This is a genomic window from Mycobacterium sp. MAC_080597_8934 (genome assembly GCF_000523975.1).
GTDB classification, from domain to species: domain Bacteria; phylum Actinomycetota; class Actinomycetes; order Mycobacteriales; family Mycobacteriaceae; genus Mycobacterium; species Mycobacterium avium.
On record NZ_JAOS01000009.1, the window covers coordinates 1 to 57,671 of the forward strand.

At 65.0% G+C, this 57,671-nt stretch carries 42 protein-coding genes and 4 pseudogenes (1 of these 46 running past the window's edge); 5 read left to right on the forward strand and 41 right to left on the reverse strand.

The genetic code is table 11. The features are described from left to right. The 3 genes from NF20_RS06170 to NF20_RS06180 form a co-directional block, all read right to left on the reverse strand. Positions 1–875: ornithine cyclodeaminase (locus NF20_RS06170; protein WP_050594171.1), on the reverse strand; the 875-nt coding region annotated here is incomplete at its 3' end. An 81-nt stretch (positions 876–956) separates the two neighbouring features. Further along, positions 957–2,174 (reverse strand): PLP-dependent cysteine synthase family protein, encoded by a 1,218-nt coding sequence (locus NF20_RS06175; RefSeq protein WP_231504778.1) that lies wholly within the window; start codon positions 2,172–2,174, stop codon positions 957–959. Positions 2,175–2,290: 116 nt separating this feature from the next. Further along, positions 2,291–2,677 (reverse strand): hypothetical protein, encoded by a 387-nt coding sequence (locus NF20_RS06180; protein ID WP_033712899.1) that lies wholly within the window; start codon positions 2,675–2,677, stop codon positions 2,291–2,293. 547 nt (positions 2,678–3,224) lie between these two features. Here NF20_RS06180 and NF20_RS06185 point away from each other — a divergent pair. After that, positions 3,225–3,515, forward strand: a complete 291-nt coding sequence (locus NF20_RS06185) for a metal-sensitive transcriptional regulator (protein ID WP_008257501.1) — start codon at positions 3,225–3,227, stop codon at positions 3,513–3,515. Between the two features lie 153 nt (positions 3,516–3,668). On the opposite strand, the gene NF20_RS06190 is transcribed toward NF20_RS06185, so the two are convergent. Continuing rightward, positions 3,669–5,030: a PPE family protein, SVP subgroup gene (locus NF20_RS06190; protein WP_033712898.1), complete on the reverse strand. Its 1,362-nt coding sequence runs from the start codon at positions 5,028–5,030 to the stop codon at positions 3,669–3,671. A 621-nt stretch (positions 5,031–5,651) separates the two neighbouring features. Between NF20_RS06190 and NF20_RS06195 the strand changes: the two genes are divergently transcribed. Next, positions 5,652–6,266 carry a DUF305 domain-containing protein gene (locus NF20_RS06195; protein WP_033712897.1) on the forward strand — a complete coding sequence of 205 codons (615 nt, stop codon included), beginning with the start codon at positions 5,652–5,654 and terminating at the stop codon, positions 6,264–6,266. Between the two features lie 20 nt (positions 6,267–6,286). On the opposite strand, the gene NF20_RS06200 is transcribed toward NF20_RS06195, so the two are convergent. From NF20_RS06200 to NF20_RS06225, 6 genes are all read right to left on the reverse strand, one after another. After that, on the reverse strand, positions 6,287–8,485 hold the full coding sequence (locus NF20_RS06200) for a heavy metal translocating P-type ATPase (protein WP_231504893.1): 2,199 nt from the start codon (positions 8,483–8,485) through the stop codon (positions 6,287–6,289). 137 nt (positions 8,486–8,622) lie between these two features. After that, entirely contained in the window at positions 8,623–8,829 is a 207-nt protein-coding gene (locus NF20_RS06205) for a heavy-metal-associated domain-containing protein (protein WP_014711838.1), read from the reverse strand. A gap of 290 nt (positions 8,830–9,119) precedes the next feature. Further along, positions 9,120–12,221, reverse strand: coding sequence for a nocobactin polyketide synthase NbtC (nbtC, locus tag NF20_RS06210; protein ID WP_020822736.1), 3,102 nt, complete (start codon positions 12,219–12,221; stop codon positions 9,120–9,122). A 3-nt stretch (positions 12,222–12,224) separates the two neighbouring features. Continuing rightward, a complete protein-coding gene (locus tag NF20_RS06215; RefSeq protein ID WP_014711836.1) occupies positions 12,225–13,523 on the reverse strand; it encodes a polyketide synthase in 1,299 nt (432 codons plus the stop codon). Next, positions 13,520–14,278 (reverse strand): thioesterase II family protein, encoded by a 759-nt coding sequence (locus NF20_RS06220; protein WP_014711835.1) that lies wholly within the window; start codon positions 14,276–14,278, stop codon positions 13,520–13,522. The genes NF20_RS06215 and NF20_RS06220 overlap by 4 nt, the downstream gene beginning before the upstream one ends. Before the next feature lie 162 nt (positions 14,279–14,440). Next, on the reverse strand, positions 14,441–14,998 hold the full coding sequence (locus NF20_RS06225; protein ID WP_014711834.1) for a GNAT family N-acetyltransferase: 558 nt from the start codon (positions 14,996–14,998) through the stop codon (positions 14,441–14,443). Between the two features lie 259 nt (positions 14,999–15,257). Between NF20_RS06225 and NF20_RS06230 the strand changes: the two genes are divergently transcribed. Together NF20_RS06230 and NF20_RS06235 are read left to right on the forward strand one after the other, a co-directional pair. Beyond that, entirely contained in the window at positions 15,258–20,288 is a 5,031-nt protein-coding gene (locus NF20_RS06230; protein WP_014711833.1) for a non-ribosomal peptide synthetase, read from the forward strand. A gap of 19 nt (positions 20,289–20,307) precedes the next feature. Next, positions 20,308–24,864, forward strand: coding sequence for a non-ribosomal peptide synthetase (locus NF20_RS06235; RefSeq protein WP_014711832.1), 4,557 nt, complete (start codon positions 20,308–20,310; stop codon positions 24,862–24,864). Positions 24,865–25,070: 206 nt separating this feature from the next. Here the strand turns inward: NF20_RS06235 and NF20_RS06240 are convergent, their stop codons facing one another. The 18 genes and pseudogenes from NF20_RS06240 to NF20_RS06325 all read right to left on the reverse strand — a co-directional run bounded on the left by NF20_RS06240 (position 25,071) and on the right by NF20_RS06325 (position 42,413). Beyond that, on the reverse strand, positions 25,071–26,447 hold the full coding sequence (locus tag NF20_RS06240) for a SagB family peptide dehydrogenase (RefSeq protein ID WP_020822733.1): 1,377 nt from the start codon (positions 26,445–26,447) through the stop codon (positions 25,071–25,073). 93 nt (positions 26,448–26,540) lie between these two features. After that, positions 26,541–27,944 carry an NADH-quinone oxidoreductase subunit N gene (locus tag NF20_RS06245; protein WP_014711830.1) on the reverse strand — a complete coding sequence of 468 codons (1,404 nt, stop codon included), beginning with the start codon at positions 27,942–27,944 and terminating at the stop codon, positions 26,541–26,543. An 18-nt stretch (positions 27,945–27,962) separates the two neighbouring features. After that, entirely contained in the window at positions 27,963–29,453 is a 1,491-nt protein-coding gene (locus NF20_RS06250) for a complex I subunit 4 family protein (RefSeq protein ID WP_014711829.1), read from the reverse strand. Positions 29,454–29,455: 2 nt separating this feature from the next. After that, a complete protein-coding gene (locus NF20_RS06255; protein ID WP_014711828.1) occupies positions 29,456–31,273 on the reverse strand; it encodes a proton-conducting transporter membrane subunit in 1,818 nt (605 codons plus the stop codon). A 32-nt stretch (positions 31,274–31,305) separates the two neighbouring features. After that, positions 31,306–31,608: an NADH-quinone oxidoreductase subunit NuoK gene (locus NF20_RS06260; protein ID WP_014711827.1), complete on the reverse strand. Its 303-nt coding sequence runs from the start codon at positions 31,606–31,608 to the stop codon at positions 31,306–31,308. Beyond that, positions 31,605–32,168 carry an NADH-quinone oxidoreductase subunit J gene (locus NF20_RS06265; protein ID WP_033712896.1) on the reverse strand — a complete coding sequence of 188 codons (564 nt, stop codon included), beginning with the start codon at positions 32,166–32,168 and terminating at the stop codon, positions 31,605–31,607. Before NF20_RS06265 ends, NF20_RS06260 begins: the two co-directional genes overlap by 4 nt. 3 nt (positions 32,169–32,171) lie before the next feature. After that, on the reverse strand, positions 32,172–33,110 hold the full coding sequence (locus NF20_RS06270) for an NADH-quinone oxidoreductase subunit H (protein WP_014711825.1): 939 nt from the start codon (positions 33,108–33,110) through the stop codon (positions 32,172–32,174). Continuing rightward, positions 33,103–34,176, reverse strand: a complete 1,074-nt coding sequence (locus tag NF20_RS06275) for a hypothetical protein (RefSeq protein ID WP_050593740.1) — start codon at positions 34,174–34,176, stop codon at positions 33,103–33,105. Before NF20_RS06275 ends, NF20_RS06270 begins: the two co-directional genes overlap by 8 nt. Positions 34,177–34,337: 161 nt before the next feature. After that, positions 34,338–34,682, reverse strand: coding sequence for an NADH-quinone oxidoreductase subunit A (locus tag NF20_RS06280; RefSeq protein ID WP_014711822.1), 345 nt, complete (start codon positions 34,680–34,682; stop codon positions 34,338–34,340). Between the two features lie 290 nt (positions 34,683–34,972). Next, positions 34,973–35,256 (reverse strand): annotated as a pseudogene (locus NF20_RS26020) (WXG100 family type VII secretion target). A gap of 11 nt (positions 35,257–35,267) precedes the next feature. Further along, positions 35,268–35,564, reverse strand: coding sequence for a WXG100 family type VII secretion target (locus NF20_RS06290; protein WP_014711820.1), 297 nt, complete (start codon positions 35,562–35,564; stop codon positions 35,268–35,270). A 90-nt stretch (positions 35,565–35,654) separates the two neighbouring features. Further along, on the reverse strand, positions 35,655–36,845 hold the full coding sequence (locus tag NF20_RS06295) for a PPE family protein (protein ID WP_014711819.1): 1,191 nt from the start codon (positions 36,843–36,845) through the stop codon (positions 35,655–35,657). 15 nt (positions 36,846–36,860) lie between these two features. After that, positions 36,861–37,160, reverse strand: coding sequence for a PE family protein (locus tag NF20_RS06300; RefSeq protein WP_014711818.1), 300 nt, complete (start codon positions 37,158–37,160; stop codon positions 36,861–36,863). Positions 37,161–37,408: 248 nt separating this feature from the next. Further along, complete coding sequence (locus NF20_RS06305; protein WP_014711817.1) at positions 37,409–37,837, reverse strand: hypothetical protein; 429 nt, start codon at positions 37,835–37,837, stop codon at positions 37,409–37,411. 657 nt (positions 37,838–38,494) lie between these two features. After that, positions 38,495–39,739: pseudogene (locus NF20_RS06310) on the reverse strand (MFS transporter); the annotation flags it as partial. Beyond that, entirely contained in the window at positions 39,736–40,881 is a 1,146-nt protein-coding gene (locus NF20_RS06315; RefSeq protein WP_014711815.1) for a PLP-dependent cysteine synthase family protein, read from the reverse strand. The gene NF20_RS06315 and the pseudogene NF20_RS06310, both read right to left, overlap by 4 nt. Before the next feature lie 111 nt (positions 40,882–40,992). Further along, positions 40,993–41,391 carry a hypothetical protein gene (locus tag NF20_RS06320; RefSeq protein WP_020822727.1) on the reverse strand — a complete coding sequence of 133 codons (399 nt, stop codon included), beginning with the start codon at positions 41,389–41,391 and terminating at the stop codon, positions 40,993–40,995. Positions 41,392–41,756: 365 nt separating this feature from the next. Beyond that, positions 41,757–42,413 carry a class I SAM-dependent methyltransferase gene (locus tag NF20_RS06325; RefSeq protein WP_014711813.1) on the reverse strand — a complete coding sequence of 219 codons (657 nt, stop codon included), beginning with the start codon at positions 42,411–42,413 and terminating at the stop codon, positions 41,757–41,759. A 150-nt stretch (positions 42,414–42,563) separates the two neighbouring features. On the opposite strand from NF20_RS06325, the gene NF20_RS06330 reads away from it, so the two are divergent. Continuing rightward, positions 42,564–44,084 carry a multicopper oxidase family protein gene (locus NF20_RS06330; RefSeq protein ID WP_033712894.1) on the forward strand — a complete coding sequence of 507 codons (1,521 nt, stop codon included), beginning with the start codon at positions 42,564–42,566 and terminating at the stop codon, positions 44,082–44,084. Positions 44,085–44,151: 67 nt separating this feature from the next. On the opposite strand, the pseudogene NF20_RS26025 reads toward NF20_RS06330, so the two are convergent. The 13 genes and pseudogenes from NF20_RS26025 to NF20_RS06375 form a co-directional block, all read right to left on the reverse strand. Continuing rightward, positions 44,152–44,541, reverse strand: a pseudogene (locus tag NF20_RS26025) (four-helix bundle copper-binding protein). A 763-nt stretch (positions 44,542–45,304) separates the two neighbouring features. Then, the gene (locus tag NF20_RS26030) at positions 45,305–45,652 is read right to left on the reverse strand and encodes a DUF732 domain-containing protein (RefSeq protein WP_081490110.1); all 348 of its coding nucleotides are present in this window, start codon (positions 45,650–45,652) and stop codon (positions 45,305–45,307) included. Between the two features lie 260 nt (positions 45,653–45,912). After that, positions 45,913–47,592, reverse strand: a complete 1,680-nt coding sequence (locus NF20_RS06335; RefSeq protein ID WP_020822723.1) for an Nramp family divalent metal transporter — start codon at positions 47,590–47,592, stop codon at positions 45,913–45,915. Next, positions 47,589–48,881 (reverse strand): magnesium transporter MgtE N-terminal domain-containing protein, encoded by a 1,293-nt coding sequence (locus NF20_RS06340; RefSeq protein WP_014711810.1) that lies wholly within the window; start codon positions 48,879–48,881, stop codon positions 47,589–47,591. Before NF20_RS06340 ends, NF20_RS06335 begins: the two co-directional genes overlap by 4 nt. Positions 48,882–49,145: 264 nt before the next feature. Further along, entirely contained in the window at positions 49,146–51,467 is a 2,322-nt protein-coding gene (locus tag NF20_RS06345) for a heavy metal translocating P-type ATPase (RefSeq protein ID WP_014711809.1), read from the reverse strand. An 86-nt stretch (positions 51,468–51,553) separates the two neighbouring features. Beyond that, positions 51,554–51,835, reverse strand: coding sequence for a DUF1490 family protein (locus NF20_RS06350; protein WP_014711808.1), 282 nt, complete (start codon positions 51,833–51,835; stop codon positions 51,554–51,556). 50 nt (positions 51,836–51,885) lie between these two features. Continuing rightward, the gene (cmtR, locus tag NF20_RS26040; RefSeq protein WP_020822721.1) at positions 51,886–52,245 is read right to left on the reverse strand and encodes a Cd(II)/Pb(II)-sensing metalloregulatory transcriptional regulator CmtR; all 360 of its coding nucleotides are present in this window, start codon (positions 52,243–52,245) and stop codon (positions 51,886–51,888) included. Between the two features lie 263 nt (positions 52,246–52,508). After that, positions 52,509–53,111 carry a methyltransferase family protein gene (locus NF20_RS06355; protein WP_033712914.1) on the reverse strand — a complete coding sequence of 201 codons (603 nt, stop codon included), beginning with the start codon at positions 53,109–53,111 and terminating at the stop codon, positions 52,509–52,511. Between the two features lie 5 nt (positions 53,112–53,116). Then, positions 53,117–55,398, reverse strand: a pseudogene (ctpC, locus tag NF20_RS06360) (manganese-exporting P-type ATPase CtpC). An 8-nt stretch (positions 55,399–55,406) separates the two neighbouring features. Next, positions 55,407–55,688, reverse strand: a complete 282-nt coding sequence (locus NF20_RS06365) for a DUF1490 family protein (RefSeq protein ID WP_008257367.1) — start codon at positions 55,686–55,688, stop codon at positions 55,407–55,409. 433 nt (positions 55,689–56,121) lie between these two features. After that, entirely contained in the window at positions 56,122–56,457 is a 336-nt protein-coding gene (locus tag NF20_RS26045) for a zf-TFIIB domain-containing protein (protein WP_014711804.1), read from the reverse strand. A gap of 122 nt (positions 56,458–56,579) precedes the next feature. Further along, complete coding sequence (locus NF20_RS06370; RefSeq protein ID WP_014711803.1) at positions 56,580–57,320, reverse strand: DUF1275 family protein; 741 nt, start codon at positions 57,318–57,320, stop codon at positions 56,580–56,582. A gap of 50 nt (positions 57,321–57,370) precedes the next feature. Next, positions 57,371–57,671, reverse strand: partial view of a cation diffusion facilitator family transporter gene (locus NF20_RS06375; RefSeq protein WP_014711802.1) — the 3' portion only. It continues 662 nt past the right edge of the window; 301 of the gene's 963 nt are visible here — the last part of the coding sequence; its start codon lies off the right edge, out of view; it ends in the stop codon at positions 57,371–57,373.

The window sequence follows — 57,671 nt, forward strand, 5'->3', positions numbered from 1 at the left end:
GCGAGGATGTCGGGCAGCTCGGTGTCCAAGCGTAACGAGCCGTTCTCGTCGGCGAAGCGGGTGCCCGTGACCGCCAGTTGGCCCGCGCTCGTCGCCACGGCGTAGTCGGCGTCGCGCAGCGAGGACGAGTGCACGCCGGTCCCGTTGACCGAGACGAACAGCGCCCCAGGCTTAAGCCAGCTGGTGCGGAACTTGACCTCGGTGGCCGGCCCAGCCGAGGTGGCAACTAGAACGTCGGCTTCGCTGGCGGCTTTCTCGGGGTCGGTGACGATTTCGATGTCTCGGTCGGGGTATTGCTCGCGGACATGCGCGCGCACGGCGGCGATGCCATCGGGATGGGTGCCGAACAGCAGGAGCCGATCCAAGTCCGGCAGAGCAGTCAGCAGGTACGGGAAGGTGTATCGGCCTTGGGCGCCCGAACCGGTCACCAGCGCGGTGCGGGCCCCGGGCGGTGCGCATGCGCCCGCGATCAGCGCGGTGTTGGCGGCAGTTCGTAGCGCGGTCACTCGGAAGCAGTCCATCAATGCTATTGGCAAACCCGCTTTATCGTCGTAGAGCGTGATGGTGATGTATTCTTTTTTCCCGTCGTCGTTTTGCATATAATAGTCTTTAAACGCCGTGATTTGTGAACCGCCGTCATAGCCGGGCATCGCATAGGCGGCCGAATCCCGGTACGGCGAGCGCATCATGATTTTTGCCGGCGCCCGGGAAGAACCTTCGGCCACTCGCAGATAAGCGCCCTTGACCAGTTCCATTACCTCAGTGGGACTGATCGCAATGTCGGCGATATCGCTGCGTGTTAGCACGCGCAATCCCACGTCCTCGCGGTCCAGAATCTGCTGTACCGGTCGGCTGCCTGTTGCTGCAGAAACCATTACTGTATTCCGTCCTCTCGTATTTTGATCCAGCCGCAGTGATGAATGGGAAGTCTGCTGCGCACAATACTTGCAGCGCGTCTATGCAGGAATTTTCACGTCGACTGAGCCATTTCCTCCCTGCATCCCCGCAGCCGCCTTTCGGATCGGTATTGCCCCGCGCAGCAGTGTGGGGTTGGTGATGGTGGTGGTGCGGGTCCAGGAGGTGATGACGTGTTGGTTGGGGTCGGTGAGGGTGGTGGGTTGGGGGGTGGTTTGCCAGTCCAGGAGCTGGTGTTGGTGGCAGTAGTGGTCGTTGTAGATGGTGTCGAAGTAGCGTTGGGGTCCGTCGGGGAAGACGGCGGCGATGCGGGTGTCTTTGGGATAGGTGCGTGCGGCCCAGCCGGCGACCAGGGCGACGGCGCCGACGCTCCAGCCGCCGCTGGCGAAGTTGCTGGCCGCCAAAGTGCGTGCGGCCCAGACGGCTTCGTGGGGGGCGACCCAGTGGACTTCGTTGAAGGCGTGGTAGTCGATGTTGGCGGGATGGATGCTGGAGCCCAGGCCGCGCATGAGCCGGGTGGTGGCGGGTTGGCCGAAGATGGTCGAGCCGATGGTGTCGACTCCGATCAGTTTCATGTCGGGGTTGAATTGGCGCAGTACCCGCGCCACGCCGGCGGAGTGTCCGCCGGTGCCTACCGAGCAGACCAGCACGTCGACGTTGCCGAGTTGATCGAGCAGCTCCAACGCCAACGACCGGTAGCCGGTGATGTTGTCGGGGTTGCTGTATTGGTCGGGGCACCAGGAGCCGGGGTGGTCGGCCAGAACTTGGGCGACGCGGTCTTTGCGGGCTTGTTGCCAGCCGCCGATGGGGTGGGGTTCGGTGACCAGGTCGACCTGGGCGCCGTAGGCGGCCAGCATGTGGCGCACGATGGGTTCCATGCCGGTGTCGGTGACTACGGTGACCGGGTGCCCGTAGGCTTGGCCGGCCAGCGCTAGGCCTAATCCGAGGCTGCCGCTGGTGGATTCGACGATGCGCGCTCCGGGAGCTAATTCGCCGCGGGCGCGGGCGGCTTCGACCATGTGCAGGGCCGGGCGGTCTTTCATGCTGCCGCCGGGGTTGAACCCTTCTAGCTTGGCCCAAAACCCGCGATCGGGTGGGGTCAACGGCGCCTCAATGCGCAGCACCGGTGTGTTACCCACCAGGGCGGCGGGTCGCCGGGAAGTGGCGGGGGCGGGTGGTGCGCAGTCGCGCGGCTCAACAACCTTCAGGGCCGCGATGGGGTGAACGCAAGTGTTGTCGAAGGGAAGAATTTCAGCCATGGAATTCGTCGCTTTCACACGGGAGCCGCGAATACCGGTGCGCGGCACATGGTGACAGGGGTCAGCGGTCGCCGGCCGCTGCCACTAAAGGGCAGAAACGACCTGGCGCTGACCAGTCAGCGACGAGACAAGCAGAACCGGGTCAAGACGTCTTGACCGGTAACAGACAAAGCCGGGGTATGGGGCGGGCCGCGCCCGGCGGGCACCCCAAACCGGGCCAGCCCACCGGTCAGCGCCACGGCGGCCACCGCACCCAACGCGATTAACGCAGCCGCCACCGCGCCCGAGCGCGGCAGCACCGCCGTGGTGAACTGCTCATGATGTCCGCCCGCAGAACCCTTGCTCACATGCGGATGATCGACATCAACGGTGAACTCACCACCCAGCGAAGCCACCAACGCGTGGGCCGGATGGGCTAGCGAAGACTGCGAACGCCCCATGATGCTGTGGGCGCCGATCAGGACCCCCCACATCGCCAACCACGCCGCAGCCCCCACCGCCACCACATACCGCAGCCGTGGCGTTCCGCTAGCGCTGGCCAATCTCATAACACCCCGACCGTAGCACCGCTGGTCGTGGCCATCCGCGCTCCAAAATGAGTCGACACCCGGCCGAGATCAGTCCGTGATCGATACCCCATCAGCCGCCCGTGGGGGTCGGCCAAACGTCCGAACGTAGGTAGGGGAAAGTCCACAACACCGACGATACGGTGTGTACCCCATACCCGCAAAGGGTAATGCGGCTTCCAGCTTCGTGTGTCGATACACGCAGTGTCGAGAGGGTCAGTCTTGCCATACGGCTGACGGCCCGTTGCCTGACGTGCGGGCCTACACGAGCCTGAACTCGGCCACCGGTCTGGTTGGGCCCTCTAATGGGTGATTACCCGTTGGGCGCGATACGGCACGGTACGTGCCATAATGAGGCCCATCAGCACTCGGATTTCCGCGATCCTGGCACCGCTTCCACGACACCGACGCCATTGCGATGGCTGACCCTCTTCGCCACGCAGTAGGCGCAGGTCCCCCGATGACCAAGACGCTGGGAGGATAGATGACAACCCCACTCGGATATTCGGCGCAGAAGGACAATTACGCCAAGCGACTGCGCCGCATCGAGGGCCAAGTCCGCGGCATCGCGAAGATGATCGAGGACGACAAGTATTGCATCGACGTCCTCACCCAGATCAGCGCCGCCAGCAGCGCCTTACGGTCAGTCGCGCTGAATCTGCTCGACGAGCACCTTGACCACTGCCTGACCCGCGCCGCCGCGGAGGGCGGCGACCAGGCCCACGCGAAATTGGCCGAAGCCTCCGCCGCAATCGCACGACTTGTTCGCTCTTGAACGCTGCACGCATGCATACAACCGCTGCCAGGTGGAGCTCACACGACGCAGCAATCCGCGAGCGCCGTCGCACCCGCATGACGCAAGCACACGTCGCTCAACCCTTCGCGAGGCATTAAGCGCCGGGTAACGAACACATGGCATGGGCCTGGATCATGTTGGCAGCAGGCGCATTCTCTGTTCGTCGAATTCTTGCTGCGTGAGGATTCCGGCGGCACGCAGCGACGCCAGCTCGCGGAGCTCGGCAGCGATGTTGATCGCTCCGACCGGCGAAACCTGCGGGGCGTTTGTCTTGTCCTTCTTGTTCGGGTCGCGCGGGGATTTCGCCGTCTCGGCCCGGCTTCGCTCCCGACCCAACGCGCTCGTGCCGGCCATCGCGCGCCCGGCCATGCTCGCCACCGCCATCTCGCCGAACAGGCTCCCGGTGCCGCTGGGGGCGGCCGCGGCAGCGGCTTCGGCGGCGGCGCCGGCGCTGGTCGCCGGCAACGCCAAGGCGGCCGGTCGTATCGCCGGGGCGGCGGCTGTCCACCCGGGCGGTACCGACAGGCCGCCGACGGTGTTGGCCTCACCGAGCCCCGCTGACGCCAGAGTTCCAAACCCGCCCGCCGGGTTCGTGATGACCGGGAATGGCGATGGCGGCACCGCGCCCGCCCCCGGCCAGGACTGCACACCGGCCCAGCCGCTGACGATGTCATCGGTGTGGAAACCGGTTAGCGCGCCGGCAATGTTGAAGGGAAGAGTCGTCGTACCGAAGGGTGTTACCGTGCCGAGTCCAGCGACGCTGGCGGGCCCGTTGAGAAAGACCGTGATCAGATCGCTCTCCACGCCCAGCACGTCCGTCACCGACGGGTCGACGGCAGTTGGTCCCACTGCAGCTCTGCTCAGCATGTTGGGTACCGCCGAGAGCGATTGCTGTCCAACGGCATTGCGTGCGCTCCCGGCGGCGGTGCCGGTGGCCTGTGCCACGGCTCCGGATTGATCGGCACCGGAGGTGGTGGTCTGATCCGGCTCGACAAACGGCGTCAGCCTGGTCGCCGACGCCGTAGAACCCGCGTAGCCGAACATCGCCGCGGTGTCACGCGCCCACATCTCGGCATACTCGGTCTCGGTCGTGGCGATCGCCGGCGTGTTCTGCCCGAGGAAGTTGGTCGCGACGAGGGACGCCAGCAGGGTGCGGTTCGCCGTGATGACCGGGGGTGGCACCGTCTCGGCAAAGGCCGTCTCGTAGGCGAAGGCCGCGGCCCGGGCCTTGGTGGCGGTTTCTTCGGCCTGGGCGCCGGTGGTCCGCATCCACTCCAGATAGGGGGCGATCGCCGCGGTCATGGCCGCAGCCGACGGGCCGACCCACGGGCCGGAGGTCAGGGCGGTGATCTCCGCCTGGTAGGAGTCCGCCGTCGACTGCAGCGCGGCGGCCAATTCGTCCCAGGCCATGGCGGCGGCCAGCATTGGTCCCGAGCCCGGACCGGCGTACATCCGCGCGGAGTTAACCTCCGGCGGTAGTACTGCGAAGTCCACGTTCTCCTCCGATCGCTTTCATGGCCGCGAGGGCATCGACGGCTCCGGTGCGCGTCGTATGGGGGTAGCCAGCCGAGCAGCAAACAAATCGCGATCCTTCGGGCAGTGCCGGTACCACGAAGGAAGGCGACCTAATGAGACGGTCCCGACTGCTGAGGGGACGGCCTCACACGTTTGCAAGCGCTCCCACGTCAACGAACAGAGCGAAATACAGATTAACTTGCACATGACGCAAGAACTCACAAAGGGTTTGGCGCCTGGTCCGAGAAATCGCGTTCAGCCGCCGTCAGTCGCCGCACAGCCATGATGGGTTGTGAGGTGTTGATGCCCCTGCACTGCCCTTGGCGGTACAGCCGGATTCATTCGCTGAACGAGAATGCCGTCCGCCGCCGCGATTCGGTGTATGCCGGTCAACTGGTTCTATCGGGATGCTGTAGCAATACGACCGTTCCTCAGGAGCATCGTCGACCGGATACGGTCTTTATCGAATTTCGTCGAAGCGCCTGATTGAGCCAAAGCGGCTGCGGGCAGACTTGTAGCTGTCGTGCAGCGGTCGACAAGTCAGCGCATCGCCAGAGCGCCGGGGGGCGGCCGCGAAAACGGAGGAAAGGGCTTGTTGTGATGAGAATCAGGACTCTGGCGGCGGCTGTCGCGGCGTTGGCGGCGCTGGTCGGCGTCGGCGCATGTAGTAACTCCGGCAATGACCAGGCTGGCCCCACAAAGGGCGCACCGACTTCAGCGTCGGCCCCCGACGGCCATAAGCAGGCTGATGTCGTGTTCGCGCAGCACATGATTCCGCATCATCAGCAGGCCATTGAGATGAGCGACATCGTGTTGGGTAAGCAAGGGATCGATTCCCGTGTCGTGGATCTGGCGAATCAGATCAAGGCAGCTCAAGGGCCCGAGATTGAACAGATGCAGACTTGGTTGGGCCAGTGGGGGACGCCGAGCCAGACGATGATGCCCAGCCAGAGCATGATGCCCACTCAGAGCACCATGCCGGGTATGAGCGGGATGTCCGACGAGGACATTGCCGCGCTAAAGAACGCCCAAGGCGTGGAGGCCAGCAAGCTGTTCTTGACGCAGATGATCCAACATCATCGGGGCGCGATCGCCATGGCCCAGGACGAGGTCAATTCCGGCGGATATCCTGCGGCGACGGCGATGGCCCGCTCGATCGTCGCCAGCCAGCAGCAGGAAATCGACACCATGCAGAAGCTCCTGGCCTCGCTGTAACTGTCAAGACGCTCGAGGGATCACCGGATACCCGGCTGAAACCGACGGAGCCGCAAGCTATTACTGACGACGAACCCCGACGAGAGCGCCATCGCGGCGCCGGCCAGCATCGGGTTGAGCAGCCCGGCGGCGGCGAGCGGCAGCGCGGCGACGTTGTAGGCGAAGGCCCAGAACAGGTTTCCCTTGATCGTGGCCAGCGTCTTGCGCGACAGCCGGATTGCGTCGGGAACCGCGCGCAAGTCGCCGCGGACCAGAGTCAGGTCACTGGCCTCGATGGCGACATCGGTGCCGGTACCCATCGCCAGTCCGAGGTCGGCCTGGGCCAGCGCGGCAGCGTCGTTGACGCCGTCGCCGACCATGGCCACCACCTTGCCGTCAGCCTGCAGCCGCTTGATGGTATCGACCTTGTCCTGGGGCAGCACCTCCGCGATCACGCGGTCGATGCCGACCTGACGGGCGACTGTGTCAGCGGCGGCCTGGTTGTCGCCGGTGAGCATGATCGGTGTCAATCCAAGCGCGCGTAATTGGCTGATGGCCTCGGCCGACGTCGATTTGACCGCGTCGGCAACCACGAGCACGCCACGTGGCCTGCCATCCCAGCCAACTGCGACGGCGGTTTTACCTTGCGACGCGGCCGCCCGCATGGACTCAGCGAGCTTCTCCGGCAGGTGCTGCGACCAGTCCGCCAGCAGTCGTTCGCGGCCTACCATCACCGCGTGGCCGTCGACCACACCTTGGACACCGAGCCCCTCGAGGTTGGTGAATTCCTCGACGGCCGGAATCTCGCCGAGCTTCTCGCGTGCCGCTTTTGCGATCGCGGTGGCGATGGGATGTTCGGAGGCAGCCTCCAGCGCGCCGGCGACCCGGAGCACCTGATCGGGCTGTTCGCCGTCGTCGGTGATCACATCGATCAGGGCCATCGCGCCGGTGGTTACCGTGCCGGTCTTGTCGAGGACGATGGTGTCGATGCGTCGCGTCGATTCCAGCACCTCGGGACCCTTGATGAGGATGCCGAGCTGGGCTCCGCGGCCGGTGCCGACCATCAGAGCGGTCGGCGTGGCCAGGCCCAGTGCGCAGGGGCAGGCGATGATCAATACTGCGACGGCAGCCGTGAACGCCGCGCCGATCGACCCGCCGACGACCATCCACAATCCCAGCGTCGCCACCGACAACACGATGACGATCGGCACGAAGATGGCCGAGATCTTGTCGGCCAGCCGCTGCGCGTTCGCCTTTCCGGTTTGCGCCTCCTCGACCAGCCTGGCCATCTGCGCCAGTTGGGTGTCGGAGCCGATCCGGTTGGCCCGCACCACGAGTCGGCCGCCGACGTTGATGGTGGCCCCGATGAGGTGGTCGTCGGGCCGAACCTCCACCGGCACCGATTCGCCGGTCAGCATCGATGCGTCCACCGCCGAAGCGCCCTCGACGACGACGCCGTCGGTGGCGATTTTCTCCCCCGGCCGCACCACAAACTCGTCGCCCACTGCCAGTTGTTCGATCGGAATGCGTTGCTCCAGACCGCCTTTGCGCACAGCGACGTCCTTGGCGCCGAGGCCGAGCAGCGCACGCAGCGCGGCGCCGGCCCTCCGCTTGGCTCGGGCCTCGAAGAACCGGCCAGCCAGGATGAAGGTTGTGACACCGGCGGCGGCCTCGAGATAGATGTTCCCGGCACCGTCGGTACGCGTGACGGTGAACTCGAAGGCGTGCCTCATGCCAGGCATTCCGGCAGTGCCCCAGAACAGCGCATAGACTGACCAGCCCAACGCGGCGAGCGTGCCCATCGAGATCAGCGTGTCCATCGTCGCGGTGCGGTGGCGCAGGTTGGCCCACGCGGCCCGATGGAACGGCCACGCCCCCCACACCACAACTGGAGCAGCAAGCGTCAGCGACAGCCATTGCCAGTTGGCGAACTGCAGCGGGGGGACCATTGCCATCACGATCACCGGCACGGTCAGCACCAGCGAAACCAGGAGCCGCTGCCGTAGCGATGCCGTGGGGTCGCCGTCGGGCTGCTCGTTCGGGTCACCATCGGCCGCCTTCTGCTGGGGAAGCGCCGCCGTGTAGCCGGCCTCCTCGACCGCGGCCACCAGCTGATCGGGCGAGACATCGCCGACGTAGGCCACGCTGGCCCTTTCCGTTGCGTAGTTGACCGTCGCGGTGACGCCGTCAAGCTTGTTGAGCTTCTTCTCAATTCGGGCCGCGCACGACGCGCAGGTCATGCCGTCGATCAGCAGCTCGACGTGGCCGATGGGTGTTGTCTCGATGACGGGACGCACACTGCTCTCCTTTAGAGGCCCGGCCTGCTAGCGGGCCGGCGGACCGTTCGACGGGGGTCGCACACAGTTGAGGGTTTGCCTCAGCCGGCGAGCTGGTATCCGGCCTCTTCGACGGCGGCCTTGAGCGCGTCGTTGTCGACTGGGTTGTCGCTCTCCACGGTGACCTTGCCAGTTGACAAATCGACGTCGACTGCGGTGACGCCGGCGATGCTGCCGACCTCATCATGTACTGAGGATGCGCAATGGGCGCAGGTCATTCCCGCAACCCTGACTGTGACGGTGCTCATGTCGGCTCCTTTCACGTCGAAAGCCGTTTCAATCAACAATATACCCCCATAGGGTATCTGTCCAAGTGTCAACATCCCGAACGAACGCGCTGCCGAGCTCACGGGGACGAAGGTTCATTTGGCATAACCACATTTCGCCGAAAATATTGCCCCGATCGAAAGATGGCACGGACCACCAACGGCTGGTTGACGGCCTCACTGCGAAGCGAAGCGCCCATTTCTCGAGTCGCATCGGGCCGGCATGCAGTCCGGCGGCCGAATCGACGCGACGCACAGGAATTAGTTCCTGGTCAAGGTGCAGCTCGCGGCCCGCCCAACTGCGTCAGAACGTCTGCAAGGGATGCCCCTCCGAGAAGGTCCGAGACCTCTAGATCGTGATTGAATTCGGCCTTCACACGGCGGCGTAACTCCAGTGCCTGCAGGGAATCCAGGCCGATCGCGACCATGGGGGCGGTGGTGTCAATCGTCTCGGTGCGGTCGACACCGATGGCTTCGGCTAGCAGGTTTACCAATCGTCGGGGTAGACCTGTCTCCTCGACGGGGGCTGGAGCTTCGACGATAGAAGTTGCCGCGACGGGCGAGGTCAGCTGGGACAACAGCGGGCCGTAGCCGTAGACCTCCAGGACTGATCGTGCGCGAGTGAAGTCGAATGCCGCGACGATGGCATTTCCAGGAAGTCGGCGCATTCCCAAAGCGATTGCGTCGGCGGGAGACATCGGGACGACGCCGATGGCGGCCAGCTGCGCCATGCTGGCGTCATCGAGATCAAAATGGACGGTCCACTGTCCCCACTGCACGGACACGCAGTCCAAACCCTCGGCTCGGAGTCGGTGCGCCATAGCGTCGAGTATCCGATTGGCCGCCGCGTAGACGACCTGTCCCCGGCCGCCGATCGTCGCCCTGGCCGAGGAGCATAGGACTACCCGACAGTTGTCTGTCCTGGGGAACGTCCCTAATATGCGGCAGATGCCAACAACTTTGGCGCGTAATGCCTGGTCGACTTTCTCGGTGGTGATGTCCAGGAATTCGACAGCCGAATACTCTACGGCGGCATGGATGATCAGATCCGCAGGCACGCTTTGGTTTTCGGCAGCCAGTCGCGAGACCGCTGCTTGGTCGCCCACGTCGCACCTAGTGACATGGATCGGCGTCGCTGCGGCCGAACGAATGCGCTGCAGTCGATCTGCGACGGCAGCCGTCTCGCCCGATCTGCTTACCAAAGTGATTCGCTGCGCGCCGCAGTGCGCGAAGTGCTCGCAGAATTCGAGCCCGAGATTTCCTGTTCCCCCGATGATGAGCACATGCTCAGGGGGTGCTGTGTCGCAGTCGCCGGCGGAGGTGTCGCTCTCGGCGATGCGCTTGGCGTAGAGGCCGCCGTTGCGGAATGCCAGCTCGGATTCTTCAGCCGTGTGCAGCGCCGTGAGGATTGCGTGTGTCGAGTCTGACGCCGTCATTCCGCGCGGGAGATCGAGGTGTCGGAATCCAATGCCTGGATAGTCGGCACCTATGCTGCGAAACCCTGCGCTGGCTGCCGCGTGAACCGGGTCCGGCGGCGCATCGTCTGCAACAACCGTCTCACCGCCGACTGTTACGAGCCAGCAGTCGGTGACCGCGTCGTGTATCCCCGGCCACCAGCTGCGGTCGGCAAAGAATGTCGCGACCTCGGCTGCTGCGGCGGCGTCGTCCAGTTCGGGCGATTGCGGAACCAGGATGACGAGCGTATTAAGATCGCCGCTGGCGGCGCTGCTTTCGGTGTTGATCATGCGAGCCGTGGCGCCGATTTCTTCGGCCACGACGCATAAGGTGGTGGCCAGGTCCCCGCAGGCTCCGGTGTGATCCACGATTCCGAGGGCGCGCGGCGGCATCAGTGAGCGTTGCGACAGCCGAACCCACTCCTCGACGAGAAGGCGAGCCGGTATGGCTTCTGCGGCTCGGCTGCGCGCCGAATCAGTCACTGCGGCAACGGGTGTGACAGCGGATGATTGGCGGGCACGCACGGGCAGAACCTCGTTATACGGCAGCCACAGCCGCGTCTCGTTCATCCGGGTGTTGGGGAAATCGCGTAACGGCAGCCGGACGTGGCCGTCAGATTCGGTGCGCAAGCACTCCCACGAATAGTCGAGGTCGTGTACTGCCACCTGCGCGAGGCCGCGGGTGAACTCGCCCAAATCGGTGGCGGTTCGCTCCGACGTGCCGACCACCACCGCCTCGCGTTCGTCCGCCTGGAGGGCGAGATTCTCGTGAATCGCCAACTGCAGCGTCGGATGTTCGGCTAGTTCGACGAAAGTATCGATGCCGTGCCGCACCGCGGTCGCAATCGCTTTGTCGAAGCGAACGGTGTTGCGCAGGTTCCAGAACCAATATTCGTCGACCGGCAGCTCAGGCATGATGGGGCCGCCGAGAGTGCCTCCGAGGCAGTCGATGTCGGTGTCGAGGAACTTCGCATTCTGCAGTTGGCGCTGCATGGACGCACGTACCGAAGCGGCGAGCTCATGGATCAAGCTGCTGTGCGCGGGATACTGCACGCGAATGACGCGCGCGAACGTGCCGCGCTCGGTCAACGTGTCCACGATGCCCTGCACCGTCTCTTGATCGCCTGAAATGCCCACCATGCTCGGGGAATTCACCACCGACAGCTGCGCCCAGCCCGAGCAACGTGCGAGTAAGTCCTCGCAGGTGTCACGGTCGGCGGCGACAACGGCCATGGCGTAATCACCGGAGGCGAACTCGTCGGCGGCACGTGCACGGAGCCCGACGACGAGCGCGGCATCTGCCAAAGTGGTCATCCCGGATACGTAGGCTGCGGCGATCTCGCCTTGGCTGTGCCCGATGGTGACGTTGGGCGCAATGCCGAATGATCGCCACATCGCGGCCAGGCCGGCCATCTGGGTGAACAACGCGGGCTGGACGACGCCCGAACTGTCTTCGGCTGGAAATTTGTCGTCGAGAAGGTATTTCAGCGGCGACTCGCCGAACTGCGTCTGGAATGCCTCGGCACAGCGATCTGCCTCGGTTCGGAATGCCGGTATCGATTCGTAAAAGAGCCGCCCCATCCCCGGTCGTTGGCCTCCCTGCCCGGGAAAAACGTAGGCGAGCCGGCGGGTGCTGGCGGGTGTATTGGTGCGCACCAACGAAGGATGTTCGTATTCATCGATAACCGCGTGCAGGGCGCTGATCAACTCGTCGCGCTGGCTCACCATGACTAGGGCTTGGTGCCGGCGCGCGATCCGCGTCCGAAACAGCATTTCGGCGATCCGGTCGGGTGTCACCTCGGGATGGTCTGCGGCATAAGAAAGGAGGGCGACAGCCTCATACCGTAGTAATTCGCGGGTTTCGGCCGATAACAGGACGGGAATGGTGTCGTTCGGAAGCCGGTAGGTAAGAGGTGCCACTATTCACTCCAGGGAACTTGCGGGCATCGCGATGATCGCATGCGCGTTGGCGCCACCGGCGCCGAACGATGAGACCGCGCCGTAGCGGACGTCGCCTATGGGCTCCCACTGGTGCAGTTTTGTCGCCAATCGCAGGCCTGTCAGGTCCCAGTCCACCGTCTCGGTGGGGTTGTCCGAGAAGAGCGTTGGTGGGATCTGACCGTGCTGGCCGGCGAGTAACAGTTTGATCAGTCCGAGGATTCCGGATGCCGCTTGCGCGTGCCCGGCGTTCGACTTCAACGAGCCCAGCCGCGCCTCGGATCCCGCCGCGCCGTAGGTCTTGAAAAGGGCCAGCAATTCCACCGGGTCGCCCGCGCGGGTCGCGGTGCCGTGCCCTTCGATCATTCCGACTTCGGCCGGATCGATCCCCGCCGCGTCAATTGTCTTGCGGATGAGCTGCTCTTGCGCGCGCACCCGGGGTACGAGGATCGGCTTGCCTTTGCCGTTGTGGTTGGTGCGGACGGCCAGGATGCGTCCATAGATCCGGTGTCCCAGTCGGCGTGCGCGGGATTCAGATTCGACAACGACCATCCCCGCGCCTTCCCCCCACACGGTGCCGCTGGCGTCCTCCGAGTAGGCGCGGCAATGCCCGTCAGTGGAAAGCGCATTGAGCCTTGCGAACTCGTAGAAAGCTCCCGGTGACCCCATGACGCACGCCGCGCCGGCAAGCGCCCATTCGCACTCGCCCGTCCGCACCGCCGTGGCTGCCAGGTGTAGTGCGGTCAACGACGACGCACACGCCGAATCGATACACATCGATGGCCCGGACAGTCCAAGGCAGTGCGAGATACGCCCGGCGGCCCCCAGCTGGCCTAGGCTGGCGATCCGATGCCCGCTGTGGGCATCGGCTACGGCTGCACGCGGGCCGTACTCCATCGGGGACATCCCGACGAAACAGCCGACGTCGTCGCCGTCCAGCGCACCGGGGTTTATCCCCGAATTCTCCAGTGCCTTCCACGCCACGCGCATCGCCACCCGTTGCTGGGGCTGCATCACGAGGGCCTCGCGATGCGTGATACCGAAGAAAGGCGGGTCGAATGTTGTTGCGCCGTCGAGGAATCCGCCCGCGTCGAATACCGGCCCCCAGCTGTCTAGCTCGGACACCGAAAGGAGATCGTCGATCGGCCAGCCGCGATCGCGCGGAAAGGGGGCAATCAGTTCCCTGGCTTCGGCAAGTGCGGACCACAAGGCTGCGGGACTGTCGATTCCCCCGGGCGCCTCGACGGCCATTCCGGAAATGACGATCGGGTCGTCGCTGCTCACGCCGTCTGCTCGCGGTGCGCACTAGACGCCAACAACTCCGCGACGGCGCCTATGTGCGATTCCAGGTAGAAGTGTCCGCCGTCGAACATCGTGACCTTGAGGGTGTCGGTATGTTTGCCCCATCCGTACAGATCGCCCATCGTGATATAGGGGTCCTGATCACCGCCCATCGCGTGTACCGGAGCCGCTACCTTGATGTCGTCGGCGCAGGAGTAAACGTCAAAAGCGTTGTAATCGGCTTTGATCACCGGAAGCGCCCGTCTCATGATTTCGCGGTCGGTGAACACATCGGTGCTAGTTCCCTCCAGCGCCGCCAGATGGTTGAGGATCCCCTCGTCATCCTTGGGATGCGGTGGCTTGGCCGCTGCGCGGCAAGGGGCAACCGCCGCGGAGACGTTCAACTGGCGCACATCGATTCCGCTGGCTTCGGCGATACGGACAAACTCGAACGCGACCAACGCACCCATGCTGTGCCCAAACGTGACGATCGGGATCCCGCGATTGTGCTCCGACGTCCAGAATTCGCCGAACGCTCCAGCGGCGATCTCGGGGAGTGATTGCAACGACGCTTCAGCCGCCCGGTCCTGCCGTCCCGGGTACTGGAAAATAATGACCTTGAATGTCGTGCGCAGTGCTTTCGAAAATTCGCGGTACGCCGACGCGCCAGCCCCAGCATGCGGAAAAACCAGCAACGGAACGCTTTCGGGCAAATCCGGTTCGTGGAACTGTCTGATCCACCCCAGTGTGCGCGGCATGCAACGCTACCTTTCGCTTCGTGTCGCTGTATGCGCCGCGAGGAGTCCGCGGCGGCACGACCACCGCATGCGTCATTAACTTAGCGTAGGCTAACATAAGCTCCTCGCCTTCGGGAGATGGCACCGGCCCGTCGTCCGGGTTCGGGGCGGCGCTGGTCGGCCCTATCGGTCACGGATCATGAGGGCGGCGCGCTTGTTCGGCAGGTCGAGCTCCGTGATGCGCTGAAACCCCGCGTGGTCGAGCACCCGGAGCACCCGCACATTGTCAACGTCGGGTTCGGCGACCACCCGGGCGGCTTGCGGATCCGCATCCAGTTGCCATGACGAGACCGTGCGTAGCAGGTCCACCGCCAGCCGCCGTCCGCGACACTCGGGTGGACCCAGCAGCATGTGCACGCCTGCGTCGTGCTCGCGGGCGGGGTAGTACTCGGCCAGCGGATCAAGGTCGGCGCGGTAGAGCTCCCAATAACTCATCGGAAAGCTATCCAACAGACCCAGGTATGGAACCGAGTGCGCGCTGGAGTGCTGTTGTTGCAGATAGGACGCAATCCGGACGCGGGACCACGGCTTCCTCCAGAATCGCGCCACCTCGGGGTCGTTCATCCAGCAATGCATCAGGTCGAGGTCGCCGTCGGGGTCCAGCCGGCGCAGCGAGAATTCGCCCGCGAACACCTCATGATCAACCGCGGCGCGGCATTGCTGCAGATCTAGCATCTGCACCCGTGTACCTCCCGACCGAACGGGCCCATGTGGTGCGCGACGAGCACATAGGGCAATGGGCAATCCGATCTCGTCGCCGCGGCAGGCGCACGAGCCCTGTAACTTAGCGAAGGCTAACATAAGCCCGCAGTCGCGGTACGGTGCCGGCGACGAAGGGATCGTGGATGCGTGTCGTGTCGTTCGGGTTCCGGATCTGGGATGTAGGACGTCCCATGCTCTGATCGATCCGGCGAACTGAATAACGGGAGTGAGGCGAGCCATGGCCGACGACGTCAAGACTTTGGAGCAACGTCGCCTGGAACTGTTACGTTTGCGCATCGCCGAACGCGGTCTGGCGGCGCGGGAGTCGGTCGAACTGGTGCGGATCTGTCCGGGAGAACGTTATCGGCTGTCGCCCGGCCAGCGCCGGATGTGGTTTCTACAGGCCATGGACCCAAGCGACGTTACGCTCAACATCTGCGTCGCCTACCGGCTGACGGGCGCTCTGGAAGAGGCGCGCTTACACGCAGCCCTCAATGAGGTCGTTGCCCGGCACGCCGTTTTGCGTACCACCTACGCGGTGGATAGCGAGGGTGAACCTTATCAAGTATTTTCCGATGACGTTGAGATCGGTTGGCGAACAGTTGATTTGACCCATCTCTCAGAGGCCGAGCGCGAGCGCCAGATCCAGGCGTTGGCGCGAGATGAGTTCGGCCGGCCATTTGACCTCACCGAGGATCGTCCGTTGCGGACAACCCTGATCCGCTCCGGCGCGGACGAATTCGTGCTGATCCTGGTCGTCCACCACATTTGTTGGGATGACGACTCCTGGGCTGTTTTCTTCGGTGAGCTGAGCGCTGCCTATAACGGTCATCAACTGAACGGCCACGCGCCGCAATTCGTTTCGGTCGCGGTGCTTGGGAACGAGGCGGAACCCACCAGTGCCGACATCGGCTACTGGACGGACACTTTGCGGCCGGCACCGGAACCGCTGGAGCTTCCCGGTGTGGGTGCTGCGCAGCCGTCCAGGCAGGCCGAACGTCGAACTCGCGCCCTTCCCGACGACATGTTCGGCAGGGTCGAGGATTTTGCCCGAAACCGTTCCGCTTCACCGTTTATGGTGTTGTTGGCGGCCTTTGGCGTGCTGCTGCGCCGCTATACCGGCGCAGCAGATTTTCTGATCTCCGTGCCGGTCACCGGACGCGGCGGCCCGGCCGAGGGGGCGATCGGGTACTTCGGCAACACGCTATTGCTGCGGATCGTGGCTCGACCGCACGACACGTTCACCTCGTTCGTCGACTCGGTACGCGAAACCTGTTTTGCCGGGTTCGCCCATCAGTCCGTCGGCATCGATCGAGTGGTGCGCGAAGCCAACCCGGAACGGGCTATAGGGCACGATGGCATGGACCAGCTGGTCCGCTTGGGTTTCAGCATGCGCAACAGCGCAAGTGGATTGATACTGGACGGTGTCACGGTAGGACAACTCGAATTGGGCGCGGTAGCCGCCCAGCTTCCGTTGGCCTTGACGGTTGTGCTCGACCCAAAGGGAGTATCGGTCGAGCTCGAGCACCAGACCGACGTGTTGAGCTCGGCACTCGTTGATCAGATGCTGACCCATTATCTGCAGCTGTTGAACAACGCCCTGGCCGAACCCGAACGTCGCCTCACCAAATTGGACTTGCTCGGCGCCGGCGAGCGGGAAGCCGTCCTGGCGCAGTCGCACGGGGAAGTTGTCGCCACGCCGGCCACCACGATGGTCGCGATGCTTGAAACAGCCGCGGCCGTCGCTCCCGACGCGGTCGCGCTCGTTTCCGACGCGGGTGAAGTGACCTATGCCGACCTGCATGCTCGCGCGAATCGTTTGGCGCGCTGGCTTATCGGACGAGGCTTCGGTGCGGAGGACGTCATCGGGCTGCGCATGACCACGTCGATAGAGTTCATCGTCGCGCTGCTCGCCGTGCTGAAAGCCGGTGCGGCCTACCTGCCGATCGACCCCGCCTATCCCGACGACCGCATCCAATACCTCGTCACGGATGCCCGACCCCAGACGGTTATCGGGCGGCGGGAACTCGACCCCGCCGAAGATGCCGCCGCACAGTTGTCGGACGCCGTGCTCACCGATGCCGACCGGCTACGTCCGTTGCGTCCCGACCACTTGGCTTACGTCATCTACACGTCCGGTTCCACCGGGCGGCCCAAGGGCGTGGCTGTCTCGCACCGCGCGATCGCCGAGCACGTGGATGGTTTCATTGCCGAGTGGAGCGTGACCGGAGAAGACCGGTGGCTGCAATCGTCGTCGGTGAGCTTCGATGCTTCACTGGCAGACATCTTCATCCCGTTGTCGCTTGGCGCACAGCTGATCGTGCCCAGGCCCGAGGCCTTCGGGGACATCGATTACGTTGCCGAGCTGATCAATCGCCGCGGCGTCACCGTGCTGCACATGGTGCCCTCCATGCTGAGCACCCTGCTGATGCTGCCGCAGGCCAGCCAATGGCGGCAGTTGCGTCATGTGCCGGTGGGCGGAGAAGCGCTTCCCACTGAGGTGGCCGACAAATTCGCCAGCTACTTCGACGCGGAGCTACGCAATCACTATGGCCCGACCGAGGCCGTCGTGTGCTCGACACACAAGCGGGTCGCGGGGTCGCAGGGCGCGCGTGTGGTGCCGATCGGCGTGCCGAACCGCAACGTCTACGCCTATGTGCTCGACGAGCAGTTGCAACCGGTGCCCGCGGAGGTCGTCGGTGAGCTGTACCTCGGTGGCATTCAGTTGGCGCGTGGGTATCTCGGTCGTCCCGGGCTGACCGCGCAGCGATTCATCGCCGACCCTTTCAATCCCGGCATGAGGCTGTATCGATCCGGAGACCTGGTCCGCCGCAACATCTCTGGCGACCTGGAATTCGTCGGCCGAGCCGACGAGCAGGTCAAGATTCGTGGCTTCCGCATCGAGCTCGGTGAGGTCGAGTCCGTGATCACAGCGCATCCAGCGGTGCGGCACTGCCTCGTATCCGTGGAAGACACCGAGGCTGGGCCCATGCTGGCCGCGTACCTGGTGCCAGCGGCTGATGAGCACCTCTCCGCCGACTCAGATCTCGATGAGATACGCGCACATGCCGCCTCGGCGCTGCCTGAATACATGGTGCCCAGCGCATTTGCGGTTATCCATGAGATCCCGCTGACTGTGAGCGGCAAACTGGACAAACGGGCACTGCCCGCACCTACGCCTATCGCCGTGCGCCGCTACCGTGAGCCGGCGACCGAGACCGAGCGCCGGATGTGCTCGATTTTCGCCGAGCTGTTCGGCTGGGAGCGTGTGGGTGCTGACGACTCATTCTTCGGGCTGGGTGGCCATTCCCTGCTGGCGGCTCGGCTGGTCGCGCAGATCCGTGCCGAATTCGGCATAGAGCTGACCGTTCGCGCCGTGTTCGATACGCCCACCCCGGCCGGATTGGCGGCTGCGCTGGTCGAGCAGTTCCGTGCCGAGTTCGATATCGACCTTGACGCGATGGACGCCGAGGACACTTTCGACGACGCAACGACGGCGTCGCAATCGAGCCGCCCAGAACTCGTCGAATCTGTTCGCCCGGAGCGGCTCCCGTTGTCCTACTCGCAGCTCGCCGCGTGGTTCCAGTATCGGATGGAAGGGGCGGGGGACGGCTTTAACATGCCCTTTGCGCTTCGGTTCGACGGTCCCCTGGACATCGTCGCCCTCACCGAGGCGGTCAACGACGTCGTTAAGCGCCACGAGGCCCTGCGCACGAACTTCGATGAGCACGAAGGCGTTCCGTATCAAATCGTGCACCCGAGCTTGCAGTTGGAACTAAAAGTCCGGAAGGTCACCCCGGACGGCTTCGATGACGCGGTGGCGCAGCTGCGCCGGCACGTGTTTACGCCCGAGTCGGGGCCGTTGATTACGGTCACCCTGTTGGCGCTGGGCACGGATACGCATGTGCTATTGGTGGTCGTTCACCACATCGTCAGCGATCACGCCTCTCTGGGGATCTTCTTTGACGACCTCGTCACCGCCTACCGCGCGCGGCACCAAGGGCAGGCGCCGCAGTGGACCACATCGCCGATCCAGTTCGTGGACTACGCACTGTGGCAACGAGATGCATTCGCTTCCCTATGGGGACAGGCTGAGCTGGCGTATTGGCGTGACGCCCTCGCTGGGTTGCCCGACGAGGTCTCGGTTGCCCACGATTATTCCCGCCCGCCGGCGCTCGGAAAGCGTGGGGAGGTGGTGACTTTCACCGTGCCCGCCACCCGCCGGGCGTCCTTGACACAGCTTGCCGAGCAAAATGTCGCCAGCGAGTTCATGGTTTACCAGGCCGCCCTGGCGGTAGTGCTGCACAAGCTCGGCGGAGGGACGGACATTCCGCTCGGCAGTCCGGTCGCGTCCCGTGTCGAACCGATCACGGCTAATCTGATCGGCTTGTTCGCCAACGTGGTGGTGCTGCGCGACGATCTGTCCGGTGATCCAAGCCTGCGCACCATGCTCACCCGTAGCCGCCACACGGTGCTCGACGCATTCGCACACCAAGAGCTGCCCATCGAACGTCTGGTTGAGGCTCTCAACCCACCGCGCTCGCGGTCCCGAAACCCGCTGTTTCAGAACATGATCCACTTTCGCGGAGAGGACTGGGCGCTGATACCGCGCCCTCTCACCGAGACCGGCGGCACCACGGTCGTACCGCTTCCGATGGACTTCGAGGTCTCACTACTGGATCTGGACGTGGGCATGAGCGTGACGCCGGGCGGTGAACTCGACGTGCGCGTCGTCGCCAATGCCGATCTCTACGAACCTGCGACGGTTGCCCTTATCGCCGCCGCTCTGAACGCAGCACTCGATGCGTTCGCGACGGCGCCGGACCGTCCAGTGTCCAGCGTGGAGTTGCTTCCCACGGATGATTTGGAGAAACTTTTCGCCCCGCCGGCCCCGCCCATCGCTGCGCCATCGAAACCGGCCACCGCAGGCTCGGTGGAAACCGAGCGGATCCTCATCACCTTGCTGGAGGAATTGCTCGACGTCACCGGTCTCGATCGCGACGACAACTTCTTCGCGCTCGGCGGTGACAGCATCATCTCCATTAAATGGTCGGCGCAGGCCACCGCGCAGGGACTGGCCTTCACGCCGGGAATGGTGTTCGAGTACATGACCATCGGCGAGCTGGCCGCGGCGGTCGACGCGGCAGCGGGTGAGCCGGCGGCCGAGGCGGATTCGCCGCCGAAGCAGGAATATACGCCGATGAGCGCGTCGGGCCTGACCCCCGATGCGTTGGCGCAACTCAACGCATCCTGGCTCAACCAGTCGTGACGGCACCCGTGAGGTATTTGTGACCACAGCTCCGCCGCAGATCGAGGACGTGCTCGCTCTCAGCCCTTTGCAGGAAGGGCTGTTTGCGTTATACCGATTGGCGCAGGACAGTATCGACCTTTACAGCATGCAGTTCGTCGTCGATGTCGACGGACCAGTCGATCTCGAGCTGCTCCGCCGCAGCGCTCAAGCCATGCTGGTCCGACACCCGAATCTGCGCGCCGCCTTCTGGGATCGTGATGTACCGAAGCCCGTGCAGATCGTGCCCACGCAGGCCGAGCTGCCCTGGTCCGAACGGTTCGCACCGCCAACGGAATTCGATGCCATCGCACGATCGGAGCGGCGCCGCCCGTTCGATCTGAGTCGTGGACCGGCATTGCGGGTTGTGCTGCTTGGCACTCCCGGCGAGACCAGGCGCCGGATGATTTTCACCGCCCACCATATTCTGGTCGATGGCTGGTCCCTCGCCGTGTTCTTCACCGAGATGCTCACCGTGTATCGGGCGGGAGGATCGACCGACGGGCTACCGACCGCGCGCCCGTACCGTGACTACATCGTCTGGCTCGCCCAGCAGGACAGGGCGGCCGCGGCCGCCCAGTGGATGACGTATCTGCAGGGTGTGTCCGGCCCGCTCATGGTGGCAGACGGGACCGTCGCCGCGGGCGAGGGCGTGCCGGAAAAGACCGAATTGCTGTTGCCTGCGGCCGATACGGTGCGGCTGCGACAGTGGGCGGGTCGCAACGGTCTTACCCTCAACACCGCGGTGCTATTCGCGTGGGCGGTTGTGCTCAGCAGGCTCACCGACCGTCGCGATGTCGTTTTCGGCACCATCGTGTCCGGCCGGCCGGAAAACCTGCCCGGCGTGGAAACCATGGTCGGACTGTTCATCAACGCCGTGCCGGTGGTGCACCAGGTGAGCACCGCCGACTCGGTGGTGGAGCAATGCGCCCGGTTGCAGCGCGAGTCATCGGCGATGCGCGACATCGGTTATCTCAGCCTGTCGGAAATCCAGCGTGAGCATGGCCGGGGAACCCTCTTTGATTCGCTATTCGTCTTCGAGAACGCACCGATCGAGGACGCTATCCGGACGGTGATCACACCAGACGGAGCCCGGTTCAGTCCGGCAGAGATGGAGAGTCTCACGCACTACCCGTTGACTGTGGTCTCGCACATGCGAGACGACGCGCTGTTGGTACTGGTCGAGGCGATTCCCGAGGCACTTTCGCATCTTCGGCCCTCCCAGATCGGCGAGCGCTTGCTCGCCGTGCTGCGTCAACTCCCCGATATTGGCGACGACACGCCCGATGCACTGGATATTCTCACCACGGCGGAGCGCGCCGAGTTCGAAGGACTTGCGACGCGGCCGCTGCCCACTTCGGAGAGCACTTCGGTGTGGGAGACGTTCGAGCGGCAGGTCCACGACACACCGCATGCCGTCGCCCTGACTACCGGCGGTGGTGAGTGCTATACCTATGCCGAACTACACGCGCACGCTTGCCGGCTCGCGGGGGAGTTGGCGGAGCAGGGCATAGGACCGGAAAAAGTCGTTGCGCTGGTGCTGCCGCGCTCGACCCGATCCATCGTCGCCATCCTGGCGGTGCTCGCCGCCGGTGGCGCCTATCTGCCGGTCGATATCACGTTGCCGAACGCGCGTATCGAATCTATTTTGCGGCAAGCAAATCCGGTACTTGCCATCGCCGAAGCCGGCTACACGGAGTTGGTAAGCGGCCGGGTCGCCACAGTGGTTATCGACGATCGCGCTGCCGCCGAGCGCATCTCGCAACGCGCAGCCGCCACGCCGGCGGTTCGCCGTCACCTCGAGCACAGCGCGTATGTCATCTTCACCTCGGGCTCGACCGGTGAACCCAAGGGCGTCATCGGCACCAATGCGGCTTTACTCAGCTATTTCGCTGACCACCGCGACCGTGTCTACCGGGCGGCTTCGGCGCGCCTGGGCCGCCCGCTGCGGATCGCCCACGCCTGGTCCCTGAGCTTTGACGCCTCGTGGCAGCCCATGGTCGGCCTGCTCGACGGGCATGCAATCCACCTGTTCGACGCCGAGGAGATGCGCGACGCAGATCGGCTCGTGAAAGGGATGGCCGCCAACCAGATCGACATGATCGACACCACCCCGTCGATGTTTCTCCAACTGCGTGCCGCGGGACTTTTGGACCACTCTCTTTCGGTGCTGGCCCTCGGCGGTGAAGCAATCGATACCGCGCTGTGGGAGCAATTGCGCGCTCCGTCGCCAACTTCTAAAACGGCCGTCTACAACTGCTATGGCCCCACCGAAACGACGGTCGAAGCGGTGGTGGCACCGGTCACGGAATATCAAAAGCCGACGATCGGCACCGCAAACGCTGGAACCGTCGGTTACGTCCTAGATTCGGCGTTGCGGATGGTGCCGGACGGTGTGGTGGGCGAGCTCTATCTGTCCGGGGCGCAGCTGGCCCGTGGCTATGTCGGCAGGTCTGCGATGACCGCGGCTCGCTTCGTGGCGGACCCGCTGCGTCCCGGTCAACGCATGTACCGCACCGGTGACCTGGTACGTCGCCTGCCGCACGGCGGATACTCCTATGTGGGACGCTGCGACTGCCAGGTCAAGATACGTGGCTACCGCGTGGAGATCGGCGAGATCGAGGCGGCCCTGCGTGGCCAGCCACAGATACACGATGCCGCGGTTACCGTTCTGCGTCGCGACAGTGGCACAAGCCTCGTGGGTTTTGTTGTGTGGCAGGAGGATATGGCTGCCGACCTGGTGCGGTTGCGTGCCGCGCTCGCTGAACGGCTGCCGCCTTACATGGTTCCCGCCCGAATCGTGGCGATGCCTCAGCTGCCGGTGAACGCGAACGGCAAGCTGGATGGTGGTGCATTGGACCGGCTTGCCGAGGATGCGCTCTTGCGTGTCACTGAAGGCGGGGCGGCATCGGCGTCCACCGACACCGAACGATCACTGTGCAAAATATTCGAAGAACAATTTAACGGCGTAGTGCCGCACATCGACGATGACTTCTTCTCACTTGGGTTAGACAGCATTGTGGCGATCTCGGTGGTCCATAAGGCACGGCGGCGCGGTCTCACATTGAGTCCACGGATGGTGTTCAGCGCTCCGACAATTCGCCAACTCGCTGCTGCTGTCGATGCGGCGCCGGAATCCGATGCGGCCGTCGAAAACATCGAATACGGTGAGATCCCGCCGCTGCCGATGGTGTCCTGGCTCTACGAGTACGGAAACTACCGCCGATTCACCCATACCGTGTTACTGCGATTGCCGTCTGAAATCGACTGTCTATCAATCGAGACGATGCTGCAACTGTTACTCGACGGGCACGACACTCTGCGATCGATTCTGATCGAGACCGCTGAGGGGCCACGCCTGGTTACCCGCGAACCCGGCGTGGTCCGTGCCGCTGACGTGCTCACGCGTGTTGAGCTACCGAAATCGTCCGCCGCGGAATTCAATGCGGTCTTGACACATTCGGCGCGTAAGGTCACCGACGAGATCGATCCCCACTCAGGTGCCATGGTGCGCGCCGTTTGGTTGTCCAGCGCCGGGCAAGGCGAGATGCTGCTGATCACCGCGCATCACCTGGCGGTCGACGTGGTTTCCTGGCACATCATGCTCGGGGATCTCGCGGAGGCGTGGCGCTCGGTGACATCGGGTGCAACGCCGAAAACGATGCCCGAGTTCACTTCTTACCGCCGCTGGTCGGAGCTGATGTGGCAGCGGGCCGCTACGGCCGAAGTGCAAAGCCAGCGCGGTTACTGGACAGCGCAGGTTCACGGGCCCGATCCTGCGCTGGGTAGGCGGCACCCTGATCCGACGCGTGACACGTGGTCGACTCTGCGGGTCACACGGGCACTCACACCGATCGACGTCACTGAGCGCGTGCTCACAGCGCTCACCAGAGATGAGGGCATGGACGAATTCTTGCTGGCCGCGCTCACGATGGCCGTCGCGAGTTGGCGGCGTACTCGTGAACAAAACTTTGCGGCAGGCACGCTCGTCACGATGGAGAGCCATGGGCGCGCGGACGCTATTTTGGGGACCGACACCACCAACACGGTCGGTTGGTTTACGACTGCCTACCCGGTACGGCTCGGAGTGGGTGCATCAGGTGTCGACGCCGAGCAGGCAGAATGTGATCCGGCAGCGGCCCGAGCGCTATTAGATTCCGTGGCTGACCATTTGAGGATGGTCCCGAATGAAGGTCTGGACTATGGACTGCTTCGTTATGTGGACCACGTTCCAGAACTGCAGGATTCTGTCGAACCTCAGATCATGTTCAGCTACTTGGGCCGCCTCGACCTCGCCGGTGGAACGGATCAGCCCTGGTCCTTAATTGCCGGCGACCAAGTCGACGCATTGCCCGTCGACCCTGAGCCAGATCTGCCACTGCGTTTTGCGCTGTACCTCGCCGTGGCGATACGGGGAACACCGGAGGGTCCGCAACTGACGGCTAACTGGCTCTGGAGCGATGCCCTGTTCGGGCACTCCGATATCGAACGACTGACGCAATTCTGGCAGCGCGGCATAGCCGCGCTCGCAGCCGGATTGACTAAAAGCCCCGCATAGAAAGCTGGCGCCCGAACTACCCACCGTCCCGGTCAGCGACCGCACCGCACCGCACCGCATCGCACCGACGGTTGGCGTGCACGCCAATTTCTTTGGGCTCGGCGACGATTCAATGCCGGCTGCCCCGACTCGCGCGCTCTGGCCGTCATTGCACCCCACTGCCTCGACGTCGCAGCATTGACCAACGAGCAGATTCTCGCCGAGGGCTAGTTCGGGGCGGGCGACCCGACGATGATACTGCCGACGCTGCACTCCTGTAGTTCATCGACACCGGTGGCCGCGACGAAAGCGGCGGTATCACCGAAGCCTTGCGCGCACGCGCCGAGGCCCATCGCGGTCGCGGCCAGGTAGATCGTCTGCATGAGGACGCCGACATCTTTGAGGATGGCGGCATAGGCGATCTGCTCGTAGGTCCACATGATGCGACCGCAACGTGCAGCCATGACGACGAGCACTTGCGGCTCGGCACCTCCGGTGAGAGTTGCTGCGGCCGGTTTCAACAGCTGGGACACGGCCTTCGAATCTGGTCCAGCGACAGGGCGTAGCACATGGTCGAACGAGTCGTAGTGGTACATTCCCGGCGCGAGTCCGGCGACATTGCGCACCACAGGGTAGAGCTCCAGCTCATACAGACTGCCACCAGAAGGGTACGGGCGTGACACGAGTTCCTCGCCGTCGGCGACGAGTTCGGTTCTCCGCGTTCGCGCTGTGCGGTAGAGCAGTTCGGCCAACTGCCCAACAGTAATCGGGCGGGCGTCATCGAATGTCCTTGTGGAAACTCGGTCTTCGAGGACGGCCGTCAAAGTCGGGTCCTGCATTCGTATGGCCGCCAGATCGGGAACCTGAAGGGCAATAGGCTCACCCGGATAATTTGTCCTGCGCGCGGGCGGCTGCGGGAATCGACCCTTCGCCCACTTGGTCGGGCCGAAACGCTCCCAGGTGACGGTGCGTTGACCCAGCGTGCTGCGGCGGTGAAACCACAGATCCGGTGCGCTCCAGCTGAGAGCATCGAACCTGCCGTCTTCGTCGCCGAGGTGGGTGAGGATGCCACACCAGTGCAGATCCTCGATGAACCGCGAGGTGACGGCGCTCGGCATGCCTGAGGCGTCTGCTGCGGGCCCGTCGAGTAGGACAAGCAGGCGTGAGTCGTGGATGCGCACATCACACCATGCCAGCGGATGCTCAAGGACGAAGCCCTCTGAGTCTCGGTGCAGTACAGCAAATTTCGATAGCGCGAAGGAACGCGGCGACATCGGCGCCGGCCGTGTCGCGGGCCGCCCGAACGGCAGGATGGAGTAAAAATCGTTCTTTTCGTCGCGGACCGTGACCGTCAGCCAACCGCTCGTGGCGAGCTGATCAATCAGCGTGCCGACACCGCTTTCGTTCGTCGGCGTGAGTATCTCCGACAGCGTTGCCGGCCCGAGATTCAGCGTTTTGAGTGCCTGTAGCTGGCCAGGGGTCAATTGGGTCAGCTTCTCGCTGCGCGGAGGATTCAGCAGCACCGCTCCAGCGGGCGTGACCAAGCAGGTGACACCGGAACGGAACGCGAATCTCGTTTGGCCGGGGTATGTGACGTCGGGCAATCCGCTAACCCTTCCGCTTCCCTATTTGATCCACCATGTCGACTCCCTCAGCGTAAGCGAGGCACAGTTCATGCGGGCCAGCAGTTCCGCGGGCTACATCAGCGATCTGGGGAGCATTTCCCAGACGGCACCGGCTGCGATTCCGAGCCCCAGACTAAGGCCCGCCGCCACTATCGCGGTCCGTGCGGACCATTTCTCCGCCGTGACGACGCTGTCTCTCATGCCTTCGGCGGGCCGCTGGAATGACGGGATGATCCAGCGCAGATAGTAGAAGAGACTAACCACGGAGTTGACGAAGACAACCACGGCGAGCCATGCCTGGCTACCGTCCCACGCCGCCGTCGCCGTGGTGAGCTTGCCGATGAAGACCGCCGTCGGCGGAGTTCCGACCAGGCCGAGCAGCGCGACCACCAGCGCACCGGCCAGCCAGGGCCGAACGTAAGCCAGACCCCGGTAGGAGTCGAGGTGGCGCCGGGCCGGCAGCGCTGTGCTCACAGCGAATGCCGCGCTGTTGGTGAGCGTGTAGCCGGCGAGATAGAAGAGCAACGACGGGAGCGCGAGGTCGCTGCGGCCCGCCACGGCGATCGGAACGAGCAGGTAGCCGACCTGGCTGATCGTCGACCAGCCCAGTAGTCGTCGGGGGTCGTGCTGCCAGTAGGCGGCGAGGTTGCCCAGCGTCATGCTGGCGACGGCGATCACCGCGACCAGTAACGGCCAGGCCGTCTTTCCGGGCAGCACGTCGACCAGGCGGTAGAGCGCGAGCAGCGCCCCGACCTTCGGCACGGTGGTCAAGAACATGGCGGCGGTGCCGTTCGCGCCTTCTGCCGCATCCGGAATCCAGAAGTGCGCGGGCACGCCGCCGGCTTCGAACATCAGGCCCGCGACGACACCGAGCAGTCCTGCGGCGATGGCACCACCTGGTGCGCTGCCAAGACCGGCCGCCAGGTCGCCGTAGCGGGTGGTGCCGGAAGCCCCGTAGAGCACGGTCACGCCGAGCATCAGGACGATCCCGAATAATGCGCCGATCAGGTAGGCCTTCATCGTCGCCTCGGCGCCCTTCGCGGAGCGCACCAGCCCGATCAGCCCATAGAGCGGAATGCCGGCCAGCAGATATCCGGTTATCAGCACGAGCAGATCGTCGGCTCCGGCCAGGACCATAACTCCGGCGGTGCAAAACAGCAGCAGTGCGTACGTTTCGCTTTCGCGGACCGAGCCGGCGATTTCACCGGCGGCCACCGCGAGCACCAACAGCGTCCCGACCATGACCACGATCCGCGCCACGCCCGTGGCGGTGTCGGCGGCGAAGGTGCCGTCAAAAGCGGTCCGATCCGGACCGGCCATCCCGACCACCGCGACGGCGATGGCACCGCACAGCGCGGCGGCGGCGACTCCCCGGGCCCACCACTGCCGGCGCCGGGCCAGGAACGATCCGCTGATCAGCACCACGAGCCCGCCGCCGAACACCAGCATCTCGGGCAGCATCAGCAGCGGCCGCATCCCCGTCTCCACGTCCGGCTACCGCCCGACCAGCCCGACGAGCGCGTGAGCGGCCGGTTCGATCAGATCGAGCAACGGCCGCGGAAACACGCCTATGGCGACGGATAAGGCGAGAAGCATTCCGACAGAACACGTTTCGGAATAACGGAGGTCGGCAAATCCCACCGAGTGTCCGCGCGTCTCGCCCGTGAAGATGCGCTGCAGCGCGAGCAGAAACAGCGCCGCGGTGACCAGAATGCCGGGCAGCGCGACGGCGGTGATCGGTGCGGCGGCGATACTGCCGGTGAAGATCTGGAATTCGGCGATGAAGCCGGAGAAGCCCGGCAAGCCCAGGGAGGCGAATGCGCCGACGGCAAAGAGCCAAGCCAGTTTCGGGGCCGGCCCGGCGAGCCCTCCGAAGGTGTTCATGTCGTATGTCCCAGCGCGCTCGTAAAACACGCCGGCGATCAAAAACAGCGCACCGGTGATCAAACCGTGGCTGACCATCTGGGTGACGGCGCCCGTGACCGCAACCCCGCGAGCCTGGGCGGTGTCACCCGCGATCAGCCCGGCCGCACCGACCGCGAGCACGATGTAGCCCATATGGTTGACCGACGTGTAGGCGACCATCCGCTTGAAGTCGTTTTGGGCCAACGCCACCAGCGCGCCGTAGAGCACCGACACCACGCCGACGACGATGATCACCCACGCCCACGCGCGCCAGGCCTGCGGCAGCATCGGCATTGCTATCCGCACGAACCCGTAGGCGCCCATCTTCAGCAGCACCCCGGCGAGCACCGCCGAGCCGACCGCGGGGGCATCGGTGTGCGCCGGCGGCAGCCAGGTATGGAACGGGACGGTGGGAGTCTTGACTGCCAGTCCCAGCAGGATCGCCGCGAGAACCAAGCCGCCGGCGACGGGGCTGCCGCCCAGAGGTGTGCTGGCGGCCAGGGTCACCATGTCGAACGTGTGCGGCTGGGCCGCGATATACAGGCCGATGAAACCGACGAGCAGCGCCAGCGAACCCAGGAAGGTGTAGAGGAAAAACTTCAGCGCCGACCGGCCGGCGTCGCCATGGCCCCAGCCCGCGATCACGAAATACATTGCCACGATGGATAAATCGAAGAAAACAAAGAACAGAATCAGGTCGGCGGACACGAACAGACCCAGGCTCACCGTCTGCAGGAACAAAAACAGCGCGGCCAGCGGTTTAGGCCGGTCGCGGCCGCGCAGGCTGTAGAGGGCACAGGCCAGAAAGATCACCGCCGTCATGACGACCAGCGGCAGCGATAGCCCGTCGACCCCTAGGTGGTAGCTGCTGTTGACCCCGGGTATCCATCGGGCCTTCTCCTCGAACGCCAATGCACCCGGCCGGGGCGTCCGATAGAGCGCCCACACCACCGCAGTCAGCGCCACATCGGCGGCTGTGACCGCAACCCAAATCCAGTTTGCCGCAGCACCGCCAAGCCGCGGCAGCGCCAGCAACACCAGGGCCGCCGCTAGCGGCAGGAAAACGATCACACTGAGCACGCTCACCTCGCTACGACCAGGACCACGACACCGAATGCCAGCACCACCACAGCCGCGAGGTAGTACTGGTGCAGCTGGCCGGTTTGCGGTCGGCGCGCCAATTCACCGAGCCGGCGCATCCAACCCGCGACCGCTTCCACCGCACCGTCGACCGCGCGAATGTCCGTGTGCGCCAAACGGTGCGCTGCCCGTAGCGAGTGGATGGCGGTTGCCTCCACGGCCCGGTCGAGCACCCGGTCGTCGAATCGCGCCAGGATGCGTGCGAGGCCGAATGTGGGCCGGACGACGAGGAGATGAGCGACCTGCTCCAGGCCGAGCCAGCCGCCTGCCCACCGGGGCTCGGGTACCCACCAGCGCGCCACCGCCGCGACGACGATGACCGCTAGCGCTGCCGAGCCTAGCAGCTCGAGCGCCGTCGCGGGTGGGCTCGCGGTGCCGCGCAGCGCCCGGGTAAGAGCCGAGCCGGCCGGCGGCAACGCCAACACTACCGCCGCTGCGGCGCCGACCGCGAGGACGACGATAGGGGCCTGCTGGAAGGCGTTGGGGCCGAGAGCGTCTCGCGTGACGCCGGGGCTGCTGTCGGCAGCTTTGGTGCGCCACAGCACGGTTAGGACCTTTCCGGCATAGGCCGCCGAGAGAGCCGACGCGGCCAATCCCACGGCGTAGAGGGCGGGGGAGTAGTGCAGGGCTGCGGTCAGCACCGTGTCTTTGGTCGCCCATAGCGACAGCGGCGCAACGCCGGCCAGAGCCAGGGCGCCGACGGTGGCCGACCAGCCCAGGAGCCGCCACCGTCGCGCGACCCCCCAAAGGTCGTCGAGCTGCTTGGTGCCCAGTACCGACAACCAGGCGCCGGCCGCAAGGAACAATCCGGCCTTGGTGAAGGCGTGGGCGATCAGCTGCGCGGCGCCGCCGCCGACGGCGCCCACACCCGCGGCCATCACCACGAATCCGAGCTGCGCTGCGGTCGAGGCCGCCAGCAGCTGTTTGAGATCACGCTGCGCCACCGCGACCGCGCCCAACAGCAGCGCAGTTCCCCCACCTATCCATGCCGCGGCCGGCGCGGCCCACCCGGTGGCCGCGAGCAGCGGCTGCGTCCGCAGCAGCAGATATGCGCCCATGGCGACCATCGCGGCCGAGTGCAGTAGCGCGCTGACCGCGCTGGGACCCTCCATGGCCCGGGACAGCCAGAACGAGAACGGCAGCTGCGCGGCCTTGCCGAGCGCCGCGAGCAGCACCCCGAACGCGATGACGTGCCGCCAGCCGCCGCTCGCGTCGGGCAGGTCGGCCAGCGCAAGCCCCGCGCCACCGGCCAGCGCAGCCGCCGCGGCCAGGTAGAGGCCGAGGTCGGCGGTGCGGGTGGTCAGGAAGGCGGTGAGCCCGGCCGACATTCGGTACTCGTCGCGCCACCTGAACCCGATCAGCGCGTACGACGCCGCCCCCATCACCTCCCACGCCAACAGCAGCGTCGGCAACGTCGTTGCCGACGCGGTTACGGCGACAGCCGAGGCGAATAACAGCATCAACCCGTGGAACCGGCCCGGCGCTTCCCGAATGTCCCCGGCGGCGAATACCAACACCAGCAGCGTCACCGCCGCCACCATCGGAACTACCACCGCGGCCAGCGCATCTATCCGTAACGCGAATTCCGTGCCGGCCATGAACGCCACGGCCAGTTCCGGGCGGGCAAAGCCCACGACGATCGACGACACCAGCATGACTGCCGCCGCGGTCACCGAGATCGCCGCGGCGTACCGCTCGAACCGGCGGCCCAGCAGTAACGTCGCGCCGGCCACGGCCGGCGCGAGGATCAGCAACCACAACCAAAGCTGCGCTGGTGTGCCCCCTGCCACGGTCAGCCGGACAGCTCGGCGGCCATATCGGTCATGTCGGCCCGGTGGTCGCGGTGTAGCAGCGTCGCGACGGCGAAGCCCATCGCCATCTCCACGGTCATCGCCGCGATGATCACCAGCAGCAAAACCTGGCCGGTGGGCGCCGGCGCGAGGAACCACCAAAAGCCCGCGGCGGCAAGGATGATCGCGTTGATCATCAACTCGAGACCCATCATCACCATCACCACGACCTGTTGGGAGAGCGCACCGTAGAGTCCGATGCTGAACAACGCGGCCGCTACCAGCAGCACCGTGTCGAGGGTCATCTCCCGACACCTCCCGGCTGCGGGTCGCGGGCGGGACGTTGTTTCAAGTCATCGCCGAACCGGTCGTAACGGCTCCGCTTGGCCGCCAACACAATCGCGGCCACAATGGTGGCCACCATGATTGGGCTGATAACGGCCATCGCGAGCATCTTCGGTCCCATCAACTCCTCCCCGAGCGCCACGGTGACATCGCGTGGTGGTGCACCGCGCCGCGATGGCCAGTCGACCAGCAGGATCCCGGTCGCCAGCAGAACGAAGGTGCCCACGGCCGCGGTGAGGGCCCGGCGCTTGTCGTGCACCATGCTCATCGGCAGCAGCGCCGGGTTCATGCCCATGAACATGACCATATAGACGGCCATCACCGCCATCTCCATCACCATCATCAAGATCGTCACCACGCCGATGTAGTTCTGCGCCAGCAGCAGCACCGCGACACCCACGGCGACGAACGACACCGCCAGCGCATACGTGGCGCGCGCCATCGAGGTCACCCGGAAGACGGCCGCACCGGCGAGCACGGCGATCGCCGCGCAGATCCAGAAGACCACGTCGACGATCATGTATCAGCTCCTCCAAGTAGCGATTATGGCCACGACCAGGTCTTGCAACAGGACGGCCGGCAGCAGGACCACCCAGCCGAACTCCATGAACTTCTCCGGCCGAAAGACGGGAACCCGTCTACGCAGCCATACCAAAACCGTCAGCAGTACAACGGTTTTGAGCAACACCCACAACCAAGCCGGTAGCAACGGTCCGTCGCCGCCGCCGAGGAACATCGGCACGGCGAACGCGGCACCGGCGACCAGCAGCGCGTATCGCCCGGCGTGGAACACTAGCCGGTCCACACCGGAGAGTTCCGTGGTCACGCCGCCGGCGACGTCGGCGCCAAGCGCCGGCGTGAACGGGCCCCATACCGAAAAGGCCGCTACCCCAAGACAATAGACGACAAACGCGATTGGCATCCATACCGCGAACCACAATTGCTGCTGAGCCGCGGCGACCGCGCCGACACGCAGGCTTTGGGCTGCAATGGCCGGAGCGACCAGCGCGAACATGAGCGGGAGCTCATAGCCCAGGCCGTGGGCCAGGAATCGGTAGCCGCCGATCAGCGAATGCGCCGAATTCGGACCCCAACCGGCGAGCCACACCAGCGCCCACACCATCACGTCCATCGCGTTGAACCACACGACGCCGACATCGAGATCGAACAGCGTCCATCGGCCCAGCGGCACCACGGTCACCATCAACATGGCGGCGACGATCAGACCCGTGGCGCCGACCCGCCACAGCATCGCGTCCGCCGCGACGATGGTGCGCCGACGCTGCCGCATCAGCCGCGCCGCCTCCCACAGCGGTGTGGCCGCTCCGCCCGTGCGGACACCGTTGCCGCGGTCGGTCAGCACACCATCGAGGGAGGCGGCATAGAGGCCGAGTGCTCCGAGCAACCCGGCGGCGCCGAGCGCCCAGACGCCTGGCACCGACGTAACCGTCGGGTCACCCATGAGGGATGCTCTCGTTTGCGCGCGCGGTGTCGATGCCGAGACTGGCGACTACCAGGCGGGCAGTGGCCATGTCCAGGCCGCGCACCAGGGCCGGTAGCACATCGCTTATCTTTGTCGAGTCAAGTTCAAATAGACTGGAATTTAAGGGTTCTCGCAACAGAGTGCGCGCTAGACCGACTCGGGTGAGTAGCCGGTCGTAGGTATCGCCGGCAAGTGCCGCGGGCAGCTCATGACGGTCGAGACTTTCAGATGTCAGCGGCGCGAGGTCGCGTAACGACCAGCGCAGCAACCTGGACTTGCCGAGCATCTTGTGCAGGCCGTCGAGCAGCTCCCGCGCTCGGTCAACGTCAGAGTCGCCCAGCAACAGGTCCCTCGCCTGCCGCGCTATGGCCGCCGCCCGCGGCCACCCCGACAACTCCAGCAGATCGACGACGTGGTCGCACTGTCGGGCAGCCACCACCAATTCGGTGCGTTCCGGCGGGGCCTTATATCGGCTTTCATGGTCGTTATCGACGATCCATGCCTCGGCCTCGGCGAGGACGTCTCCCTGCAATGAGCACCGCAATACCAACCCCGCCGGCCAGTGCGGGAGGACCGGGCCGAGACGCAAGTGCAGGACATCCATCTCGAGGCCATCGCGGTCCTCTCCGCCTTCGGCCAGAGCAATGCCGGCGGGTGCCATCTCCATGCCGCCGTGGTCCATGCCGTGGTGGCCACTATGGTCCATCGCGCCGTGGTCCATGTTGTGGTGGTCCATGTCGCCGTGCTCCATCGCGCTGTGGTCCATGCCGTGGTGGCCATTGTGGTCCATTGCGCCGTGGTTCATGCCGCGGTGATCCGTGCCGCCATGGGCTGTTCCGCCGTGGTGGCCACTGTGGTCCGGGCGGGGCGATTGTGCGCGATCACGGGCGTCGTCTCGTTGTCGCCCGCAATCGAGCAGCTCCGCGCCTGCGCGGTCCAGCGCAGAATCGATCGACTCCTTGTCAGTAATGTCGATGCGGACACGGGGGCCGGGCAGTTGGTCCCAGATCCTTTCGACGACTTCGCCCAACTCGGACCCGGGCATGCCGCATACCGCTAGTGCATCGGCGTCCGCCGGGGACACCGCTGCACACCAGCCCCGAGCAGCGACACAGCGCTCCACCGCTGCGCGCAGAACCCAATCGCCTGGGACCTCGACGGTCAGGACGTGGACCCGGCGGACAGCAGCTCGGGTTAAGGCGGCGGTCATACCCATCGCAGTGCGCCCTCCCGCCACGCCCACGCGACCGCGACGAACAACGCGGCCAAAAATAGGAACATCTCGACGATCGCGGTGGTGCCCATCTGTGCGACGACCATGGCCCATGGGTACATGAACAGCATCTCGACGTCGAAAGCGAGAAAGACCAGTGTCGCTGGATACCAGCGCACGTGATACCGGGACAGCGCGTGCTCCTCGGGCCGCCACCCCGACTGGAAGGGAAGCGACGTCAACGCGGCCGCCCACACCGCCGTGAGCCGGTGCATCCCATACGCGCCGGCGACGCCCGCTAGGGATACCAGCAGCGTCGAGGCCACACCGGCATACATCGCTGCACTCCTTTCACCCGTGCAGGCCACAGGGTCTTGTCCACGTCCCCACATGCGCAGTGCACCCGGATTATGGCCTACCACGCCTCCACGACGCCCCGAAACCGATCGCCGCCCTGCTGGGTCCGGGCCGCCGCGCCGCCGCCGGCGACCTGAAGCAGTCTGGGAGTTGACTCGCAATGGTTGTGCAGCGCCAATCATCTTGCAGGCTAGTTGATTTCGGCTGGCCCAGCGTCGTGCAGGCTCTTTGCTCTTTCGATCGAGGTGCGGCTGGCGCCTCTGGGTGGATGTTAGGCCCAGCTGGACCCAACGGCGCTGTCGGTGGAGGCCATGTTGGCCCCGGCAGTTTGGACTTTTGCCCATGGGCGTTGGCTTGCTCGTAGATGACCTGGAAGTTGCGGCCCAACTGGGTGATGAACTCTTGGCAGGCCACCGAACCCGCACCGCCCCAAAAGTCCCCGGCGGCAAGCACATCACGGATGATGGCCTGATGCTCGGCCTCCAGGAAAGCGGCCTGGGCGCGGATCAGCGCGCCATGGGCGTCGACGTCGCCGAATTGGTAGTTGATGCTCATCGTCGGTTCTCCTAACTGCCTAGCATCTGCTGTGAGGCTTGCTCTTGCTGTTCGTAGTTGTTGGCGTCGCGGATCAGGCCGTCGCGCACCCCGTGCAGCATGGTGACGATGTTGCGGAACGCAGTGTTCGTTTGGCCCATGGTGTCGTAGGACGCGGCCTGAGCGGTCCCGCTCCATCCGGCACCGGCAATGTTCAGCGAGGACCCCCACATCTTGCGGGCTTCATCTTCGACGGTTTGGGCGTGCACGTCGAAACGGCCTGCCATGGATCGCATCTCGTTCGGATCGGTCATCAAGCGTGCAGTCATTGGAGTGTCTCCTTACCTGGAAATCATCAGTTTTGCTCGACGTGGCCGGCGTCATGGCCGCCTGCCAAAACGAATTGGTGCTCTCCTTTGTTATCCGACGGTCGCCGAGGGCGGTACCACTGTCAGGCGGGGCATGAACCGGAGGTCGGTTTCGCCGACGTTGCCTATGCCGCGCCCGGCCATCGTTGCCATCGGCGCGCCGAGCATGCTTGCGGGAGCCCCCGTTGTGGCTCCTGGGGCAGTGGCCAGGCTGGTGCTGGGCAGCGCCGTCGCGGCAGGACTCATTGCCGGGGCCGCCGAAGCCCAGGCTTGGGGCACCGACAACGCCCCGACCGTGGCCGCCCGGCCCACGCCCGCCGACACGGCTGCCCCGCCGAGTCCTGCTGAGCCGGGTGCTCCCAGCGCGCTGGACGCGAGCGCGCCCGTCAATCCCGGTCCCGAAGCTGCGGTGCTGGCGGCGGTGACGGCCGGCATCAAATTCTTCATCTGATTCGCGTTCGAGAGCAGCGAACTCGATATCCACCCAACCGAACTTGTCATCGACAACGCCGGATTCATGGAACTGAGCGACGAACTCAACGACGACAGCGACCCCGTGGACGACTCGGATGTGGACGACAGCGGCGACGCGAGCTGCTGCAGAGCCGTCGGCACCGTGGAGGTCACCTGTGACAGGACCGCCTGCGCGTCGGTGCTGGCCGAGCTTCCGACAGCTTGGCCGACCGCGGTTCCCTGTCCGGCCAGGCCGGCCGGGTTGCTGGCGGGCTGCGGCGGGATGAACTGGGTCAGGAGCGACGCACTCGCCGAGGCGGCCGCGTAGCCATACATCGCGGCGACGTCCTGGGCCCACATCGCCGCGTACTGTGCCTCGGTGGCCGCGATCGCGGGCGTGTTTTGCCCGAGGATGTTGGTCGCGATCAGCGACATCAACAGGCTGCGGTTGGCCGCGATGACTGGTGGCGGCACCGTCATCGCAAAGGCCGCCTCATAGGCGGCCGCGGCCGCCATGGCCTGCGAAGCCGTCAGCTGTGCCGTGGCGGCAGTGGTGTCCATCCACGCCACGAAGGGGGCGCTCGCGGCGGTCATCGCCGCCGACGCCGGACCCAGCCACGGTCCGCTCGTCAGCCCTGAAACCACCGAGGAATACGAAGCGGCCTCCGAATATAGCTGCTCGGCGAGTCCTTCCCAGGCCGACGCTGCGGCCAGCATCGAGCCCGGCCCCGGACCGGCATAGATCCTTGCCGAGTTGATTTCGGGTGGCAAAGCAGCGAAATCCATCATTTCACCTCGGAATGCTTAGCCGGCCGCGACCGCGTTGGCGGCCTCGGTGACCGCATACGAATCAGCGCTGACACCAAGGGTTTTCGCGACCAATTCGTAGATCGCCGCAGCTTGGGCGCTGACGGCCTGATACATCTGAGCGTGCGCGGCAAACTGCAGCGCCGTCAACGCCGACACCTCATCGGCGGCGGCGGGAACCACCCCGGTCGTCGGTGCGGCCGCGGGCGTGTTTTCGGCGCTCATCGCCGAGCCGATGCCCAGCCGGTTACCGGTCGCCGCCGTCAACATTTGCGGGGCGACGGTGAGTGAGAACATGGACTTCTCCTTGGAGACTTGGGATTACGGACATGGGCTGACCCCGTCCGCTGCGGTGTGTTAAGGCGCTGGTGCGGTCGCCGCGGGACGGAAACCGCGTCGCCCAACTCGGCTAGACAGAGTCAGGCAGGATTGACGTGTTCATTGGCCCGGCATTCATCCGAGCGGAAGGGGCGGCAGAGATTGGTGACGGTGGGCGAGCGTTCACCGGCCGTCGTGGCGCAACACGATGGCCTGCCGCCGGCTGATCATCGGCGAGCTATGCAGAACCGCGTCAAGAGGTCTCGACCGGTGAAGGCAATGGCAGCTGCGCGGGGCGGGGCTCGCCCAACCGGCACGACGAGTTTGACCCGCGAACCTGCGACGGCGACCACCGCGACCGCGAGACCGAGTTCCACCAGCGCGGTAACCGGCCCCGGCACCGGCATAGCCCCGAACACCTTGGAGCATTTGGCGGCCAGGCCGCGGTAAAGCGAAGCATGGTCGGCCTGCATGCCGGGCCCGCCAGTGCCAAACCCGCCATCCGCCGATGTCACGAAGGCGTGCGGTGGGTCAAACGCGAGAGGCGCGAAATGCACCAACCCACACCCCAGGGCGCCGAGGACCAGCCACACTGCAGCCGCGATCGCGACGACAGCGCGCAACCGCACCGAACTGCCTGCGCCGCGGGGACTCATAGTGTCTCAACTGTACCTGTCTATAGGGGGGTATGCCATACGTAGGGCGGCCGATACCACATTGTGCCCGGGTCAGGAGTGTGCCTGCTCGCGGCCCTAATGCCGCAGGTAAAGTCGATATCAGCAGTCGGGCCGCAGGGGCTGACGCGCACAATTGCACCCCCATACCGAATACCCCTACCCACCGGAGGTATAGCGGGCGGCCGAGCTGGCATTCCTCTACCCAGGCGGTAATCGGTACGCCGGCCCGCTCGCACGACAACACCAGCTCGCGGCTTCGATCTATCGGCCCGGACACATGAGGACTCACCCGGCAGGCGATGCGCGCGGCCGAGCCGTTGGCAGCTGTTCGCGTCAAATCCCTTAATCGCATGGGGATTTCGCGCCGATCGGGTGCTTAACGGTGGATCCTGCGGAGTCACATGGGTAATCACAAGGTGACGTCATCGACGCGACCGAACGTGAGCAATCTTGCGCCTGGTTGCGTGCCGATGCCATTCTGCGGCGACTCTTTGGGGTCAGAGTCGTCGTCATCGCGGGCCGGCGCCCGAAAGGATGACCAGGAGACGGGGACACAGATGCCTTGCCGTGCGGCGGTGTAAATCGCCGGCGTCGGCCCCGGCCGGTTATCGTCGGTACCGCCGCTTGGACGCCGCCAAGCTCGGAATGAGCCGGTTGCAGGTCGCGTGCGGGTTCGAGACGGTAGAGGGCAACTGCGGCGATGATGCCGATGAGAACCAGCCCGCCCCACACCAGTGCGCCGGCGCTCAGCCGTTGGGCCGCACCGAATATCGATCCGGTAGCCAAGTTGCCGACGAGGATTCCGGCTCCGACGATGGTGTTGTAGAACCCGTAATGGGTGGCCACGAGCCGGCCTCCGGCCAGCGAGACGACGGTGTCCATCTCGAACGGGAAGACCGCGGCCGAACCGACGGCCAGCAGCGCCGCCGACACCAGCAGGGCCCCCACCGCCGCCGGTGTCCCGAACCGATGGCCGTCGGGGACGACAGTCAGCGGCACAAACGAGGCCGCCAGGATGGCCACACCGATCGCCAGGCTACGTCCGGGTCCCCAGCGTTTGGTGAACCAACGGGTGATGCGCAGCTGTCCGATCACTGCAACCAGGCCCGAGACAACGAAAAGTACTGCAACCAAAGCCGTTTCAGAGCGCGGCGCCAGCATCGACGCCTGCAGCGGCAGCGCCAGGTACACCTGGAAGGTCAATACGTAGGAGCCGATCATCGCCGCCGCGAAGAGCAGGAACGGCCGATTGCCGGCGACAACCCGCCAGTCCTGCAGGAATGACTTCTGCTGCGGCGCCGAATCGACACCGCGTTGCGGCAACGTCAACAGCTGCGCCACGGTCAGCACTGCGAACACGGCCGCCGCTGCCGCCGCCGTGACCTGAAAATCAACGGCCACCAGGACCAGTCCGACCAGCGGACCCAACAGGATTCCGGCCTGATAGAAGAGGTTGAACATGGCGAAGGCCTCCACCCGGCGATCTCCGGCGTCAGCGGCCAGATAGGCGCGTACCGCCGGGTTGAACAACGCGCCGGCGAACCCGGTGGCCGCCGCGGCGATCAGCACAGCCGGCAACGAGTGAGCCACCACCAGCAGCGCGAATCCGCCGGTGCGCAGCACGCATCCGGCCACGATCAACGGCTTGTAGCCCAGCCGGTCGGCCAGGGTGCCGCCCACGATGAACATGCCCTGCTGGGAGAAGTTGCGCACGCCTAGCACCAGCCCGACGGCCCAGGCCGCCAGCCCGAGCGGGCCGGCCAGGTACCCGGCCAGATACGGCATCAGCATGTAGAAACCCATGTTGATGCCGAACTGGTTGAGCATCAGGACCTGGCTGGGCCGGTCGAAGCCTCGAAACCGGGTGAGGAAATCCCTCATGCGGCTGCGATCAGTGCGGGACTGACGACGGTGCTGGTGCGAGTCCAGGAGGTCACCACCTGCTGGGTGGGGTCGGTGATGACGGTGGGCTCGGCGACGGGTTGCCAGTCCAACAGCTGGTGCTGGTGGCAGTAGTCGTCGTTGTAGATGGTGTCGAAGTAGCGTTGCGGCCCGTCAGGAAACACCGCGGCGATGCGGGTGTCCTGCGGGAAGGTGCGCGCGGCCCAGCCCGCGACCAGCGCCACGGCCCCCACGCTCCAGCCGCCGCTGGCGAAGTTGCTGGCCGCCAAAGTGCGGCACGCCCACACCGACTCCTGCGGGGCCACCCAGTGCACCTCGTCAAAGGCGGCGTAGTCGATGTTGCGCGGATAGATGCTCGAGCCCAGCCCGCGCATCAACCGGCTGGCTACCGGCTGACCGAAAATGGTCGAGCCGATGGTGTCGACCCCGATCAGTTTCATGTCGGGGTTGAACTGGCGCAGCACCCGCGCCACGCCGGCGGAGTGTCCGCCGGTGCCCACCGAGCAGACCAGCACATCGACCCCGCCAAGCTGATCGAGCAGCTCCAACGCCAACGACCGGTAGCCGGTGATGTTGTCGGGGTTGCTGTACTGGTCGGGGCACCAGGCCCCCGGCTCGGCGGCCAGCAGCTGGGCGACCCGGTCTTTACGGGCCTGTTGCCAGCCCCCCACCGGGTGCGGCTCGGTGACCAGCTCGACCTGGGCGCCGTAGGCGGCCAGCATGTGACGCACGATCGGCTCCATGCCGGTGTCGGTGACCACGGTGACCGGATGCCCGTAGGCTTGGCCGGCCAACGCCAGCCCCAACCCCAGGCTACCGCTGGTGGATTCCACGATGCGCGCCCCGGGAGCTAATTCGCCGCGGGCCCGGGCGGCTTCGACCATGTGCAGGGCCGGGCGGTCTTTCATGCTGCCGCCGGGATTGAACCCTTCCAGCTTGGCCCAAAACCCGCGTCCGGGCGGGGCGAACGGCGCCTCAATGCGCAGCACCGGGGTATGGCCCACCATCGCACCGGGACGCCGATAGGCGTCGGTGCCGGGCTGGGCGCACTCACGTGGCTGAACAACTTTGAGCGCCGGGATCGGGTGAACATAGTTATCGAAAGACAAAACATCGGTCATGAGAATCGTCGCTTTCTTGCGAACGCCGCGAATCAGTGCGGCACTTGACAGGGGTCAGCGATCACCAGCCGCCGAGCACACACGTGCTGCAAACGACCTGGCGCTGACCAGTCAGCGACGAGACAAGCAGAACCGGGTCAAGACGTCTTGACCGGTAACAGAAAGAGCCGGGGCGCGCGGGGGGCCGCGCCCGGCGGGCACCCCAAACCGGGCCAGCCCACCGGTCAGCGCCACGGCGGCCACCGCACTCAACGCGATTAACGCAGCCACCACCGCGCCTGAGCGCGGCAGCACCGCCGTGGTGAACTGCTCGTGATGGTCGCCCGAGGAACCCTTGCCCACATGCGGATGATCGACATCAACGGTGAACTCACCACCCAGCGAAGCCACCAACGCATGCGCCGGCTGCGACATCGAAGACTGCGACACCGAAGACTGCGAATGCCCCATCACGCTGTGGGCACCGATGAGAACCCACGCCGCCAACCACGCCGCAGCCCCCACGGCCACTACATACCGGAGCCGAGGCAACCTGCTAGCACCACCGAATATCACGACACGCCAGCCCTGCCAGTATGGGAGAAAACCGGGAATAAGCCGGGGTGTTTCCGATGCGCGGATTCGCAACTCATCGCGTGCGTCGCCGATGAGCAGTTCACTGCGCGTCCGGTGGACATAGAAGCAGAATATACCCCATACCCGTATATGTAAACCGGGGCCTTTGGCGGTTGAGCAGTCCTAGGTTGCGCCTGACCAGATGCTGACGACGCTTCACGGGCTGTACGACGGCCGGCATAGTTATGCCTGAGATCTACCGTCACCTTCGGCCCGGCATGTCGATTACAACCAGTGCTCCGCCGCGCCCACCACCGGATTCATCGACCCAGCGGCCGTTGCGCCGTGATGTAGTGCAGCAACAACCGGTCACCGGTGCCGACGATGGAGAACCCCGCATCGGTAATCAGCTCATCGAGCTGGTGTAGCCGGTTCTGCTCCCTGGCATGGGCGTTGAAAACAGCAGCAATCCGGTGCAAGGCGCCACCGCCCGAGGGGCGAAGATCGGCGATGCATAGCCGTCCGCCCGGTCGCAGAACTCGGTACATTTGCCGCACTGCGTCGGCGCGTCGGTCGACTGGAAAGTGGTGAAACGCCAAGCTAGATACCACCACATCGAACGATTGGTCGGAGAAGGGCAGCTCTTCGGCGGAGGCAACCTGAAAGGCCGCGTTCGCCGGCGCACGCCGCGCGGCGTAGTCGACCATCGATTGTGAGGGATCGATCCCGACAACCCTGCCACCAGGGTGCACCGCCCGTGCGATTCGCCGAGTGAAGTATCCGGTCCCGCAGCCGACGTCGAGCACCCTATCGCCGGGCTCGGCGCCGGATAGCCCGACCAGCCGGTCCCACATGCGCGCACGTAGCCCCAGAGACCACGCATTGGTGGCCCATTCATAGGTACGGGGATAGTTGAGCACCCACCCGGTGCCGTCACCGTGGCGATGATCAGCGAACAGCCTCTGCGCCAGTCCCATCTAAAAATCCTTCCCGGATATGCTTTCAGTGCGGCCAACCCAACGGTACAGCAATACCCCCATGCGGTATATTCAAGCTCGACGGAGCGGGACGCGGCTCTCCGGGATCGAACGAAACACCGAACGGCGCAACGAAAGACAGGTGCAGGCATGCGCGAATCGACTTCTGACAGGGCGCGACTTAGCAGGCGGAGTTTTGTGGCTGCCACCGTCGCCGGCGGGTTCGCCCTGGCCGCATGCGGCCGATCCGGCGAGCAAACACGTACCGGAAACACGGCGATGGCGGCCGCCATCGCTGCTGCCGAGGCGGCGCGGCCCCACACCGGGCGTACCGTAACGGCGGCACTGACGCCTCAACCGACGACAATCGACCTCGGTGGCATCACTGTGCGCACGATGGCCTACGGTAACGCCATCCCGGGGCCCCTGATCCGCGCCAATGTCGGTGACGAACTCGCGGTCACGGTCACCAACCGGCTCGATTCGGCCACCTCGGTGCATTGGCACGGCATCGCGCTGCGCAACGACATGGACGGCGTCGCACCCGCCACCCCGAACATCGACGCCGGCCGCGACTTCACCTACCGATTTTCGGTACCTCACCCGGGCACCTATTGGGCGCATCCGCACGTCGGCCTGGACGCCGACTACGGCCTGTATCTGCCCGTGATCATCGATGACCCCCGAGAGTCGGGCCGCTATGACGCCGAATGGATCGTCGTACTCGACGACTGGACCGACGGCGTCGGCAAGACCCCCAGGCAGCTCTACGACGATTTGACCAATCAGCGCAGGCCCAGCATGGGCAGCATGCCGGGCATGGGAAACATGCCTCCCATGGAGATGGACGGTGTCGGGACCAGCAGTCTGCTTGGCGGCGACCCAGGCGATATTGCCTACCCGCACTACCTCATCAACGGCCGCATTCCCGCCGCTCCCACCACATTCAGCGCCAAGCCCGGAGAGCGCATCCGGATCCGGATCATCAATTCCGGCTCCGACACCGCGTTCCGCGTAGCGCTAGCCGGGCACTCGATGACCGTCACCCACACCGACGGCTATCCTGTAGTGCCCACCGAGGTCGACGCCGTGCTGGTCGGCATGGCCGAACGCTACGACGTCGTCGTCACCGCCGCCGACGGCGTTTTCCCGCTGGTCGCTCTTGCCGAAGGCAAAAATGCGCTGGCGCGGGCCCTGCTCTCCACCGGCGCCGGCAGCGCCCCTGATCCGGGTTTCCAGCCGCCCGAACTCAACAAGCGAGTCGGCACCGTCGAAATGTTCTCCGCCGCACCGGAAGTCGACTTGGGAGCCAAATCCGATGCGAATCTCCCTGTGGTCCTCAGCGGCGACATGACGAAGTACGATTGGCTGATCAACGGCGAGCCCTACAGCAAGACCAAGCCGCTACAGGTACGCCAGGGCCAACGCGCCACGCTGGCATTCGACAACACCACCATGATGTACCACCCGATGCACCTGCACGGACACACTTTCCAGGTGATCAAGCCCGACGGCACGCCCGGCCCGCGCAAAGACACTGTCAACGTACTGCCCAAACAGAAATTGAGCGCCGTCCTCGTCGCTGACAACCCGGGCGTCTGGATGTTCCACTGCCACAACACCTATCACCAAGAGGCCGGCATGATGACTCGCCTCGAGTACACCAGCTGAGCCATCACGGCGTGCGCGCAGGAGCGCGGCGGTGGCGGCGCCATGCTGGTAGGTGCCGAGCGAGCACTTAGCCGAGCGAGCCGATGAGCTCGCGGCATGCCCGTTCGCAGCGGCGGCAAACTTCCCCGCACAGCCGGCAGTGCTCGTGATGGGTGGCGTGCCCCTAACACTCGTCTGCGCAGCTTTTGCAGGTGATGGCGCATGTTTCGAGCACCGTTCTGGTCAGGTTGGCATCGTAGCCGGTGTGTCGGGAGAGGACACGGCCGGTGACGTCGCAGATATCCGAGCAGTCGAGGCACGTGCGGATGCATTTCCTCAGCTCGTCGACCGCAGCTTCGCTGAGGCAAGCGTCCGCACAGGCTGTACAGGCTTGCGCGCAGTCGATACAGGCTTCGATACAGGCTGTCACGTTGGCCGTATCCCCTCCGCCGAGGTCTTGGGGATAGCTCTCCAGCATGCTGCTGGTAGTAGTCACGTGTTCTCCGGGTGTTCAACGGCAACGGTTTTGATCATTTTCGGGGGGGGGGGGGGGGGAATGCCTCCGCGCAGTCGTACTCGGTCCGACATACGCTAAACGGATCGCGCGTCTGTTCCCAGTTTTTGAGGCGAACAGTCACCTTCTGGCCGGACAAGTTCGATAACGGCTCTGGTCAGAATCGGGTCGAGCAATGCGGTAGCCGCAGACAAGGTGCTCACCCGCTGCGGAGGGCCCAAACAAGTCACCTTTGATTGTGGAATACATTGCGAGACATCACAGTTGCGTCCAAGAACACTCGAAGGTCGCCGCGCAATCGATGGTATTGGGTTTACGGGTTTCGACCGCACGGCCGCACTTCCCTAACGCTGTCACCACCCACGTCCTACCAGATACTCATTATGACCATCAGTTTCAACATGGCTAGGGTGATGCCGAGGTCGCTAGCCTTGCTAGACGAAGATTGTCTGAGATGTCATTCTCGACGGCCTGGATTGAGTGGCGTGCGCCCCGGCAGGCTTCTAATTGGTGAGTAACCCAAACCACCGTTCAACCTGCTCGAGCACGACGAGTATGTTGGGGTGAAGCAGATTCGAACTCGAGGATGGGCGACGAGCCGTTTCGTTATCCGTCGAATTTCACGAACGATGTGTCGTTGCGTCGGTGGGGTGCGAGTGCAAGGGCTACGCCGCCCGCTGAGTGCCCCGTGGCCGCTAGTGGTGCGCCATTTGTCCGTCTTCTTGGCCTATGCTCCCGGCACAGTGGTATCCGGGCGGTATTGCGGGCAGTAGGCATTGACTGCGGTGCCGAAGAAATAGCCGGCCACGTGTGCCGAGAGGTCGGTGTCTTTTACCAGCGACAAAATCAGGTTGGCCGGCGTCTGGCCTGCATCGAGTCCGGTGCACACTTTATGACCGGCCGCGATTGCGACATCGCGGTTGGTAAAGACGATCCCGTGTTTCTTGAGCGCGGCGAGGAAGTCATCGTCAGTTTGATCCGCTGATACAGGTGGAGCGAACTGCAGCGCAGCAGCAAAGAGCAGGATTACGCTCGTTGTCAACCATTTCCACCGAGGCACATTGGTTTGGGCCATTAATCTCTCCCGCGGGTGTTAAAAGGTCTTGAGACGCGGGAGCGTCGGGGGCCACCGACATGGCTTTGTTTGGTGCGCGCGCGGCGTCGTCGACGTTGGATGATGATGAATGCCACTGCCAGGGCGACCGCAATGGTGGCGAGGATGGCAGTTCCTGTGATCTGCTGGATGTCGTTGTAGTGCGGTAGGTAGTTGGCTTCCGCGGCGAATCGCCCGTTGCGTGGCGTGCTCATTTAGTGACCTTTCGGGTTGGCCCAAATTCATCGGCCGCTGAGCTGGACAGCCTTGACGATGAGCAGGACGGCGCCGACGACGAGGTAGCCGCGCAGCGCAATCATGCCTAGACGGGTCCCTGGCGACCAGGTCACGGGCTCTAACAAGGTCAGTGGTGGCATTCGCCAGCTATTGCGGTCAATAGGCCGCGCCGGGCTCGATGCCGCCGGTGGTGAGGGCTGGCGGCGACCCATCCAACGAAGTGCCGGTACCGTGGCTGCGGCGAGGATGACCAACGTCAGTGCCAGGTAGCCGGCGACAACGATCACGTTGAGGTCGGGGAACAAGGTAGTCGCGATCAGGATTCCCGACAGCAGCAGCAGGACGCCGACGATCAGCCCGGCAACCCAGTTGAGCCAGGGCCGGTTCACCCAGGGGCCCAATACTTCCCGGTCGTTGCACAGCAGCAGGAGGAACACGCTGGCGCTGGGCAACAGCAAGCCAGCGAGGGCCTGCACGGCGGTGGTGATCAATCCAAGGGGGGCGCCAGGGATCAGCACGATCGCTGCCGCAAACGCCACCATTGCGCTGTAGGAAAGGTAGAAAGGTTTGGCATCGGCAAACCCCCGGTGCAGCGAGTGTTTCAGGCCGAATACGTCGCCAAAGGCGTAGCTGGTGGCCAGGGTCACTGCGGCGGCGCCGAGGATCGAGGCGTCCATCAGCACGATCGCGAACAACCAGCCGAGCGTCGAATTGTGTTGGCCCAGTAGATGCGAGATGGCGCCGGCGTCGGTGAAACCACCTGTGGTGTTAGTGGAGCGCGCCGCCCAATCGCCGATCATGACCAGCGCGGTGGCGCCGATCACCACGATGAACGCCCCCAACACGGTGTCGGCGCGCTCATAGCCCATAAATCGAGGTGTAATGCGCTTGTCGACGACGTTGGACTGCTGAAAAAACAGCTGCCAAGGCGCCACGGTGGTGCCGACGATGGCAATGATCAAAAGCACCGCATCCGAGGTCACGCCGCCGGAGATGTTCGGCACCACAAATGATTTGGCGGCCTGGGCCCACTGTGGGTGCGCTATCAGCAGGATTGGGATCTGCGCCAAAGTGATGGCAATGAAGACAAACATGGCCCGCTCCCAACGGCGAAAGCTGCCGCTGGCCATGATCGCGATGAGCGCGACCGCTGAAACCGGAACGACAATATATTTGGAGATACCGATGTAGGTGGCGGCCAAAGTGATGCCGATGAACTCGGTGACGATCGTGAGGAAGTTGAGCAGGAACAGGTCGCCGACGGAGAACCAGCCCCAGCCGCGACCAAAGCGTTCGTTGATCAAGCGGGCGTGTCCGACGCCGGTAACCGCGCCCAGCCGGACCACCATCTCTTGGTTGACAATGAGCACCGGGATGAGCAGGAGTAGCACCCACAGCAGGGAGTAGCCATAATTTTGGCCAGCTTGGGTGTAGGTGGCCACCCCGCCGGCATCGTTATCGCCGACCATCACAATGATTCCGGGACCCACAATGGCAAGCAGCGTCAGCAGCCGCGTCTTGAACGTGCGGGGATGGTCGGTCTCCTCGACGTTAATGCGCCCGAAGGCGCCCTCGATATCACCGAGGTGAGCCGAGTCAAGCACAGCGGTGCGCTTCGGTGGTGGCGACTCGGATCGGTGAGTCGCTGCTGCGTGGCCGGTCGCGTTCTCTTCGCCGGAGGTCACCGCGCCTCACTGTTAGGTGCAGGCGCATCGCGATCGTCATCTGGTGGGGTGATTTCGCGGACCGGGCGGGGGGCGGGTTCGCGGCGACGCCAATCCTCGGGGATCGTAGCTTCTAGCACGTCATCGACGGTGACAACCCCGAGCACGCGATCCTGGCCGTCGACGACGGGGATGGAGTAGAGGTTGAAGTCGGCCATCAATAGGGCGACGTCGGTCAGATCGGCTTCGGCGCCGACCCGGATTGGGTCGCAATCCATCAGTGCTTCAACGGTGTGACCGGGTTCGGCTTGCAGCAGGTCGATCACCGACACGACACCAGCCAGGCGGTTGTCTTCATCAAGGACATGCATCTTGACCAATGCCTCGGGCTGTATCGTCGTGGCGCCCGCGATCACTGCCAGCGCCGTGCCCGCGGTGGTGCTTGCGGCGCAGGAGACGAAGTCGACATTCATCAGGCCGCCGGCACTGTCGGGGTTAAAGCCCATCAGGGTGATCACCTTCGTGCGCTGCGGGCCCGGCATCAGCTCCAGCACGCGCCTGCGCCGCGATTGACGCAGGTCTGCGATCGCGTCGGCGGCGTCGTCGGCGCGCATCCGGCCCAATAGTGCGGCGACCTCGTCATCGGCCATGTCATTGAGCAATCGGCTGGCCTTGTCAGGGTCAAGTTCTTCGAACACGTCGGCTTCCAATTCCGGGTCGCTGCGGACCCGGTCGAGGATCTCGCCGCCCTCGGCTTTGTCAGCGTCTTCGAGAAGATCAGCGATGTCCGCGGGTTTGAACCCGCTGAGCCGGCCTGACTGACGTCGCGATGCACCGGAGCGGGCGTGGCCGATCAGGGGTTCGAATGCCTTCCAATCTCGGGCCGCATGCCCACCCCGGCTTTTGATTAGTCCGAAGAACCGCGCCGGGCGGCGAGTATCCAGACGGACAAGCACCCACCCGCCCCCGGTATCTTCGAGCTCCACGTCATAGGCGCGTACCAACTCCACGGCAGCCACATCGATCAACCGGTGTCCTAGCACATCAGTGCGCAGCAACACCTCGCCGTCGCGGCGTTCGAAACCGCGCAGATCGATTTTGTGTGTCGCCAAGACCACGCGGTCTGGGGCGTACTGGGAAATGGAGGGGCTGCCGATGAACACCCGCCGCCTCCCCACCACAGCGACGATCCCACTCACCAGCGGATGCTCGTCGGCGCCGCGCAGCCGCACAATCACGTCCTGCACCCGGCCCACAGCCTCGCCCGACCGGGCCAGGACCGGCGCGTGCAGCAACTCTGAGAGATGCATAACCGGGTGCGCCCCGGCCTGCTTAGCTGGCGTTTCGGGTCCACTCACTTCTGCTCACCTTTCTTACCGGGCGCTCGTCGGGCTCAGGATGCCGTAGCCCACTCGAACGGGTAACCCTCGCGAGTCACGCGCTTCGGCGATTCGCTGCGGGGGAGACGCGACAGCATGGGCAATCAATTGGCGACCAGGGCCGACATCGCGTCCTGATACCGCCGCCCCGGCGGTACTTGACGATCCTGGACGGGCCGTAGATTCGTTGCATCGTTACGTTGAATCGTGACTCGATGGCTTTGGCCCAGCAAGTGGTTTGATGCGTCCGGCGCGCACGCCATTGGCGATGACGACGACCTCGGTGAGCTCATGCACGAATACCACCGCAGCCAAACCCATGGTCCCGAACAGCGACAGCGGCATCAGCACGGTGATGATCGCCAGTGATAGCCCGACGTTTTGCAACATGATCTGCCGGGAACGACGGGCATGGTTCAGCGCTTGGGGCAGATGGCGCAGGTCCTGGCCCATCAGCGCGACGTCGGCGGTTTCGATGGCGACGTCGGTTCCCATGGCGCCCATAGCGATTCCCAGGTCGGCGGCGGCCAGGGCCGGAGCATCGTTGACGCCGTCGCCAACCATCGCGGTCCGCCGCTGGGCACGTAGCTCTGCGACCAGGTGTGCCTTGTCCTCGGGACGCAGCTCGGCGTACACGTGCTCGATTCCGGCTTCGGCGGCCAAAGCTGAAGCGGTGGCGCGGTTGTCGCCGGTGAGCATTGCCACCTGGTAGTTGCCGGCTCGCAGTTCGGCGACGACCTCGGCGGCTTCCGGACGTAGTTCGTCGCGTACGGCGATGGCCCCGAGTAGCCGCCCGTCGCGTTCGACGAGAACCGTTGTGGCTCCGGCTTGTTGCATGCGCATGACGTCCTCGGCGAGGCCGGCTGGGTCCAGCCAGCCAGGGCGTCCCAGTCGAACATCATGGCCGTCGAGCCGCCCGGTCAATCCGGCACCGGGGATGGCGTGCACGTCGCTAGCCGCGGCGACCGACGTTCGGGTCGTGGCAAGAATGGCCGCGGCCAGTGGGTGCTCGCTGCGGGCTTCCAGCGCGGCTGCCGTAGCCAGCACCTCCTCGCGAGTGGCGCCCCCAGTGGTGACGACTTCGATGACCGCAGGCCGATTGGCCGTCAGGGTGCCGGTCTTGTCCAGGGCAATTGCGCCGAGGGTGCCCATGCCTTCCAGGGCGGCGCCACCTTTGATGAGTACACCGAACTTGGCGGCCGCCCCGATGGAGGCCACCACCGACACGGGCACCGCGATGGCCAACGCGCATGGAGAGGCAGCAACCAGTACCACCAGAGCACGTTCGATCCAGACGGCAGGGCTACCGAAAATGCTGCCCACCCCGGCGATCGCGGCCCCGGCGATCATGATGCCCGGCACCAGCGGTCGCGCGACGCGGTCGGCCAGTCGCTGACTGGCGCCCTTGCGCGCCTGCTCGGCTTCCACGATGTGCACGATGCGCGCCAGCGAGTTGTCTTCTGCCGTTGCGGTGACCTGCACCAGCAGCGCGCCGGAACCGTTGATCGACCCGGCGAACACGTCGTCGCCGGGTCCGGCTTCGACCGGTACCGACTCACCGGTGATCGCGGAGACGTCCAACGAAGTGCGACCGTCACGAATGATGCCGTCAGTGGCCAGACGTTCAGCTGGTTTGACGATCATTTGATCACCGACCTGAAGGTCGGCTGCGGCCACCACGGTTTCGCTGCCCGCGCGCAGCACTGTGGCCTGATCCGGCACCAGCGACAGCAACGCGCGCAAGCCGCGGCGCGTACGCGACACCGCGAATTCCTCCAAGCCCTCACTGATGGAGAACAAGAACGCCAGCATGGCAGCCTCGCCGACCTGACCGAGACCCACGGCGCCGGCCGCAGCGATGGTCATCAACGTGCCGACACCGATGCGGCCCTGCGTAAGTCGCTTGATGGCCGACGGCACGAACGTCGAGGCCCCCACCGCCAAGGCGACGACTTTGAATGCCAGAGCGACCGGCCCCAGTGGAGTGACCCATGCGGTGATCACCGACCCCGTCAGCAACACCCCGGACAACGCAGCGCGCCGCAGCTTGACGACCTGCCAGAGCCGCTCCGGCGCGTCCTCGCTGTCATCATGGTCGCAACAGCCATCGCTAACCGTCTGCGGAGGACGACCTTTCTCAAAATCGCACGAGCCCGACCGCACCCGCGTGCTCCAGTCGATGACTCGTTGCACCACACCGGGCTTGCGGCCGTCCGCCGAGTGCGGGGTACGCGGTGGTACCGACGCTACCGGGATGTGCTCAGCATCGGCGATCGCCGACAGGACGGCGGCGGTGTCGCAGCGCTCAGGCGCGTACCAGATCACCACTGAGGCGGTGCGCGGATAGGCCCGCACGGCTTCGACGCCGGTGACCATACCAACGGCGTCCTCAATCGCGACCGCGCGGCCGGTGTCGAATCGAAACCCGCTGGCGTGCACCCGCATTCGTCGCGCCGTCGCAGACACAACGCTCAGCTTGAGGCCAGCATCGGGATGCGCAGCGGTGGTCGGCATCATCAGCCCTCCTAGCGGTATAGCAGAGCGCCCTTCTCATCGCGGATGTAAAGCTCTCCTATCCGCCGAGGAGTGCCCAGCGTGCGATGTCAGCTACAGCAGTCGTCGGCTACGGGGTCGACCGGAAGGGAGGCGTTGTCACCGATCCGATCGCGAGCTTCGGCGACCACGTCGGCAACTTTCAGCCGTGCGGCTTCGGCCGCCACCTCGGCGCGCCGGGTTCCCCGCAGGCCCCATTCTGTGGCGGTCACCGCTGCGCGGTGGACGGGAGTTTTTCCCACCGCCTTGCGCAACACTTCGTAGGCACTCACCCCGACGAGCCCGGTAAATACCGTCCCGGTCGCCCTGATCAGTAGTCCATGTGCAACCACGGCTAACCCTCCTCATCTTCTGCTTGCTCGTCGCGATTCGGCGAGCCCGCTCATCGACTAGCCGGCATGGTGCGGACTCCCTCGAACGTGGCTTGCTCACCACCGCAAGGCTGATCGGTGTCCACCGCGAGAACGACCTGAACCAACTCGCTCAGGGCACGCGCGAGGTGACTATCGGCCAGGGCATAACGAACCTGGCGGCCCTCATACGTTGCGATAACCAGGCCGCAGCCCCGTAAGCACGACAGATGGTTGGACACATTGGATCGGGTCAATCCCAGGTGCGAAGCCAACAGGCCGGGATAGCAAACTCCATCCAGCAGCGCGACAAGAATTCGGCACCGCGTCGGATCGGCCAGCGCCCGGCCCAGTCGCGACAACGCCGATTCCCGCACCTCACACGTCAGCATGGCCGCAACTGTACAGTTGTCGCTGATATAACAGCAACGGCTGAACTATGGTTCCGAATCGCGGTGCACCTGTGATGTGTGGCGTCGGTATGCAGTCGACGGGTTTGGGAATTCCGCGGCGGGGCATGCGCAGCCGGGGTTGTGGCGGTCAAAGAACCCTATTTCTCAGTCGTAGGTTGCGGGAAACCTTGTCCCAGTATCGATTCCACCGGGCAGTGTGGGCATCGGTCCACGTCATGGGGCCTCCGTCTTCAGGGCGGTGTCTAGTTGCGCCCGATGCCGGGCGCAAACCGCCCAACCGCGGCGCGGTAATCGGTGTAGGCGCGGCCGTGGATACGGGCCAGATACGGCTCTTCGACGACACGGACCTGAACCTCGATGGCCGCCAGCAGGACCACGAACGCGGCCAGGGCCAGCGGGTTGGGCGTCATCAAAGCGATGCCGGCGGCGAAGACGAGCATGGCAGCGAAGATGGGATTGCGGACCCAGCCGAACACACCCGTGCGTACCAAGGTGGTGGTTTCGTCGGGGTCGACCCCGATCCGCCAGGATTCACCCATGCCGTGTTGGGCGCAGAGGGTGGCGGCGAGTCCTGCGATCGCCGCCACCACCCCGGACGCTTGGACAGCGGGTGCGTGCAGGACCGGCATCGGAGTGAGGATTTCACCGAGTTGCAGCAGCGGGGCAGCCACACCGGCGAGGATGGCGCCCACGAATCCGACGCCGGCCCACCATTCCAGCGAGCCGGGACGTCCACTGACGCCGCGAAATCCGGTCGAGCCGGTGCGCCGCTGCTGGGTCCAGCTGCGCCAGCCGAACCCGAGTGCGGCGAAGACGAGGTAGAGCGTCAGCGCGGACACAGGCATCATGGTCAGTCCTGTCCTGTGCGAACCGGCGACAGCTTGCGCGATTGCTTGCTGTACGGTGGCGACGCCGCGGGTTGCTCGCTAGCGGTGCCGACGGGCTCCCCCGTCGAGTGTTCGTTCGCGGTCGGGGATTGACCGTTCATCAGGCGGTAGCGGATCAGTCGAGAGCTGTTGGTGACCACCGCGACCGAGGATGCGTTGTGCAGGATCGCGGCCAGCACCGGAGACAGGGCCCCTCCGGCGCCCATGAGCAGACCGACGGAGTTGACGGCGATGGACATGCCGTAGTTCTGCCGGATCACCGCGACGGCTCGCGCACCCAGATCGGGTACATCGAGCAGGCGCTGCAGGTTGTCGTTGGCCAGTGCGATATCGGCGGTTTCCACTGCGACGTCGGTGCCGGCCAGACCCATGGCGATCCCGATATCGGCGGTCGCCAGTGCCGGCGCGTCATTGACGCCATCACCGATCATCGCGACGACGTAACCCTCGTCCTGCAGTTGGCGCACCGCCTGAAGCTTGTCTTCGGGCAGCACCTCGGCGCGCCACTCGTCGATACCGAGTTCGCCGGCCACCACCTCGGCGGTATCCGGATGATCACCAGTCAGCATCACGATGCGCCCAATGCCCTTGCTGCGCAACTTGTTCAGCACATCGGCGGCCTCGGGGCGGATTTCGTCGCGCAGGCTGATCAGCCCGACCAGCGTGCCGTCCACCGCCAGCAACAGCGGGGTCTCAGCCTGGCGCCGCAATTTGTCAACCCACTCGGTTGCCTTCTTGGACACGCGGACCTTTTCGGCACGCAGCAGCGACGGGCTGCCCAACAGCAAAACGCGGCCATCAGCCCAGGTGCGCATGCCCAGGCCGACCAATACTTCGCACTGTTCGTGCGGCGGGATCGTGATGTGGCGTTCGTTGGTCGAGCGGATCACCGCTTCGGCCAGCGGATGACGCGAATGGATCTCAGAGCTGGCCGCATAGGCCAAGACCTCTTCGGGCTGCCAGTCCTTCTGGAAGGCAACGACATTCGTCACGACGGGGCGCCCAACGGTGAGCGTCCCGGTCTTGTCGAACACGATGGCGTTCACCCGCCCGGCTTGTTCGAGGTGCGATCCGCCCTTGATCAGAATGCCGCGGCGCGCCCCGTTGCCGATCGCTGCGCTGATCGCAGTCGGGGTCGACAATCCCACCGCGCATGGACACGCGATCAACAGCATGGTCATCGCGCGCCGGATGTCGCCGGTCAGCAGCAGGGTTGCCGCGGACACGATGAACGAGATCGGGACAAATCGGCGCGAGAAGTTCTCACCGACCGTTTGAATCGGCGCCCGATCGTGCTGGGCCTCCTCGACGCGGGAAATGATGCGCCCGATCGTGGTTTCGCTGCCCACCGCGGCCGCGCGCACCACGAGGCGTCCGCGTACCACCACCGATCCGGCGTGCACGCGGGAGCCGACGACCATGCTGACCGGCAACGTTTCGCCGGTGATCGCCGACTGGTCGACTACCGCTTCGCCGTCGAGCACCTCGCCGTCCACCGGGATCGCCACGTGATCGTGAATGACGACCTCGTCACCGATTTGCAAGGTATCGATGGGCACCTGGACTTCGCTGCCATCATTAACCCTGATCCAGGCGGTGTCCGCGGTGCCGCGCAACAGGTCGGCGATGGCCCGCCGGGTGCGGCGCAGCGTCAGGTCCTGCAGGTACTCGCCGATATTGAGCAGCCACAACACGGTCAGCGCGACCACGTTCTCCCGCAACACCATGCTGGCCACCGTGGCCACCGTCACCAGGGTGTCGGTGCCCGCTCGGCCAGAACGAAGCGAACGTAGCGCCCCGCGGAAGAACGGATAGCCCATGAACACCGTCGCGCCGGTGGCCACCAGCTGACCCTTGGGCCCCAGCAGCGGCGGGCGGCGGAAACCGTAGCGGCGCACACCCAACAACACCAGCGCCGCCCGCCGACCGCAAGGCGCAGCACCTCGGTGTTGCGAACATCAGCCGAGCGCGGCGTACGCGCGGGAATCAGCTCGGCAGCGACGTCTTTGGCCGCCGCAATGGCCGCCATGATCGCCGAGCGATCACAACGCTTGGGTGAATACCACACCACGACCGATCCGGTGTGGGGATAGGCGTGCACCGCGCGCACCCCGGTCTGCTTGTCCACCTTGTCTTCGACGGCCACCGCACGACGGGAATCCGAACGAACCCACGGAACATGCAATCTCATCCGCCCCGCCGCATCGGAGAGAATTTCTACGGCGGTGTCCTCGACAACAGTCATAACAGCGATCAGTGGTCGTGGTCGTGGACCGCGGCCGCAGCCGGCGGGGAAGCCTCTTCACCGATGCGTTCACGCGCCTCGGCGACCACGTCAGCCGCCTTCAGCCGAGCCGACTCCGCTACCACTTCTGCACGACGCGTCCCTCGCAAACTCAACTCCGCGGCCGCGACCGTCGCCCGACGCACCGGCGCCCCACCAGCCGCCTTACGCAACAGCTCATAGGCACTCACGCCCACCAATCCGGTGAACACCGTAGCGGCCGCCTTCGCCGCTAGCGCATGCGGAAACATCAACTTCCTCCTCGTGTTCGGCCCTGTCGGGCGCATTTCACCTACTACTCATTCGACCGTAACATAGATACATCGCAATATCACTATGAATTTCGGTTGGGCCAACCGGCCGGGGGCGCCGGCAAGCAAAGCGCAGCCGCCAGCCCGCGCGTAGCACCTGCATCGGCTGCGACTGCCAGGCGTCGTGCCGACGGGGTGGTCAGCGTGGGGGGGCCTCGGTACTAACCGGTCCATCAAGGGGGAGGGCCTCACGACGGCACCATGCGCCGTGAAGTTGGTCAGATGCGAGCCCGGCTGTCCGATCGCCGCTGGCCGCCGCCGACGGCGACTCAACATTTGGGCTGGATAAACTTGACAGTGCGCGACTGTGGGATGTGGAGGCCACTGGGTCGGGCATGCACGGAAGTTGAAGGCAATGCCGCCGGCGCAATCGTCAGTGGTGTCCGCCCCGATATCCTCCGTGGTGACCACCGTAATAGCCCTCTCCGAACAATCCACCCAAAAATCCTCTAGGGCGGGGATTTTCGACGTACACGGGCTGCGCTGGGTACTGCGCAGGCGCATACCCTCCCGGCGGTGGCGCGGGTTGGGGTGGCTGTTGGGCGGCGTAGAACTTGGCCTCGGCCTCGGAGAGTTGCTCTAGTTCGCCCCGGTCCAGGAAGACGCCGCCGCAACCCGTGCACTGATCGATCGTCACCCCGAAGCGCTGCACCGGCAGCATCTGCGACACACACCGCGGACACAGCAGCGTTGACTCTTTGGCCTCCATTGATCCGCGCTCGTCTGCCATTTGGACCTCCCTAATCAGGCAACGGCGATGCCTTACCCGCCCAGACTAACAAACTATAAACGCATGCGCATATACGAATGCGCATGACTTGGGCTCCGCGGTTACCCCGCCGTCGCCTGATCAGCAAGGGAGCGATGCGAGCGCTCGGGGGCCGATATCGCGCGGGCCAATCGGGTGCTGCGCCGCCGGCTATACAGCAGGCTGGCCACCGCGACAGCCAGGCAGGCGGCAGCTGGAAGAAGCAGTGCGTTGTGGCCGAACCGGCCGCCAATGAGGGCGCCCGTCGCGCCGCCGCCGACGAATAGCACCACGGTCGTCGTCAGCACCGCGGCCTTCCACTTGTCCATCCCGTGGCGGCGGCTGCGGCCCAGTATCAATCCGAGGTCGGTGATGGTGCCGGTGAAGTGCGTGGTGCGGATCGACATTCCGGGAGCGTTCGAGGTCATCGCGTTTTGCAGCCCGCACGCGGCCGCCGCCAGCAGCGCCTTGAAACCGGGAATCTCGATACCGGCTGCGGCCACCAGCAGCGCGGCCTCGGCGAGCAGGACCGCGGCGTGGCGCGCACTGGTGTGGGTTTGCACCGGCGCCAGTACAGCGCCGGCCCCGGCGGCTCCGGCCAAAAATCCGCCTACGATCAGCGCGATCATGCAGCTCTCGTACAGCAGCGGATTGGCTGAGTCCATGCCCAGCTTGGTGCTCAGTGCGGTCAGGTTGCCCACCGGAAACGCCAAGACCAGCAGTGCCACCGAATTGATGAAGCCAGCAACCCCGGCTAGCACCCCGCTGTAGCCCAGCACCAATACCCGCAGTGAGCGTGTTTCGCGGGTTGGCTTGTGCGGCATGGTTTCTCCTTCCGTAGACCGGAGGCTGGTTATGGTCCGTGGTGGGTCTGTCAGGCGCCGGTGAAACGATGCGTCGGGCCGTGTGGACCCTCGCAGTGCGCATGCTCGCCGGCTGCACCCTGCCTGCCGATTTCGGAGGCTTCGTGGTCGAGCTGCAACGTGGTGTGGGAGATGCCATGCTCGTGGGCCAGCAGCTGCGCCAAGTCGTTTCGGGTGGCGTGGCAGTCGCGGCCCGGCGCGACGATCACGTGCGCCGACAGGGCCGGTTCACCTGAGGTGATTTCCCACACGTGCAAATCATGAACTTCCACGACGGAATCGTGAGCGGCCATGGCCTGCCCGATCGAGTCC

What these genes read in the sequence shown, in the direction of transcription:
- NF20_RS06175 (WP_231504778.1), bottom strand. Translation starts at nt 2,174, where the DNA reads ATGGCTGAAATTCTTCCCTTCGACAACACTTGCGTTCACCCCATCGCG.
- NF20_RS06185 (WP_008257501.1), top strand. Translation starts at nt 3,225, where the DNA reads ATGACAACCCCACTCGGATATTCGGCGCAGAAGGACAATTACGCCAAG.
- NF20_RS06195 (WP_033712897.1), top strand. Translation starts at nt 5,652, where the DNA reads ATGAGAATCAGGACTCTGGCGGCGGCTGTCGCGGCGTTGGCGGCGCTG.
- NF20_RS06200 (WP_231504893.1), bottom strand. Translation starts at nt 8,485, where the DNA reads ATGACCTGCGCGTCGTGCGCGGCCCGAATTGAGAAGAAGCTCAACAAG.
- NF20_RS06205 (WP_014711838.1), bottom strand. Translation starts at nt 8,829, where the DNA reads ATGAGCACCGTCACAGTCAGGGTTGCGGGAATGACCTGCGCCCATTGC.
- NF20_RS06220 (WP_014711835.1), bottom strand. Translation starts at nt 14,278, where the DNA reads ATGCCGCGCACACTGGGGTGGATCAGACAGTTCCACGAACCGGATTTG.
- NF20_RS06230 (WP_014711833.1), top strand. Translation starts at nt 15,258, where the DNA reads ATGGCCGACGACGTCAAGACTTTGGAGCAACGTCGCCTGGAACTGTTA.
- NF20_RS06245 (WP_014711830.1), bottom strand. Translation starts at nt 27,944, where the DNA reads ATGCGGCCGCTGCTGATGCTGCCCGAGATGCTGGTGTTCGGCGGCGGG.
- NF20_RS06260 (WP_014711827.1), bottom strand. Translation starts at nt 31,608, where the DNA reads ATGACCCTCGACACGGTGCTGCTGGTAGCGGCCGCGTTGTTCAGCATC.
- NF20_RS06265 (WP_033712896.1), bottom strand. Translation starts at nt 32,168, where the DNA reads ATGATCGTCGACGTGGTCTTCTGGATCTGCGCGGCGATCGCCGTGCTC.
- NF20_RS06270 (WP_014711825.1), bottom strand. Translation starts at nt 33,110, where the DNA reads ATGGGTGACCCGACGGTTACGTCGGTGCCAGGCGTCTGGGCGCTCGGC.
- NF20_RS06275 (WP_050593740.1), bottom strand. Translation starts at nt 34,176, where the DNA reads ATGCCCGGGTCCGAGTTGGGCGAAGTCGTCGAAAGGATCTGGGACCAA.
- NF20_RS06280 (WP_014711822.1), bottom strand. Translation starts at nt 34,682, where the DNA reads ATGTATGCCGGTGTGGCCTCGACGCTGCTGGTATCCCTAGCGGGCGTC.
- NF20_RS06290 (WP_014711820.1), bottom strand. Translation starts at nt 35,564, where the DNA reads ATGACTGCACGCTTGATGACCGATCCGAACGAGATGCGATCCATGGCA.
- NF20_RS06295 (WP_014711819.1), bottom strand. Translation starts at nt 36,845, where the DNA reads ATGATGGATTTCGCTGCTTTGCCACCCGAAATCAACTCGGCAAGGATC.
- NF20_RS06300 (WP_014711818.1), bottom strand. Translation starts at nt 37,160, where the DNA reads ATGTTCTCACTCACCGTCGCCCCGCAAATGTTGACGGCGGCGACCGGT.
- NF20_RS06305 (WP_014711817.1), bottom strand. Translation starts at nt 37,837, where the DNA reads ATGAGTCCCCGCGGCGCAGGCAGTTCGGTGCGGTTGCGCGCTGTCGTC.
- NF20_RS06315 (WP_014711815.1), bottom strand. Translation starts at nt 40,881, where the DNA reads ATGACCGATGTTTTGTCTTTCGATAACTATGTTCACCCGATCCCGGCG.
- NF20_RS06325 (WP_014711813.1), bottom strand. Translation starts at nt 42,413, where the DNA reads ATGGGACTGGCGCAGAGGCTGTTCGCTGATCATCGCCACGGTGACGGC.
- NF20_RS06330 (WP_033712894.1), top strand. Translation starts at nt 42,564, where the DNA reads ATGCGCGAATCGACTTCTGACAGGGCGCGACTTAGCAGGCGGAGTTTT.
- NF20_RS26030 (WP_081490110.1), bottom strand. Translation starts at nt 45,652, where the DNA reads ATGGCCCAAACCAATGTGCCTCGGTGGAAATGGTTGACAACGAGCGTA.
- NF20_RS06340 (WP_014711810.1), bottom strand. Translation starts at nt 48,881, where the DNA reads ATGCATCTCTCAGAGTTGCTGCACGCGCCGGTCCTGGCCCGGTCGGGC.
- NF20_RS06345 (WP_014711809.1), bottom strand. Translation starts at nt 51,467, where the DNA reads ATGATGCCGACCACCGCTGCGCATCCCGATGCTGGCCTCAAGCTGAGC.
- cmtR (WP_020822721.1), bottom strand. Translation starts at nt 52,245, where the DNA reads ATGCTGACGTGTGAGGTGCGGGAATCGGCGTTGTCGCGACTGGGCCGG.
- NF20_RS06355 (WP_033712914.1), bottom strand. Translation starts at nt 53,111, where the DNA reads ATGCCTGTGTCCGCGCTGACGCTCTACCTCGTCTTCGCCGCACTCGGG.
- NF20_RS06365 (WP_008257367.1), bottom strand. Translation starts at nt 55,688, where the DNA reads ATGTTTCCGCATGCGCTAGCGGCGAAGGCGGCCGCTACGGTGTTCACC.
- NF20_RS26045 (WP_014711804.1), bottom strand. Translation starts at nt 56,457, where the DNA reads ATGGAGGCCAAAGAGTCAACGCTGCTGTGTCCGCGGTGTGTGTCGCAG.
- NF20_RS06370 (WP_014711803.1), bottom strand. Translation starts at nt 57,320, where the DNA reads ATGCCGCACAAGCCAACCCGCGAAACACGCTCACTGCGGGTATTGGTG.